At 70.4% G+C, this 57,671-nt stretch carries 50 protein-coding genes (2 of these 50 running past the window's edge); 35 read left to right on the top strand and 15 right to left on the bottom strand.

The annotated features are described in order from the left end of the window. The 15 genes from murD to ACFWQG_RS12245 form a co-directional block, all read left to right on the top strand. On the top strand, positions 1–1,031 hold the 3' portion of the coding sequence (murD, locus tag ACFWQG_RS12315; RefSeq protein ID WP_378507894.1) for a UDP-N-acetylmuramoyl-L-alanine--D-glutamate ligase. 421 nt of this gene lie to the left of the window's left edge; 1,031 of the gene's 1,452 nt are visible here — the last part of the coding sequence; the start codon falls outside the window, past its left edge; the stop codon is at positions 1,029–1,031. Beyond that, positions 1,018–2,688: a putative lipid II flippase FtsW gene (ftsW, locus tag ACFWQG_RS12310; protein ID WP_378507893.1), complete on the top strand. Its 1,671-nt coding sequence runs from the start codon at positions 1,018–1,020 to the stop codon at positions 2,686–2,688. Before murD ends, ftsW begins: the two co-directional genes overlap by 14 nt. A gap of 2 nt (positions 2,689–2,690) precedes the next feature. Beyond that, on the top strand, positions 2,691–3,845 hold the full coding sequence (murG, locus tag ACFWQG_RS12305) for an undecaprenyldiphospho-muramoylpentapeptide beta-N-acetylglucosaminyltransferase (protein WP_378507960.1): 1,155 nt from the start codon (positions 2,691–2,693) through the stop codon (positions 3,843–3,845). A 50-nt stretch (positions 3,846–3,895) separates the two neighbouring features. Then, positions 3,896–5,338, top strand: coding sequence for a UDP-N-acetylmuramate--L-alanine ligase (gene murC, locus ACFWQG_RS12300; protein WP_378507959.1), 1,443 nt, complete (start codon positions 3,896–3,898; stop codon positions 5,336–5,338). Next, positions 5,335–6,117 (top strand): cell division protein FtsQ/DivIB, encoded by a 783-nt coding sequence (locus ACFWQG_RS12295; protein ID WP_378507892.1) that lies wholly within the window; start codon positions 5,335–5,337, stop codon positions 6,115–6,117. Before murC ends, ACFWQG_RS12295 begins: the two co-directional genes overlap by 4 nt. Positions 6,118–6,376: 259 nt before the next feature. Further along, a complete protein-coding gene (gene ftsZ / locus ACFWQG_RS12290; RefSeq protein ID WP_378507891.1) occupies positions 6,377–7,609 on the top strand; it encodes a cell division protein FtsZ in 1,233 nt (410 codons plus the stop codon). Beyond that, a complete protein-coding gene (gene pgeF / locus ACFWQG_RS12285; protein ID WP_378507890.1) occupies positions 7,606–8,349 on the top strand; it encodes a peptidoglycan editing factor PgeF in 744 nt (247 codons plus the stop codon). Before ftsZ ends, pgeF begins: the two co-directional genes overlap by 4 nt. After that, positions 8,342–9,082, top strand: coding sequence for a YggS family pyridoxal phosphate-dependent enzyme (locus ACFWQG_RS12280; RefSeq protein WP_378507889.1), 741 nt, complete (start codon positions 8,342–8,344; stop codon positions 9,080–9,082). Before pgeF ends, ACFWQG_RS12280 begins: the two co-directional genes overlap by 8 nt. Before the next feature lie 50 nt (positions 9,083–9,132). Next, positions 9,133–9,747: a cell division protein SepF gene (locus ACFWQG_RS12275; RefSeq protein ID WP_378507888.1), complete on the top strand. Its 615-nt coding sequence runs from the start codon at positions 9,133–9,135 to the stop codon at positions 9,745–9,747. A gap of 135 nt (positions 9,748–9,882) precedes the next feature. Continuing rightward, positions 9,883–10,170, top strand: a complete 288-nt coding sequence (locus tag ACFWQG_RS12270; RefSeq protein WP_378507887.1) for a YggT family protein — start codon at positions 9,883–9,885, stop codon at positions 10,168–10,170. 146 nt (positions 10,171–10,316) lie between these two features. Then, a complete protein-coding gene (locus tag ACFWQG_RS12265) occupies positions 10,317–11,153 on the top strand; it encodes a DivIVA domain-containing protein (RefSeq protein ID WP_378507886.1) in 837 nt (278 codons plus the stop codon). A 51-nt stretch (positions 11,154–11,204) separates the two neighbouring features. After that, positions 11,205–11,441 (top strand): hypothetical protein, encoded by a 237-nt coding sequence (locus ACFWQG_RS12260; protein WP_378507885.1) that lies wholly within the window; start codon positions 11,205–11,207, stop codon positions 11,439–11,441. Positions 11,442–11,617: 176 nt separating this feature from the next. Further along, positions 11,618–14,914 (top strand): isoleucine--tRNA ligase, encoded by a 3,297-nt coding sequence (ileS, locus tag ACFWQG_RS12255; protein ID WP_378507884.1) that lies wholly within the window; start codon positions 11,618–11,620, stop codon positions 14,912–14,914. Position 14,915: 1 nt separating this feature from the next. Continuing rightward, positions 14,916–16,268: a DNA polymerase IV gene (locus tag ACFWQG_RS12250; RefSeq protein WP_378507883.1), complete on the top strand. Its 1,353-nt coding sequence runs from the start codon at positions 14,916–14,918 to the stop codon at positions 16,266–16,268. A gap of 134 nt (positions 16,269–16,402) precedes the next feature. Next, positions 16,403–16,900: a hypothetical protein gene (locus ACFWQG_RS12245; protein WP_378507882.1), complete on the top strand. Its 498-nt coding sequence runs from the start codon at positions 16,403–16,405 to the stop codon at positions 16,898–16,900. Between the two features lie 106 nt (positions 16,901–17,006). Here ACFWQG_RS12245 and ACFWQG_RS12240 read toward each other — a convergent pair whose 3' ends face one another. Both ACFWQG_RS12240 and ACFWQG_RS12235 read right to left on the bottom strand, forming a co-directional pair. Beyond that, on the bottom strand, positions 17,007–17,729 hold the full coding sequence (locus ACFWQG_RS12240; RefSeq protein WP_378507958.1) for a sensor domain-containing protein: 723 nt from the start codon (positions 17,727–17,729) through the stop codon (positions 17,007–17,009). Between the two features lie 8 nt (positions 17,730–17,737). Continuing rightward, a complete protein-coding gene (locus tag ACFWQG_RS12235; RefSeq protein WP_378507881.1) occupies positions 17,738–18,661 on the bottom strand; it encodes a hypothetical protein in 924 nt (307 codons plus the stop codon). A gap of 172 nt (positions 18,662–18,833) precedes the next feature. Here ACFWQG_RS12235 and lspA point away from each other — a divergent pair, with 172 nt between their 5' ends. The 4 genes from lspA to dnaE all read left to right on the top strand — a co-directional run bounded on the left by lspA (position 18,834) and on the right by dnaE (position 24,663). Further along, complete coding sequence (gene lspA / locus ACFWQG_RS12230) at positions 18,834–19,397, top strand: signal peptidase II (RefSeq protein ID WP_378507957.1); 564 nt, start codon at positions 18,834–18,836, stop codon at positions 19,395–19,397. Next, complete coding sequence (locus tag ACFWQG_RS12225; protein WP_378507880.1) at positions 19,397–20,323, top strand: RluA family pseudouridine synthase; 927 nt, start codon at positions 19,397–19,399, stop codon at positions 20,321–20,323. Before lspA ends, ACFWQG_RS12225 begins: the two co-directional genes overlap by 1 nt. Further along, entirely contained in the window at positions 20,316–20,972 is a 657-nt protein-coding gene (locus ACFWQG_RS12220) for a hypothetical protein (RefSeq protein WP_378507879.1), read from the top strand. Before ACFWQG_RS12225 ends, ACFWQG_RS12220 begins: the two co-directional genes overlap by 8 nt. Positions 20,973–21,117: 145 nt before the next feature. After that, positions 21,118–24,663 (top strand): DNA polymerase III subunit alpha, encoded by a 3,546-nt coding sequence (gene dnaE, locus ACFWQG_RS12215; protein WP_378507878.1) that lies wholly within the window; start codon positions 21,118–21,120, stop codon positions 24,661–24,663. Positions 24,664–24,672: 9 nt separating this feature from the next. Here dnaE and ACFWQG_RS12210 read toward each other — a convergent pair whose 3' ends face one another. The 3 genes from ACFWQG_RS12210 to ACFWQG_RS12200 all read right to left on the bottom strand — a co-directional run bounded on the left by ACFWQG_RS12210 (position 24,673) and on the right by ACFWQG_RS12200 (position 25,984). Further along, a complete protein-coding gene (locus ACFWQG_RS12210; protein WP_378507877.1) occupies positions 24,673–25,209 on the bottom strand; it encodes a hypothetical protein in 537 nt (178 codons plus the stop codon). Between the two features lie 93 nt (positions 25,210–25,302). Next, positions 25,303–25,671 (bottom strand): CD225/dispanin family protein, encoded by a 369-nt coding sequence (locus tag ACFWQG_RS12205; protein ID WP_378507876.1) that lies wholly within the window; start codon positions 25,669–25,671, stop codon positions 25,303–25,305. Positions 25,672–25,756: 85 nt separating this feature from the next. Continuing rightward, a complete protein-coding gene (locus tag ACFWQG_RS12200; RefSeq protein WP_378507875.1) occupies positions 25,757–25,984 on the bottom strand; it encodes a hypothetical protein in 228 nt (75 codons plus the stop codon). Between the two features lie 109 nt (positions 25,985–26,093). Here ACFWQG_RS12200 and ACFWQG_RS12195 point away from each other — a divergent pair, with 109 nt between their 5' ends. From ACFWQG_RS12195 to ACFWQG_RS12180, 4 genes are read left to right on the top strand one after another with little or no spacing between them, the layout of a single operon-like run. Next, positions 26,094–26,528 carry a nitroreductase family deazaflavin-dependent oxidoreductase gene (locus tag ACFWQG_RS12195; RefSeq protein WP_378507874.1) on the top strand — a complete coding sequence of 145 codons (435 nt, stop codon included), beginning with the start codon at positions 26,094–26,096 and terminating at the stop codon, positions 26,526–26,528. 43 nt (positions 26,529–26,571) lie between these two features. Continuing rightward, positions 26,572–28,338, top strand: coding sequence for a pyruvate dehydrogenase (locus ACFWQG_RS12190; protein WP_378507873.1), 1,767 nt, complete (start codon positions 26,572–26,574; stop codon positions 28,336–28,338). Positions 28,339–28,387: 49 nt separating this feature from the next. Then, complete coding sequence (ilvA, locus tag ACFWQG_RS12185) at positions 28,388–29,728, top strand: threonine ammonia-lyase IlvA (protein WP_378507872.1); 1,341 nt, start codon at positions 28,388–28,390, stop codon at positions 29,726–29,728. A 51-nt stretch (positions 29,729–29,779) separates the two neighbouring features. Then, complete coding sequence (locus ACFWQG_RS12180) at positions 29,780–31,237, top strand: NAD-dependent succinate-semialdehyde dehydrogenase (protein ID WP_378507871.1); 1,458 nt, start codon at positions 29,780–29,782, stop codon at positions 31,235–31,237. Between the two features lie 42 nt (positions 31,238–31,279). On the opposite strand, the gene ACFWQG_RS12175 is transcribed toward ACFWQG_RS12180, so the two are convergent. Both ACFWQG_RS12175 and treZ read right to left on the bottom strand, forming a co-directional pair. After that, the gene (locus tag ACFWQG_RS12175) at positions 31,280–32,386 is read right to left on the bottom strand and encodes a hypothetical protein (protein WP_378507870.1); all 1,107 of its coding nucleotides are present in this window, start codon (positions 32,384–32,386) and stop codon (positions 31,280–31,282) included. A gap of 154 nt (positions 32,387–32,540) precedes the next feature. Beyond that, positions 32,541–34,283 (bottom strand): malto-oligosyltrehalose trehalohydrolase, encoded by a 1,743-nt coding sequence (gene treZ / locus ACFWQG_RS12170; protein WP_378507869.1) that lies wholly within the window; start codon positions 34,281–34,283, stop codon positions 32,541–32,543. Positions 34,284–34,552: 269 nt separating this feature from the next. Between treZ and ACFWQG_RS12165 the strand changes: the two genes are divergently transcribed. Both ACFWQG_RS12165 and ACFWQG_RS12160 read left to right on the top strand, forming a co-directional pair. Then, the gene (locus tag ACFWQG_RS12165; RefSeq protein WP_378507868.1) at positions 34,553–34,924 is read left to right on the top strand and encodes a hypothetical protein; all 372 of its coding nucleotides are present in this window, start codon (positions 34,553–34,555) and stop codon (positions 34,922–34,924) included. Between the two features lie 81 nt (positions 34,925–35,005). After that, positions 35,006–35,419, top strand: a complete 414-nt coding sequence (locus ACFWQG_RS12160) for a hypothetical protein (RefSeq protein WP_378507867.1) — start codon at positions 35,006–35,008, stop codon at positions 35,417–35,419. A gap of 31 nt (positions 35,420–35,450) precedes the next feature. Here the strand turns inward: ACFWQG_RS12160 and ACFWQG_RS12155 are convergent, their stop codons facing one another. The 4 genes from ACFWQG_RS12155 to ACFWQG_RS12140 form a co-directional block, all read right to left on the bottom strand. After that, the gene (locus ACFWQG_RS12155; RefSeq protein ID WP_378507956.1) at positions 35,451–36,260 is read right to left on the bottom strand and encodes a mycofactocin-coupled SDR family oxidoreductase; all 810 of its coding nucleotides are present in this window, start codon (positions 36,258–36,260) and stop codon (positions 35,451–35,453) included. A gap of 107 nt (positions 36,261–36,367) precedes the next feature. After that, positions 36,368–38,725 (bottom strand): malto-oligosyltrehalose synthase, encoded by a 2,358-nt coding sequence (gene treY, locus ACFWQG_RS12150; protein WP_378507866.1) that lies wholly within the window; start codon positions 38,723–38,725, stop codon positions 36,368–36,370. Between the two features lies 1 nt (position 38,726). Next, positions 38,727–40,841 carry a glycogen debranching protein GlgX gene (glgX, locus tag ACFWQG_RS12145; protein WP_378507865.1) on the bottom strand — a complete coding sequence of 705 codons (2,115 nt, stop codon included), beginning with the start codon at positions 40,839–40,841 and terminating at the stop codon, positions 38,727–38,729. 46 nt (positions 40,842–40,887) lie between these two features. Next, positions 40,888–42,939, bottom strand: coding sequence for an acyltransferase family protein (locus ACFWQG_RS12140; RefSeq protein ID WP_378507864.1), 2,052 nt, complete (start codon positions 42,937–42,939; stop codon positions 40,888–40,890). 133 nt (positions 42,940–43,072) lie between these two features. On the opposite strand from ACFWQG_RS12140, the gene ACFWQG_RS12135 reads away from it, so the two are divergent. The 4 genes from ACFWQG_RS12135 to ACFWQG_RS12120 are packed head-to-tail and all read left to right on the top strand — an operon-like array spanning position 43,073 to position 47,629. Further along, the gene (locus ACFWQG_RS12135) at positions 43,073–44,389 is read left to right on the top strand and encodes an adenosylmethionine--8-amino-7-oxononanoate transaminase (protein WP_378507863.1); all 1,317 of its coding nucleotides are present in this window, start codon (positions 43,073–43,075) and stop codon (positions 44,387–44,389) included. A gap of 54 nt (positions 44,390–44,443) precedes the next feature. Then, positions 44,444–45,601, top strand: a complete 1,158-nt coding sequence (locus ACFWQG_RS12130) for an 8-amino-7-oxononanoate synthase (RefSeq protein ID WP_378507862.1) — start codon at positions 44,444–44,446, stop codon at positions 45,599–45,601. Beyond that, the gene (gene bioD / locus ACFWQG_RS12125; protein WP_378507861.1) at positions 45,598–46,347 is read left to right on the top strand and encodes a dethiobiotin synthase; all 750 of its coding nucleotides are present in this window, start codon (positions 45,598–45,600) and stop codon (positions 46,345–46,347) included. Before ACFWQG_RS12130 ends, bioD begins: the two co-directional genes overlap by 4 nt. Positions 46,348–46,390: 43 nt before the next feature. Next, positions 46,391–47,629 carry an integrase core domain-containing protein gene (locus tag ACFWQG_RS12120; protein WP_378507955.1) on the top strand — a complete coding sequence of 413 codons (1,239 nt, stop codon included), beginning with the start codon at positions 46,391–46,393 and terminating at the stop codon, positions 47,627–47,629. Here the strand turns inward: ACFWQG_RS12120 and ACFWQG_RS12115 are convergent. Next, positions 47,580–49,445, bottom strand: a complete 1,866-nt coding sequence (locus ACFWQG_RS12115) for a DUF222 domain-containing protein (RefSeq protein WP_378507860.1) — start codon at positions 49,443–49,445, stop codon at positions 47,580–47,582. The genes ACFWQG_RS12120 and ACFWQG_RS12115 overlap by 50 nt on opposite strands. A 313-nt stretch (positions 49,446–49,758) precedes the next feature. Then, a complete protein-coding gene (locus ACFWQG_RS12110) occupies positions 49,759–50,346 on the bottom strand; it encodes a TetR/AcrR family transcriptional regulator (RefSeq protein WP_378507859.1) in 588 nt (195 codons plus the stop codon). 31 nt (positions 50,347–50,377) lie between these two features. On the opposite strand from ACFWQG_RS12110, the gene ACFWQG_RS12105 reads away from it, so the two are divergent. The 6 genes from ACFWQG_RS12105 to ACFWQG_RS12080 all read left to right on the top strand — a co-directional run bounded on the left by ACFWQG_RS12105 (position 50,378) and on the right by ACFWQG_RS12080 (position 56,370). Then, positions 50,378–51,640 (top strand): KasA/KasB family beta-ketoacyl-ACP synthase, encoded by a 1,263-nt coding sequence (locus ACFWQG_RS12105; RefSeq protein ID WP_378507858.1) that lies wholly within the window; start codon positions 50,378–50,380, stop codon positions 51,638–51,640. A 129-nt stretch (positions 51,641–51,769) separates the two neighbouring features. Next, positions 51,770–52,054: a hypothetical protein gene (locus ACFWQG_RS12100; RefSeq protein ID WP_378507857.1), complete on the top strand. Its 285-nt coding sequence runs from the start codon at positions 51,770–51,772 to the stop codon at positions 52,052–52,054. Beyond that, on the top strand, positions 52,051–52,869 hold the full coding sequence (locus ACFWQG_RS12095) for a hypothetical protein (RefSeq protein ID WP_378507856.1): 819 nt from the start codon (positions 52,051–52,053) through the stop codon (positions 52,867–52,869). Before ACFWQG_RS12100 ends, ACFWQG_RS12095 begins: the two co-directional genes overlap by 4 nt. Before the next feature lie 36 nt (positions 52,870–52,905). Then, positions 52,906–54,879 (top strand): fumarate reductase/succinate dehydrogenase flavoprotein subunit, encoded by a 1,974-nt coding sequence (locus ACFWQG_RS12090; RefSeq protein WP_378507855.1) that lies wholly within the window; start codon positions 52,906–52,908, stop codon positions 54,877–54,879. Continuing rightward, positions 54,876–55,637 carry a succinate dehydrogenase/fumarate reductase iron-sulfur subunit gene (locus ACFWQG_RS12085; protein ID WP_378507854.1) on the top strand — a complete coding sequence of 254 codons (762 nt, stop codon included), beginning with the start codon at positions 54,876–54,878 and terminating at the stop codon, positions 55,635–55,637. Before ACFWQG_RS12090 ends, ACFWQG_RS12085 begins: the two co-directional genes overlap by 4 nt. 1 nt (position 55,638) lies before the next feature. Next, complete coding sequence (locus ACFWQG_RS12080) at positions 55,639–56,370, top strand: MBL fold metallo-hydrolase (RefSeq protein WP_378507853.1); 732 nt, start codon at positions 55,639–55,641, stop codon at positions 56,368–56,370. Positions 56,371–56,373: 3 nt separating this feature from the next. On the opposite strand, the gene ACFWQG_RS12075 is transcribed toward ACFWQG_RS12080, so the two are convergent. Both ACFWQG_RS12075 and ACFWQG_RS12070 read right to left on the bottom strand, forming a co-directional pair. Next, complete coding sequence (locus ACFWQG_RS12075) at positions 56,374–56,865, bottom strand: pyridoxamine 5'-phosphate oxidase family protein (protein WP_378507852.1); 492 nt, start codon at positions 56,863–56,865, stop codon at positions 56,374–56,376. Further along, positions 56,862–57,671 carry the 3' portion of a lipase family protein gene (locus ACFWQG_RS12070; protein WP_378507954.1) on the bottom strand. It continues 312 nt past the right edge of the window, so 810 of the gene's 1,122 nt are visible here — the last part of the coding sequence; the start codon falls outside the window, past its right edge; it ends in the stop codon at positions 56,862–56,864. The genes ACFWQG_RS12075 and ACFWQG_RS12070 overlap by 4 nt, the downstream gene beginning before the upstream one ends.

The following is a 57,671-nucleotide window of genomic DNA, read 5'->3' as shown; positions in this document are numbered from 1 at the left end:
CGGGCATCGCGGCCGTCGCCTGCGGCAACATCGGGCTGCCCGTCACCGACGCGCTGCGCGCGCGGCCGCGGCACGACGCGCTGGCGGTGGAACTGTCGAGTTTCCAGCTGTTCTGGGCGCCGTCCGTGCACCCCGCCGCAGGCGCCGTCCTCAACATCGCCGAGGACCACCTCGACTGGCACGGGGGGATGCGGGGCTACATCGACGCGAAGGCGCAGGCCCTGACCGGTGACGTCGCGGTCGTCGGACTCGACGATCCGGTCGCGGCGTCCCTGGCCGGGGGAGCCCCGGCCGCCCGCACCGTCGGGTTCCGGCTCGGCGTCCCCGGACCCGACGAGCTCGGCGTCGACGGCGGCCGCCTCGTTGACCGCGCGTTCGGGTCCGGCGAGTTCCTCGCCGACATCGACGACGTCACCCCGCCCGGCCCGGCCGGGCTGATGGACGCGCTCGCCGCGGCGGCGCTGGCCCGGTCGATCGGCGTCGAGGCCGCCGCGGTCCGGGACGGGCTGCGCTCGTACCAGGTGGGGCCGCACCGCGCCGCGCGGGTCGCGGACGTTGACGGCGTCACCTACATCGACGACTCGAAGGCCACCAACCCGCACGCCGCCCGGACCTCGCTGCTCGCGCATCCGCGGGTGGTGTGGATCGCGGGCGGGCTGCTCAAGGGTGCCCGCGTCGACGACCTGGTCGCCGAGGTCGCGGATCGACTGGTCGCCGCGGTCCTGTTCGGCCGTGATGCCGGCGATATCGCGGACGCACTCGCCCGACACGCGCCGCAGGTCCCCATCCGGCGGATCGAACCGGGGCACGATGAACGGGTGAGTGCCACCGACACGCCCGATGCGGTGATGGCCCGCGCGGTCCGGGTCGCCGCCGATGCGGCGACGCCCGGTGACACGGTGCTGCTCGCGCCCGCCGCGGCATCGCTGGACATGTTCACCGACTACGGGCACCGCGGCCGGAGCTTCGCTGCGGCGGTGCGGTCGCTCGGCGACGCCCCGGACGGCACCCGGGACCATGTCGACGGCTGAGAGCGCCCGCCCCGCGCGCGGCGGCCGCCGCGCCCCCGACCGGGCACAGTCCGACCGTGCGCGTCCCGACCGGCAACGTTCCGACGGGCACCGTTCCGACCGGCCCCGGACCGCGATGGAGCGGTCGGCGCAGTCGGTGACGGCGGTCCGTGCCCGGTTCGGGGCCTGGCTGTCCCGGCCGCTCGCGTCGTTCCACCTGGTCGTCACGATCGCGACCCTGCTCACCGTCCTCGGCCTGGTGATGGTGCTGTCCGCGTCGAGCGTCGAGGCGTACGCCGACACCGGATCCGCGTACAGCATGTTCACCACCCAGCTGATTTTCGCGCTGCTCGGCGCGCTGCTGTTCTATGTCGCGCTGCGGATTCCGGTGCACCTGTTGCGGGCGCTCGCGCTGCCCGGTTTCGTGGTGTCGCTGGTGATGCTGTTCCTGGTCCTCATCCCGGGCATTGGCACGTTGTCGGGTGGTGCCCGCCGCTGGTTCACGCTGGGGACGTTGTCGTTCCAGCCGTCCGAGCTGGCGAAGGTCGCGCTGGTGATCTGGGGCGCGCACGTGCTGGCCACCCGCCGGCCCGGTGCCCCGGTGAAGGAACTGCTGATCCCGCTGGTGCCGGGTGCGCTGCTGGCGTCGCTGCTGGTGATCCTGCAGCCGAACTACTCGACGACGGTCACGTTCGTGATCGTGGTCGGCGCCCTGCTGTGGTTCGCGGGCCTGCCGCTCAAGCTGTTCGCCGGGGTGGTGTTCGGAGTCGGCGTCGGCGCGGTGATCCTGGCATTCTCCGCCGACTATCGCGCCGCCCGCATCTTCGGCTTCCTCAACCCCGGCGACGACCCGCAGGGCGCCAACTATCAGAGCAGGCAGGCGAAGTTCTCCCTCGCCGACGGCGGACTATTCGGCCGCGGACTCGGCCAGTCCCGCGCCAAGTGGAACTACCTGCCGAACGCGCACAACGACTTCATCTTCGCGATCATCGGCGAGGAACTCGGATTCATCGGGTGCGCCGCGGTGATCGGGCTGTTCGCCCTGTTCGTGTACACCGGGCTGCGGATCGCGATGCGGTCGGTCGACCCGTTCCTGCGGCTGCTCACCGCGGCCGCGACGACGTGGATCCTGGCGCAGGCGATGATCAACATCGGCTACGTGATCGGCCTGCTGCCGGTCACCGGCCAGCAGCTTCCGCTGGTGTCGGCGGGCGGCACCTCGACGGCGATCACGCTGCTGATGTTCGGCATCGTCGCGAACGCGGCCCGACACGAGCCGGAGGCGGTGGCGGCCCTGCACGCAGGCAACGACGGCCGGTTCGGCAGGCTGCTGCGGCTGCCGAAGCCGGAGCAGTATTCGCCGGGGAAGGTGGCGGCAGCGCAGCGCGCCGCCGCCGAGAAGGCGGACCGGAAGCGGGCCGCGCAGCGGGAGGCGCAGCGCCGCGCCGCGCAGCAGCGGGAACGGCGCCGTCACGAGGACCAGCGCCGGCGGGACGACCAGCGCCGCCGGGACCAGCAGCGCGGCGGGGAGCCGCAGGCAGGCCGGGGCATGCGGGGACCGGGCCAGGACCCGCGGCGTCGGCAGGCACTAGCATCGGACCCGCGGCGGGACCGGTCCTCCGGGCGCCGCGACGACCGTCATGACCGTGGCTTTGGTGAACGAGGATTTCGTAGGTGAGTGTGAGCGGTAGATCGTCCGGCCTGTCCGTCGTCGTCGCGGGGGGTGGCACCGCCGGGCACATCGAGCCCGCCCTCGCGGTCGCCGACGCGCTGCGCCGACTCGACCCAACGGTGACGGTCACCGCACTCGGCACCGAACGCGGCCTCGAGACCACCCTGGTCCCGGACCGCGGATATCCCCTCGAACTGATCCCGCCGGTGCCGCTGCCGCGCAAGCCCACGATGGACCTGCTGCGGCTGCCCGGCCGGGTCCGGGCCTCCGTCCGCCGCACCCGCGAGGTGCTCGACGCCGTGAACGCGGACGTGATCGTCGGCTTCGGCGGCTACGTCGCGCTGCCCGCCTACCTGGCCGCGGGCAGAGGGTTTGCGCGGCCCCGCCGCGGTGGACTCACCCGCAGGCGCCGCGCCATCCCGGTCGTCGTGCACGAGGCCAACGCCAGCGCGGGCATCGCCAACAAGATCGGTGCCCGGGTCGCGGCCCGGGTCCTCGCCGCCGTGCCGGACAGCGGGATCGGCCGCGACGCGCAGGTCGTCGGCATCCCGGTCCGCTCCTCGATCACCGGCCTCGACCGGGCCGGGCTGCGGGCGCAGGCCCGCGCCCACTTCGGGTTGCCCGCCGACGGGCCCGTCCTGCTCGTGACCGGCGGATCGCAGGGTGCGCGTTCGCTCAACGACGCGGTGTCCGGGGCCGCCGAGGCGCTCGCCGCGGCGGGCATCTCGGTGCTGCATGCGCACGGACCGAAGAACACCCTCGACGTCGCGCAGCACAACCCGGCCGCCCCGTACGTCGCGGTGCCCTACCTGACGCGGATGGACCTCGCGCTCGCCGCCGCCGACGCGACCGTGTGCCGCTCCGGCGCGATGACCGTCGCCGAGATCTCCGCGGTGGGACTGCCCGCGGTGTACGTGCCGCTGCCGCACGGCAACGGGGAACAGGAACTCAACGCGCGGCCGGTTGTCGCGGCGGGCGGCGGGCTGCTGGTCGCCGACGCCGACCTGACCCCCGCGTTCGTCGCCGACACGGTCGTGCCGTTGCTGCGCGACCGGGACCGGCTCGCCGCTATGGGGGCGGCGGCCGCCGGTGCCGGGCACCGCGACGCCGCGGACACGGTCGCACGGGTGGTTCTCGACGTCGCGAAGGGTGGTCAGCGGTGAACGCGAACGGTGGATCGGTGGCTCTGCCCCCGCATCTCGAGCGGGTGCACATGGTCGGGATCGGCGGCGCGGGCATGTCCGGCATTGCCCGAATCCTGCTGGCCCGCGGCGGTCAGGTGTCCGGGTCGGACGCCAAGGAGAGCCGGACGGTGCTTGCGCTGCGGGCCCGCGGGGCGGAGGTGCGGATCGGGCACGACGCCAGCGCCCTCGACCTGCTGCCCGGCGGCCCGACCGTCGTGGTCTCCACCCATGCCGCGATCCCGAAGGACAACCCGGAACTGGTCGCCGCCGCGGAACGGGACATCCCGGTGATCATGCGGCCCGAGGTGCTGGCGTCGCTGATGGCGGACCACCGGACCCTGCTGGTCGCCGGGACCCACGGCAAGACGTCGACGACGTCGATGCTCGTCGTCGCCCTCCAGCACTGCGGTGCCGACCCGTCGTTCGCGGTGGGCGGCGAACTGAACGAGGCGGGCACCAATGCGCACCACGGCTCCGGGGACGTGTTCGTCGCGGAGGCCGACGAGAGCGACGGGTCGCTGCTGCAGTACGACCCCAACGTGGTGATCGTGACCAACGTGGAGGCCGATCACCTCGACTTCTTCGGCACCGCCGAGGCGTACGTCCAGGTGTTCGACGACTTCGCGGACCGGATCCTGCCGGGCGGCGTGCTGGTGGCGTGCCTGGACGATCCCGGGTCCGCGGCACTCGCCGAGCGGGTCGCCGCACGCGGCCTGCCGATCCGGGTCGTCGGATACGGCGCTGATGACCCGGCGGGCACGGTCCCGGTCGATGCGCGGCTGCTGACCTGGGAGCCGCGGGACGTCGGCGGCGTCGCCCGGATCCAGCTGTCCGGGGAATCGGCGCCGCGGGAACTGCGGCTGTCCGTTCCGGGGCGGCACATGGCGTTGAACGCGCTCGGCGCGCTGCTCGCGGCGAGGGAGGCGGGGGCCGACGTCGACGAGATCGTCGAGGGCATCGGCGGCTTCGGCGGCGTGCACCGGCGTTTCCAGTACACCGGCCGGGAGAACGGTGTCCGGGTGTTCGACGACTACGCGCATCACCCGACCGAGGTACGGGCGGTGCTCGGCGCGGCCCGCGAACTGGTGCGCGGGTCGGGTGGCCGGGTCCACGTCGTGTTCCAGCCGCACCTGTACTCGCGGACCGCGGCGTTCGCGACGGAGTTCGGCGAGGCCCTCGACCTCGCCGACGAGGTGGTCGTGCTCGACGTGTACGGGGCGCGGGAGAAGCCGCTGCCCGGGGTCAGCGGCGCGCTGGTCGCGCAGGCGGTGACCCGGCCGGTGCACTACCAGCCGGACCTGTCGATGGCGCCGCGGCAGGTCGCCTCCCTCGCGCGCAGCGGCGACGTGATCATCACGATGGGTGCCGGTGACGTGACGATGCTGGGCAAGGAGATCCTCGGCGCCCTCGCCGCGGCACCCGGCTCCCGGATGCGGCCGGACGCGGCGGGACGGTCCGGGGACCGGGCATGACCCCCCGTCGGGGGTCGGGCCGGGCCACGGCGGCTGCCGGGGCCCGCGGGCCGGTGCGGGGCCGCACCGGTGCCCGGCCGACCCGGGTGACGTCCGGATCGGGGAAGGCAGCGGCGCGGCGCAACCGGAAGCCGCTCTACCTCACCGCGGCCGCGGTCGTCGTGCTGATCGCGCTCGGGCTGGTGCTGTGGCTGACCCCGCTGCTGTCCGCCCGCACGATCGCCGTCGTCGGGAATGCCGGGGTGCCGACCGAGGAGGTGCTTGCTGCGCTGTCGATACCGTCGGGACAGCCGCTGCTTCGGGTCGACACCGGCGCCGCGGCGCAGCGGGTTGCGGCGATCGCGAAGGTCGATCACGTCCGGGTGGAGCGGGAGTACCCGTCGACGATCCGGGTCACCGTGACCGAGCGGCAGCCGGCGGTCTTCTACGACACGCCCGAGGGGACGCATCTGATGGACGCGTCCGGGGTGGCGTACGCGATCGAGCCGGCACCGTCAGGCCTGCCGCGGCTCGCGGTGGATCGGCCGGGCCGAGACGATCCGGCGACGCGGGACGCGTTGACGGCGCTGAGTTCGCTGCCCCCGCAGCTGCGGCCGCAGGTGACGGAGGTGTCGGCGGGGTCGCTGTCGGACATTCACCTCACCCTCGCGGACGGCAGGCAGCTGCTGTGGGGGAGCGCGGACCATTCGGACCGGAAGGCGGCGATTGTCGTGCCGCTGCTCGGCCAGCCCGGTCAGGTGTACGACGTGTCCAGCCCCGACCTGCCGACGATCCGGTGAGGCGAGCCCGCGCCGGATCACCCGACAAATCGGCGTGTCGACCGGCGCGCCTGCTGGCCGAGCACCGTGGCCGGCCGTAGCGTTTCGCCTCAGTCATCCACTTGACATAACCATAACTCTATGGTTGAGGTTTAGGGTTTCCCGGGGTCTCGGATGCATATGAGATCCGGGAACACCAGTAACCTCAGCGCCACAAGTAACGTCAGCATCGCCAGCAACACCTTCAGCGCGAACACACATACACGGAAGGCGAGAGCCCATGACGCCCCCGCACAACTACCTCGCCGTTATCAAGGTCGTCGGCATCGGCGGCGGCGGTGTGAATGCGGTCAACCGCATGATCGAGCAGGGACTCAAGGGAGTCGAGTTCATCGCGGTCAACACCGACGCCCAGGCCCTGCTGATGTCCGACGCCGACGTCAAGCTCGACGTCGGACGCGAACTGACCCGCGGTCTCGGCGCGGGCGCGGACCCGGAGGTCGGCCGCAAGGCCGCCGAGGACCACAAGGACGAGATCGAGGAGGTCCTCAAGGGGGCCGACATGGTGTTCGTCACCGCCGGTGAGGGCGGCGGCACCGGCACCGGCGGAGCCCCCGTCGTCGCCTCGATCGCCCGCAAGCTCGGCGCCCTGACCGTCGGCGTCGTCACCCGGCCGTTCTCGTTCGAGGGCAAGCGCCGCGGCAGCCAGGCCGACAACGGGATCCAGGCGTTGCGCGAGTCCTGCGACACCCTGATCGTCATCCCCAACGACCGGCTGTTGCAGCTCGGCGACGCCGCGGTGTCGCTGATGGACGCTTTCCGCTCCGCCGACGAGGTGCTCCTCAACGGCGTTCAGGGCATCACCGACCTGATCACCACCCCCGGCCTGATCAACGTCGACTTCGCCGACGTCAAGGGCGTCATGTCCGGCGCGGGCAGCGCGCTGATGGGCATCGGCTCCGCCCGCGGCGACGGCCGTGCGATCCAGGCCGCGGAGACCGCGATCAACTCGCCGCTGCTCGAGGCGTCGATGGAGGGTGCCCGCGGCGTGCTGCTGTCGATCGCGGGCGGCTCGGATCTCGGCCTGTTCGAGATCAACGAGGCGGCCTCGCTGGTCCAGGAGGCCGCGCACATCGACGCGAACATCATCTTCGGCACCGTCATCGACGATTCACTCGGCGACGAGGTCCGGGTCACGGTCATCGCGGCGGGCTTCGACGGAGGTGCCCCGGTGCGCCGTCCCGACGCGCCGCCGCAGCAGGCGCAGCAGCCCGCGGGGCGCGGCACCATCGGCGTCGCCAGGGCTGGCGAGATCGGCCGGTCCCCGGCGGCGGCCGAGGAGCCCGCGCAGCCGGCGCAGGCACCCCAGCACAGTGCGGAGGTGCGGGAGCCGCGGCGCGAACCGGCGACCGGTGCACTGCCGCCGATCCCGGTCGGCGCCACCGCCCGCGCGGTCCCGGTGGACGAGGACGGCGACGACGACGTCGACGTGCCCGACTTCATGCGCCGGTGACGGCCGCACCCGTGACGTCCTCGGTTCGGGTCCGCCGCGTCGTCACCTCGCGGACCGGCGGGGTGTCGGCGGCGCCGTACGACTCGTTCAACCTCGGCGACCACGTCGGGGACGATCCCGCTGCCGTCGACGCCAATCGGCGTCGGCTGGCCGCCGGGATCGGGCTGCCGTACGAGCGGCTGGTCTGGATGGAGCAGATCCACAGCCGGAACGTCGCCGTCGTGTCCGGACCGGTCGATGCGCCGGTCGAGGCGACCGACGCGCTGGTCACCACCGAACGCAACCTGGCGCTGGTGGTCCTCACCGCCGACTGTGTGCCGTTGCTGCTGTCCGACGACGAGGCGGGCGTGATCGCGGCGGTGCACGCGGGCCGGGTGGGTGCCCGGATCGGGATCGTGCCCCGGGTGCTCGACGAGATGGTCGCCAACGGCGCCGAACTGTCCCGGATCGGGGCGTTCTTCGGGCCGTCCGCGAGCGGACGCCAGTACGAGGTGCCCGCCGCGATGCGGGCCGATGTGGAGGCGCACCTTCCCGGCAGCGCAACCACCACCGACCGCGGCACCCCCGGCCTGGACCTGCGGGCCGGGCTGCGCAGGCAGCTGCTCGAGGCCGGGGTCGGCGGCGTCGCGGAGGACCCGCGCTGCACCATCGAGGACCGGACGCTGTTCAGCTACCGCCGCTCCGGGGTGACCGGGCGGATCGGCGGCGTGATCTGGATGGAGTCGATCGACGGTGGGTGACGGTCACCCGGCCCCGCCGGGCCGCGGCGATGCCATCGCGGCCGCCCTGACCTCCGTGCGGGACCGCCTCACCCGGGCCGCGCTCGCCGCGGGCCGGGCCCCGGATGCGGTGCAGTTGCTGCCGGTCACCAAATTTTTCCCCGCGTCGGACGCCCGGATCCTGTACGACCTCGGCTGCCGCGAATTCGGGGAGTCCCGGGAACAGGAGGCCACCGCGAAGGTGGCCGACCTGGCCGACCTCACCGATGCCCGATGGCACATGATCGGCAGCGTGCAGCGGAACAAGGCGCGGGCCGTCGCCCGCTGGGCGCACGCGGTGCACTCCGTGGACAGCCCCCGGCTGGTGGACGCGCTCGCCGCGGCGTCGACCGCGGCGCTGGAGGCGGGGGACCGGTCGGCGCCGCTGCTGGTGCTGCTGCAGGTGAGCATCGACGGCGACATCCACCGCGGCGGCGTTCCGCTGGAGGAGCTGCCCGCGCTGGCCGAACGGGCCGCAGCCGCACCGGGTCTCGTGTTGGCCGGATTGATGGCGGTCCCGCCGCTGGGCGCCGACCCGGACCGGTCTTTCGCTACACTCGCGGCCGCCCACCACGACGTGTTGCGTGACCATCCGGACGCGCGCATGTTGTCGGCCGGGATGACCGCAGACCTCGAGAGTGCGGTCCGACACGGATCGACGTGCGTGCGTGTCGGAACCGCCCTGTTGGGTTCGAGGCCGATAGCCTCGAAATGAACTGATCGGCGTCCCGACCGATTATCCGCCGCGCCAAGGAAGGTCGATCGATGAGCACTCTGCACAAGTTCAAGGCTTACTTCGGCATGGTTCCGCTCGAGGACTACGAGGACGACTACCTCGACGAGCCCCGTCGAGCCCCGCGAAGCCGCTACGAGGACGGCGTCGACGGCGGGTACGACGATGCGGGCTACGGCGGACGGGACGACCTCGACGACCGGCAGCCCGCTCCCCGTCGGATGGAGCCGCTGCCGCCGCGCACGTCGCGGCCCGCCCCCTCCCAGGGCGTCGGAACCCGGCCCGCGGCGACCCACGGTTCGCTCGCGGTCAACACCCAGCCGCGGATCGAGAGCAGGCGCGCCCCGATGTTCGACGAGGGCGGTCCGCTGTCGAAGATCACCACGCTGCGCCCACGGGACTACGGCGAGGCCCGCATCATCGGGGAACGGTTCCGTGACGGCACGCCGGTGATCATGGACCTGGTCGAGATGAGCAACGCCGACGCCAAGCGGCTCGTCGACTTCGCCGCCGGCCTCGCGTTCGCGCTGCGCGGCTCGTTCGACAAGGTGGCAACGAAGGTGTTCCTGCTCTCACCGGCGGACATCGACGTGTCCGCGGAGGAACGTCGCCGGATCGCCGAGAACGGTTTCTACAATCAGAAATAGCCAGGTGCCGCCGGGTCCCGGCGGCGCGAGGACCACGGGTGCGACCGGTGTTCACCGGTCGCACCCGGTTGTCGGTGGCCCGGCCGCGAGTGGCCCGATTGTGACCGGGCCCGGCACGTCAGGCAGAGTGGTGGAGTGCCCTTGTTCGCGGTGATCTACTTCGTGCTGTTCGTGTTCTGGCTGCTTCTCATCGGCCGAATCATCGTCGAGTTCATCCGAACGTTCGCGCGGGACTGGCGGCCGACAGGCTTTGTCGTCGTCGTTCTCGAGGCGATTTTCACGGTCACGGATCCGCCGATCAAGTTGCTCCGGCGACTCATCCCGTCGATTTCGCTCGGCGGGATTCGGTTGGACCTGTCAATCATGGTCTTGCTGTTCATCGTGTTCATCCTGATGCAAGTCACTCAGGGACTTGCCGCATGACGTGCACGAATCGGGGACTGGCGCTGACCGCGGGTCGGGTGTGAAACAATGACCCGCAGTTACAACGTGAATACGTGGTCCTGCAGTGGATGCGCCATAACTGAATGCTTGCTTGACCGCCAACAGATGCGCGAAGGGATCCTTCCATGCCGCTGACACCAGCTGATGTTCACAACGTCGCGTTCAGCAAGCCTCCAATCGGGAAGCGTGGCTACAACGAGGACGAGGTCGATGCCTTCCTCGACCTGGTCGAGCAGGAGCTCGCCCGCCTGATCGAGGAGAACGCGGACCTCCGCCAGCGTGTCGGTGAACTCGATCAGGAGCTCGCGGATGCCAAGAAGGCGCCGCGCCCCGTTGCCGCGGCCGCGCCCGCGCCGACCCCTCCGCCTGCCCCCGCCCCGGCACCCGCGCCGGTCGTCGAGCCGCCGAAGCCGGTGGCACCGGCCCCCGCGCCGGCTCCGGCCCGGGCCGGAGCCGCCGAGGAGGCCAACCTCCAGGCCGCGAAGATCCTCGGCCTCGCCCAGGAGATGGCGGACCGCCTCACCGGCGACGCCAAGAACGAATCCGAGCAGCTCGTGTCAAGCGCCCGCTCGAACTCCGAGCAGCTCGTCAGCGACGCCCGCAGCCGGTCGGAGACGATGGTCGCCGAGGCCAAGCAGAAGTCCGAGGCGCTGCTGTCCGACGCGCAGACCCGCTCGGAGACGCAGCTGCGTCAGGCCAAGGAGAAGGCCGACGCCCTGCAGGCGGACGCCGAGAAGAAGCACACCGAGATCATGGCGACCATCAACCAGCAGCGCAGCGTGCTGGAGGAGCGGATCGAGCGCCTCAAGACGTTCGAGCGCGAGTACCGGGTGCGGCTGAAGTCGTACCTGGAGTCGCAGCTCGAGGAGCTCGAGCAGCGCGGGTCCGCGGTCCCGGTCGACGGCGGCCAGGATGCCTTCGGGTCCGAGGGCTCGAAGTCGTTCGCCAAAGGGAACAGCTGACCCGGCGCCGAGAGGGCCGTGGTCGTGACGGCTCGTGGCAGGGGGCTCTAGATGCTGGTGCTGACCCTGGCGATGGCCGCGGTGGGGTTCGCCCTACTGGTCATCGCGCTGATGACCGGTTCGGTGGTCTGGGCCTGGGGCTGCATCGTGGTCTGCGTCGTCGGTGCGGTGTTGCTGCTCGTGAGTTCGCTCCGGGGCAACACCGCACCGGGCGGTGCGCCCGGCGGCCGCGACCGGGGCGCCGGGACGGACGGCGCAACGAGGAACGAATTTGACGGGTCCGACTAGAATCGGCCCATGACATCCGCCCGGACCTCATCGGGCGGTGGCAGACGGCGTTGATCCGGCCATCACCGGGGAGTCTTCGGAAGAACGGCGCAGCGCCACCCCGAACCGGGTGGCGCGGGTGCCAAGTAGAACCGAACGGGTTCGGCCCGTCACAGCCGAGCTTATGAGTGGTCCGGATGTGGCGGCAGGTCGCCCGTCCGGGCAAGCGGGGTGGTACCGCGGCCACGGCGCACCGGCGCCCGAGTCGTCCCCGTGCCAGAGTGACAGGCACAGGGAGCACCACAGTGAGCGAGACCTATCCACGCGTCGACCTGACCGCAGGGACGGCCGGTGCCGGCGTGAACTTCCCGGAACTCGAGCAGCGGGTCCTCGCCGCGTGGGACGCCGACGACACCTTCCGGGCCTCGATCGAGAACCGGGACGGCGCCGACGAATTCGTGTTCTACGACGGCCCGCCGTTCGCCAACGGTTTGCCGCACTACGGGCACCTGCTCACCGGGTACGTCAAGGACCTGATCCCGCGCTACCAGACGATGCGCGGCAGGAAGGTCGAACGCCGCTTCGGCTGGGACTGCCACGGCCTGCCCGCCGAGCTGGAGGCCGAGAAGCAGCTCGGCATCAAGGACAAGTCGCAGATCGACGCGATGGGCCTCGCCGAGTTCAACGCGTACTGCAAGCAGTCCGTGCTCCGGTACACCGACGAGTGGCGCGACTACGTGACCCGGCAGGCGCGCTGGGTCGACTTCGACAACGACTACAAGACCCTTGACCTCGACTTCATGGAGTCGGTCATGTGGGCGTTCAAGGAGCTGTACGACAAGGGCCTGATCTACCAGGGCTTCCGGGTGCTGCCGTACAGCTGGTACGAGCAGACGCCGCTGTCGAACCAGGAGACCCGGCTCGACGACGCATACAAGATGCGTCAGGATCCGGCCGTCACGGTCGACATGGTGATCAACGCCGAAGGGTCCCCGCTGGACGGCGCCAACGCGCTGATCTGGACCACCACGCCCTGGACGCTGCCGTCCAACCTGGCGATCGCGGTGCACCCGGACGTCGACTACGTGCATGTCAGGGCGAGCGCAGCGACGGGGGATGTGCTGGCGGGCCAGGACGACCCCACCTACCTGCTCGCGGCGGCCCGCGTCGGTCACTACGCCCGCGAGCTCGGCGAGTCCCCCGAGGTGCTCGGCGAGTACACGGGCGCCGACCTGGTCGGCCTGACCTACACGCCGCCGTTCGACTTCTTCCACGGCCCCGGCAAGGGGCACGAGAACGCGCACCGGGTGCTGTCCGCCGACTACGTCACCACCGACTCCGGCACCGGAATCGTCCACCTCGCACCGGCGTTCGGTGAGGAGGACATGGACGTCGCGACCGCGAACGGCATCGAGATCGTGCAGCCGCTCGATGCGGGCGGCAAGTTCACCGCGATGGTGCCGCCGTACCAGGGCCTGCAGGTGTTCGACGCGAACCCGGTCATCATCAAGGACCTCAAGGCGGCCGGAAAGCTGTTGCGGCACGAGACGATCGAGCACTCGTACCCGCATTCCTGGCGGTCCGGTCAGCCGCTGATCTACATGGCAGTGCCGTCGTGGTTCGTCGCGGTCACCACGTTCCGGGACCGGATGGTCGAGCTGAACCAGGACATCACCTGGGTGCCCGAGCACATCAAGGACGGGCAGTTCGGCAAGTGGCTCGAAGGGGCCCGGGACTGGAACATCAGCCGGAACCGCTACTGGGGCAGCCCGATCCCGGTGTGGATCTCCGACGACCCGGCCTATCCGCGGGTCGACGTGTACGGTTCACTCGACCAGCTTGAGGCCGATTTCGGGGTGCGCCCGACCGACCTGCACCGGCCGATGATCGACGAGCTGACCCGCCCGAACCCGGACGACCCGACCGGGAAGTCCACGATGCGCCGGGTTCCCGAGGTGCTGGACTGCTGGTTCGAGTCCGGGTCGATGCCGTACGCGCAGGTGCACTTCCCGTTCGAGAACCAGGACTGGTTCCAGTCGCACAATCCGGGCGATTTCATCGTCGAGTACAACGGTCAGACCCGCGGCTGGTTCTACACCCTGCACGTGCTCTCGACCGCGCTGTTCGATCGGCCCGCCTTCAAAACCGTTGCCGCGCACGGCATCGTGCTCGGCGACGACGGCCTCAAGATGAGCAAGTCGAAGGGCAACTACCCGGACGTGAAGGAGGTGTTCGACCGGGACGGCTCCGACGCGATGCGCTGGTTCCTGATGTCGTCGCCGATCCTGCGCGGCGGCAACCTGGTCGTCACCGAGCAGGGCATCCGCGAGGGTGTCCGGCAGGCGCTGCTGCCGCTGTGGAACTCGTGGAGCTTCCTGCAGCTGTACGCCTCGAAGCCCGGCACCTGGCGGACCGATTCGACGAACGTGCTCGACCGCTACATCCTCGCGAAGCTTGCCGCGACGCGGACCGCGATGACCGAGGCCCTCGAGGTCAACGACATCGCCGGTGCATGCGACGAGCTGCGGCTGTTCTGCGACGCCCTGACCAACTGGTACGTGCGACGCTCACGCAACCGGTTCTGGGACGAGGACCGGGACGCGATCGACACCCTGCACACGGTGCTGGAGGTGACCTGCCGGCTGGCGGCACCGCTGCTGCCGCTGGCCACCGAGGTGATCTGGCGGGGCCTGACCGGCGGCCGCTCGGTACACCTGACCGACTGGCCTGCCGCGACGGAACTGGTGCCGGACGTCGAGCTGGTGGAGTCGATGGACGAGGTGCGCAACGTCTGCTCGACCGTCCTCGGCCTGCGCAAGGCGCAGAACCTGCGGGTGCGGCTGCCGCTGCCGGAGGTCACCGTCGCCGCCGCGGACGCCGAGCGGCTGCGGCCCTACCTCGGCATCATCGCCGACGAGGTCAACGTCAAGAACGTCGACCTGACCGGCGACGTCGACGCGCACGGACGGTTCGAGCTCGTCGTCAACGCGCGGGCCGCCGGGCCGCGGCTCGGCAAGGACGTGCAGACCGTCATCAAGGCGGTCAAGGCGGGCGACTGGACCGAGGTCGACGGGGTGGTCACGGTGTGGCCGGGTCGCTCCGCGGGCTCCGCTGCGGACGACTCCGGCATCGCGCTGCTGCCGTCCGAGTACACCCAGCGTCTGGTCGCCGCCGAACCGGAGTCGACGGCGGCGCTGCCCGCCAACGCCGGTCTGGTGGTGCTGAACTCGGCAGTCACCGAGGAGTTGGAGGCCGAGGGCTGGGCGAAGGACCGGATCCGGGAACTGCAGGACGCGCGCCGCGCCGCTGGCCTCGAGGTGTCGGACCGGATCGTCGTGACCCTGCAGGTCCCGGCCGAGCGGGCGGCGTGGGCGCAGCGGCACCGCGACCTGATCGCCGGCGAGATCCTGGCCACGACACTGGAGCTGGGCACCGTCGGCGCCGGTGCCGTCGACCTCGGTGAGGGTGTCCGGGCGGTCATCGCGAAGGCCTGAGATGAGCCGGCCGCTCACGCAGTGTCGCTGGGTGCTGCACCTGGACATGGACGCGTTCTTCGCGTCCGTGGAGCAGCTGACCCGCCCAACGCTGCGTGGGCGGCCGGTCCTCGTCGGCGGCCTCGGCGGCCGCGGCGTCGTCGCGGGCGCCAGCTACGAGGCCCGCGCGTACGGCGCCCGGTCGGCGATGCCGATGCATCAGGCGCGACGCCTCGTCGGGGTCGGTGCGGTGGTGCTGCCCCCGCGTGGGGCGCTGTACTCGGCGGTCAGCGCGACCGTGTTCGATACCCTCCGCACCCGGATGCCGGTCCTGGAGATGCTGTCGCTGGACGAGGCGTTCGGTGAGCCACCGGAACTGGTCGGGGCCGATCCGCGCGAGGTGCTGGAGTTTGCGGAGGGGTTGCGGGCGCTGATTCGGGAGAGCACCGGGCTGGTCGCATCGATCGGCGCCGGGTCGGGCAAGCAGATCGCGAAGATCGCGTCCGGCCTCGCGAAACCGGACGGGGTGCGGGTGGTGACGGCCGACGAGCAGCCGGACCTGTTCGAGGCGCTGCCGGTGCGTCGGCTGTGGGGGATCGGGCCGGTCGCGGAGGCGAAGCTGCGCAGGCTCGGCATCGAGACCATCGGCCAGTTCGCCGCGACCAGCGCCACTGAGGTCGTGACCCTGCTCGGCGCGACGGTCGGCCCGAGCCTGCACCGCCTCGCCCGCGGCATCGACGACCGTCCGGTCACCGAGCGGGCCGACGCGAAGCAGATCAGCGCCGAAACCACGTTCGCCGCCGACCTGGTCACCCTCGACCAGGTGCGGGCCGCGGTGGAGCGGACCGGCGGGCACGCCCACACGCGGCTGCTGCGGGACGGTCGCGCCGCGCGGACGGTGGTGCTCAAGCTGCGGAAGGCGGACATGACGATCGTGACGCGGTCGGCGACGCTGCCGTATGCGACGACCGATCGGCAGACGCTGATCGCGGCCGCGCACCGGCAGCTGATCGACCCCCGCGAGCTCGGCGCCATCCGACTGGTCGGGGTCTCGCTCGGCGGGCTGACGGCGTCCGCGCAGGGCTCCCTGTTCCCCGACCTTGATCACGGGGACACGATCGGCGCGGATGTGAATCCGGACACAGTGGAAATTCCCGACCCGGCGCGGAGCAGCCCGGCTGGGCCCGGGTCGCGGTGGCGTCCCGGGCAGGACGTGCGGCACGACGTGCACGGTCACGGCTGGGTGCAGGGGTGCGGGCACGGCGTGGTGACGGTGCGGTTCGAGACCCGGTCGACGGGCCCCGGACCGGCGCGCACCTTCGCGGACGACGACGGGCAGCTCGGCAACGCCGACCCCGCGGACAGCCTTCGTTAAGGAACCCCTTATTTTTTCCGTGTTGACTAAGGTGACACGTGCTCGCGCGACGGGGTCGGCAACGACGGCCGTCCGGCGCGCGCCGGGACGCACACACGACGCAAGTTCCAACAACGACGTAAGGACATGCATTGATGCTCCGTAAGACTCTCGTGGCCGGTGTCGCGGTCGCGGCCGCCCTCACGCTCGGCGCCTGCAGCTCCGACGGTGGCGACGACACGGCCGCCGCCACCACCACCAAGACCACCTCCGCTGTCGCCGAGCCGACCGGCATCGACAGCCCGCCCGCGCCGACCGCCGCCGAGCTGAACGCGATGCTGGCCAAGGGCCTCGACCCGGCGACCCCGGTCGAGGAGAAGGTCACCCTGGTTCAGGACGGTCAGGCCGATCCCGGCCTGTTCGATCAGGTCGCCGCCGCCGCGAAGCAGAACAACGCCACCGTCACCGTCGTCGACCCGATCCTCGACAACGGCGACGGCACCCTGACCGCCACCGTGAACCTCGACATCGGCGGCCAGGTCAACCCCGGCACCGCCACCTTCGTCGTCGAGAACGGCAAGTGGGTGCTGTCGAAGGAGTACGCCTGCAACATGATCAAGCTGGCGAACCTGACCTCCCCGGCCTGCGTCTAGAAGCGCGAAGCGCACGAACGGCCGGCACCCCGGAACGACGGGGTGCCGGCCGTTCGTGCGCTCCGCGCCCGTGCGCGATTTTCACCCCGATGGGGGTGCGCATCACTCACGGTTGCGGGGTGCGGAGCCTTTCGACGGCCGTGCGTGCGAGGTCCGTCAGCACGGACGGCTCGATCGGCTGTTGTCCGGTCGCGGTGACCTGCACGAGGGTGCCTCCGACGACCGCGAGGACGGTGTCGGAGATCATCGTGAACCCGTCGCTGCTGGTCTCCAAGCGCACCGCGACGGACGCGTCCCCGACGGTCGGCTGGTCGAGACCGCCGAGCCGGTACTGCACGGCGACCCCGTCGGCGTCGGTGCCCGCATACTCGGCGCAGGCGGCGAACGTGGCCTGAACGGTGCCGAAGGCCTGCGCGGCCCCGGTACCGGAATAGCTGGCCGCGTCGGTGTCCACGCTGGTGAAGGCGGGGCCCGCGAACCTGGCCGCCGCGTGGGCGGCCGCGCCGGGCACCTGATCAGCGATCGGGGCGAGCACCGCCGCGCACTCCCGCGGGTCCGTCGAGGACCGGTCCGGCTGCGGATCCTCCGATGCGGGTGGCAGACCGAGATCGGTGACGGGGTCGGGCAGCGCCGCGAACCCGGCGGGCAGGTCCGCGACCGTCAGCAGTGCGGCCGGCAACCGGGCCGGGTCCAGGGTCGGCGCGTCCGCGGGTGCGGCGGGCGCCGCGACGGTCGTCACCGCGGGCAGGGCCGCATCCCGGTCATCGCCACCGCAGCCGGTGAGCACCGCAGCCGACCCGATCAGGGCGGCGACCGCGCCGGCGGGCATCCGCCGGGTCACGGCCGCGACCACCGGACGCTGTTGGTGGTGGCCTGCCGCAGCCGGGTGGTGCTGTTCGGGTCCGTGTACGTCTGCTCGCCGCTGAGGGTCACCGACCCGTCCACCGGGAGCGGGGCGGCGAGATCGATCACCAGGGTTCCGGTGCCCGCCATCGTGAAGGTGTCGATGCTGAGGGTGCCGGTGTCGCCGGGCAGATCCCAGACCGGGGACTCCGGCGTCTGGGTGACGGAGAGGTCCACGGTGAGACGGTCGCCGTCGCGGGCTCGCAGCGTCGCGGTGGTGACCTGGTTCAGGACCATCCCGCTCATCACCTGCTGTCGCATCGTCCACACCGCGCCGACCCCGATCTCGGCGTCCGGGAAGGTCACCCCGCGGTACACGGCCTGATAGAACGCCTGCTCGATCGCCGACCGCGCGATGTCGCGGGAGTCGGCGTCCGGGGTGATCCGCAGCGCGGTGACGGCACCGGACGGCTGAACGGTCAGACCCGCTTCGGAGCCGGCGGATGACGCCAGCGCGTCCTGCAGCACGACGTCCGGCGAGCTCAGCTCGCCGAGCGTGAGGTCGACGGTGAGCGCCGGATCGGCCGGACCGGTGACCACCGCGGTCAGCGGCATCGTCACCGCCGGGGTGGACAGGTCCTGCTGCGGCTGGTCGGCGATCTGCTGATAGATGTCGGAACGGGTCGTCATCACCGCCCGCTGCTCGGCGCCCGGCGCCGGGCGGAGCTGGACCCGCTGCCGGGGTTCCGCGCCCGCGTCGACGACCGCGGTGCTGATCGCGGAGATCGGGACGGTGGTCTCCTTCGTGGTGACGGTCGCCGCGGGTGCGGCCCCGTCGTTGCTGCTGCAGGCGGCGGCGACGGCGACCGCGGCGAGGGCCGCGGTGACCCGCCCGGCCCGATTCGAGAACTCTGACACCCGTCCAGGTTAGCCACGCGCCGGCGGTACGAGCCCGCAGCGGACGGTGCCTGCAGGCCCCGGCCGTGCGGTGAGGGATGATGGCGGGGTGAGTGAAGCGGAGAAAGGGGTGAACCCCACACCCGACGGCGCGGCGGTCTCGGACCGGGACGCGTCGGGTCATCCATTGCGGATGCGTCTGTTGATCGTCATCGCGGCCGTCGTCCTTGCCATGGACCTCGCGACCAAGATCGCCGCCGTGCACTTCATCGAACCGGGCAATCCGATTCGGATCATCGGCGACGTGGTCACCCTGAAACTGATCCGCAACCCGGGCGCGGCGTTCTCGATGGCGACCGGCATGACGTGGCTGCTGACCCTGGTCGCGGTCGCCGTCGTGATCGGCGTGATCAAGATCGGGCGCACCCTGCGGTCACCGTGGTGGGCGCTCGGTCTCGGCCTCGTCCTCGGCGGCGCGCTGGGCAACCTGATCGACCGGTTGTTCCGGTCGCCGGGCCCGCTGCAGGGGCACGTCGTCGATTTCGTGTCCGTCGGCTGGTGGCCGGTGTTCAACGTCGCCGACTCGGGGGTGGTGTGCGGGGCGATCCTGCTGGTGCTGCTGACCCTGTTCGGGATCAACCCGGACGGCACCCGCGGTGACGGCGCCACCGACACCGACCCCGCCACCGACCCCGCCACCGACACCGACCCCGCCACCGACACGACGGTGGACCGGCCCAGCGAGAAGGAGTCCTGATGCGCGAGACGCGGTCGATGCCCGTGCCGGACGGACTGGAGGGGATGCGGGTGGACGCGGGTCTGGCGCGACTGCTCGGCCTGTCCCGGACCACGGTGGCGACACTGACCGACGAGGGGTCGGTCCTGATCGATGGGAGCGCGGCGGGCAAGTCGGATCGGCTGCCGTCCGGTGCCTGGCTGGAGGTGATGCTGCCGGAGCCGGAGCGTCCGCTGACGGTGGAGGCGCAGCCGGTCGAGGGGATGGACATCCTGTACGCCGACGACGACGTCGTCGCCGTCGACAAGCCGGTCGGGGTCGCCGCGCACGCCAGCGTCGGCTGGACCGGCCCGACCGTCGTCGGTGGCCTGGCCGCCGCCGGATTCCGCATCTCGACGTCCGGCGCGCACGAGCGGCAGGGCATCGTCCACCGGCTCGACGTCGGCACCTCCGGCGTGATGGTCGTCGCGACGAGCGAGCGCGCGTACACCGTGCTCAAGCGGGCATTCAAGCAGCGCACCATCGACAAGCGCTACCACGCGCTGGTGCAGGGGCACCCGGATCCGTCCAGCGGCACCATCGACGCACCGATCGGCAGGCATCGGGGCAGCGACTGGCGGTTCGCGGTCACCGCCGACGGCAAGCCGTCGATCACCCACTACGACACGGTCGAGGCGTTCCAGGCGGCGAGCCTGCTCGACATCCACCTGGAGACCGGTCGCACCCACCAGATCCGGGTGCATTTCTCGGCGCTGCGGCACCCGTGCTGCGGCGACCTCACCTACGGCGCCGACCCGCGGCTGGCGGAGCGGCTTGGGCTGGAGCGGCAGTGGCTGCACGCCAGGTCGCTCGGGTTCGCGCACCCGGCGGACGGCCGGTGGGTGGAGATCACCAGCGACTATCCGAAGGACCTGCAGCACGCACTGGACGTCCTGCGGAGTGCCTGATCGGATCGGCGCCGCGATCACCGCGGTGTGCGCGGCGGGCCTCGCCGCGACGGTCGTTGCGCTCGGGGTGGCGAATCCGCCGACCCCGCGGACCGTCGGGACCGACGTTCTCGGCCCCGACCCCGGCGAGCAGGTCGCCGGCTACCTGACGCGGGCCGCGGACTCCGTCGCCGCGGCTGGACCCGACGTCCGCTGGGCGCTGGTCTCGTTCGACACCGAGGTCACCGCGAGCGGGGCGCAGGCGCTGCTCGGGGACGTCGGCGCATCCCAACTGTGGTTTCGGGTGCCGATCGACCGGGTGCAGACGCCGATCGTCGCGGTGGGGGTTGCCGGGGCGGCGTCCGTCGCCCGTGCCCCCGGGTACGCGGCCGCGCGGGTGGCGGGTGCGGCGTCGACCGACGACCGGGCCGGCCGGATCGCCGCGGTGTCGGCGTCCCGGTTGGCCGGGGACTGCGCGTGCGTGGTCGCCGCGACGGTCCGGGCGCCGCAGGACGATCTCTTGGCGCTCGCCGCGGGCGAGGGCGTCTGGGCGGTGGAGGCGCTGCCCGCGGACGCCGTGTTCGGGCGGTTCGCGGTCCGCCCGCTGCTCCCCGGGCAGTCCGGGACGGTGGCGCCCGGCCCCGACGACGGCGCGGTGCCCGAGCGGTGACCAGGGCGGGCGGCCCGCCGAGCGCCAGCTGAATGGGGGTTCATGCGTCATTCGTCGGCGCCGGGTGACACATGAACCCCCATTCAACGCGGTGCCGGGCCGCGCGGCGGGCGGACCCGTCGGACCGACCCCCTACACTCGGTGCGTGGCTGACTCCTTCGTCCATCTTCACAATCACACCGAGTACTCGATGCTCGACGGCGCGGCGAAGGTCGGACCGCTGTTCAAGGAGGCCGAGCGGCTCGGGATGACGGCGGTCGGGATGACCGACCACGGCAACATGTACGGCGCAAGCGAGTTCTACAACGTCGCGAAGAAGCAGGGCATCAAGCCGATCATCGGCATCGAGGCGTACATCGCTCCGGAGTCCCGGTTCAACACCAAGCGCGTCAAGTGGGGCGATCCCAGCCAGAAGTCCGACGACGTGTCCGGCTCCGGCGCCTACACCCACATGACGATGGTCGCGGAGAACGCGACCGGTCTGCGGAACCTGTTCAAGCTGTCCTCGCGGGCCTCGATCGAGGGGCAGCTCGGCAAGTGGGCCCGGATGGACGAGGAGATCATCGCCGAGCACCACGAGGGGATCATCGCGACCACCGGCTGCCCGTCGGGGGAGATCCAGACCCGGCTGCGCCTCGGCCACGACCGGGAGGCCCTCGAGGCGGCCGCGAAGTGGCAGGAGATCTGGGGGAAGGACAACTTCTTCCTCGAGCTGATGGACCACGGCCTGTCCATCGAACGCCGGGTCCGGGAGGGTCTACTCGACATCGGCAAGCAGCTCGGGATCCCGCCGCTGGCGACCAACGACTGCCATTACGTCACCAAGGACGCCGCCGAGAACCACGAGGCGTTGCTGTGCATCCAGACCGGCAAGACGCTCTCGGACCCGACCCGGTTCAAGTTCGACGGCGACGGCTACTACCTCAAGTCCGCGGCGGAGATGCGGGCCATCTGGGACGACGAGGTGCCCGGCGCCTGCGACAGCAGCCTGCTGATCGCCGAGCGGGTGCAGTCCTACGACGACGTGTGGACGCACCGGGACCGGATGCCGATCTTCCCGGTTCCCGAGGGGCACACCCAGCAGTCGTTCCTGCACCACGAGGTGATGCGCGGGCTGCGTGAGCATCGGTTCCCGAACGGCCCGGTCCCGGACGAGTACGTCACCCGCGCCGAGTACGAGATCAGCGTGATCAACGAGATGGGTTTCCCCGCCTACTTCCTGGTGGTCGGCGACCTGATCAACCATGCCAAGGACGTCGGCATCCGGGTCGGCCCGGGCCGCGGCTCGGCCGCCGGGTCGCTGGTCGCGTACGCGATGGGCATCACCAACATCGACCCGATCCCGCACGGCCTGCTGTTCGAGCGGTTCCTGAACCCCGAGCGCGTCTCGATGCCCGATATCGACATCGACTTCGACGATCGCCGCCGCGGCGAGATGGTCCGCTACGCAACCGACAAGTGGGGCAGCGACAAGGTCGCGCAGGTCATCACGTTCGGCACCATCAAGACGAAGGCCGCGATCAAGGACTCGGCGCGGGTGCAGTTCGGGCAGCCCGGCTTCGCGATCGCCGACCAGATCACCAAGGCGCTGCCGCCGCCGATCATGGCGAAGGACATCTCGGTCTCGGGGATCACCGACCCGGAGCACGAGCGGTACAAGGAGGCCGTCGAGGTCCGGGCGCTGATCGAGTCCAACCCGGACGTCGCGAAGATCTACCAGACCGCGAAGGGTCTCGAGGGGCTGATCCGCAACGCGGGCGTGCACGCGTGCGCGGTGATCATGTCCTGTGAGCCGCTCACGGACGCGATCCCGGTGTGGAAGCGGGCGCAGGACGGCGCGATCATCACCGGCTGGGACTACCCGTCGTGCGAGGCCATCGGCCTGCTGAAGATGGACTTCCTCGGCCTGCGGAACCTGACGGTCCTCGGTGACGCGATCGAGAACCTGAAGGCGAACCGCGGCATCGACATCGACCTGGACGCGCTGCCGCTCGACGACCCGGCCACCTACGAGCTGCTCGCGCGCGGCGACACCCTCGGGGTGTTCCAGCTCGACGGCACCGCGATGCGCAGCCTGCTCAAGCTGATGAAGCCGACCGGCTTCGAGGACATCGTCGCCGTGCTCGCGCTGTACCGGCCGGGGCCGATGGGCGTGAACGCGCACACCGACTACGCGAAACGCAAGAACGGCCTGCAGGAGGTCAAGCCGATCCACCCGGAGCTCGAGGAGCCGCTGCGGGAGATCCTCAAGGAGACCTTCGGCCTGATCGTGTACCAGGAGCAGATCATGCAGATCGCGCAGAAGGTGGCCGGGTACTCACTCGGCCAGGCCGACCTGCTGCGCCGCGCGATGGGCAAGAAGAAGAAGGAGATCCTCGACGAGGCGTACGGCGGCTTCCAGCAGGGCATGCTCGACAACGGCTTCACCCAGCCCGCGATCACCGCGCTGTGGGACACCGTCCTGCCGTTCGCCGGCTACGCATTCAACAAGTCGCACGCCGCCGGGTACGGCCTCGTCTCGTTCTGGACCGCGTACTTCAAGGCCAACTACCCGGCCGAGTACATGGCCGCGCTGCTCACCTCCGTCGGCGACGACAAGGACAAGTCGGCGATCTACCTGGCGGACTGCCGCGCGATGGGCATCACGGTGCTGCCGCCGGACGTCAACGAATCGGTGGTGAACTTCGCGTCGGTCGGCGAGGACATCCGGTTCGGGATGGGCGCGGTCCGCAACGTCGGCGCCAACGTGGTGGAGTCGATCATCTCGGCCCGCACCGAGAAGGGAAAGTACACCGACTTCTCCGACTACCTGAACAAGATCGACGCGCAGGCGTGCAGCAAGAAGGTCACCGAGTCGCTGGTCAAGGCGGGCGCGTTCGATTCCCTCGACCATCCGCGCAAGGGCCTGTTCCTGGTGCACACCGACGCGATCGACGCGGTGATGGGCACCAAGAAGGCGGAGGCGGTCGGCCAGTTCGACCTGTTCGGCGGTGCCGACGCGGACGAGTCGATCGCGTCGGTGTTCAACGTGAAGGTGCCCGACGAGGAGTGGGACACCAAGCACAAGCTGGCCCTCGAGCGGGAGATGCTGGGCCTGTACGTGTCCGGGCATCCGCTCGACGGGGTCGAGCACGTGATCGCCGCGCAGACCGACACCCCGATCGCCGCGATCCTCGAGGGACAGGCAGGCGACGGCGCGCAGGTCACCGTCGGCGGCATCCTCGCGTCGGTGACCCGTCGGATCAACAAGAACGGATTGACCTGGGCGGCAACCGAACTCGAGGGTGTCGGCGGTGCATCGGTGGAGGTGATCTTCTTCCCGCAGGCCTACTCGGTGTACGGGATGGACATCGCCGAGGACTCGGTGGTGCTGGTCAAGGGCCGCGTCAACGTTCGCGACGAGCGGGTATCGATCATCGCGAACGACCTTGCCGTTCCGGATCTCTCGGCGATCGGGGTCGCGAAGCCGCTCGCGGTGAGCCTGCCGACCCGGCTGTGCACCCCGGACAAGGTGGGGGCGCTCAAGCAGGTGCTCACCCGGCACCCCGGCACCTCCGACGTGCACCTGCGGTTGGTCAGCGGAACGCAGATCACGATGCTCAAGCTCGACGACAGCCTGCGGGTCGAACCGTCCTCGGCGTTGATGGGTGACCTGAAGGCGCTGCTCGGCCCGAGTTGCCTGAGCAGCTGAGCCGGACCGTCAGGGCACGACGAGGCCGCCGAACCCGCGGCTGACCAGGATCTGGTATCCGCCTGCCGGCGGCTGCGCGCCGACATCCGCGGTGGCGACCACGGCGCCGCTGCCGGTGACCGCCGTCGCCGGGGCGTAGCGGCAGCGGTCGGCCAGCGGCACGGGTCGGCGGTAGTCGGGCGGCACCACGTGCAGCACGGTGCTGCCCGCCGCGCCGGTCGTCAGGTTCCGCCAGTTCACGGACACATCGAGGCAGCCGAGCGTTCCGGTCCACCACCGGGTCGGGGGCGTCGTCGCGAAGGTCACGGTGCCCGGTGCGGTCGGGGTGGCCGTCGGGGTCACGGTCGTCAACGGCGGCACCGAATAGCAGGGGAAGATGTTGCTCAGGCATCCGGAGAGGTACCCGACCGGCGTCGGGAACACGGTGGTGACCGGCGGTGGCGGCGGACCCGCTGCCGCGGCGGCCACCGGGCCGAGCGGGAGGGCGAGTGCGGTTGCGGACACCGCGGCCCGTCCGAGTGAGCGGCCGATCGATGCACGGCGCATGGCCTGACCTCCGGTGATGGCGCGGCCCCGACCCTGCCGATGTCTCACGCTACTCGCGCGATGCCGATCGCGCGGGGCTCGCGCCCGCCGGGGTCAGCGCATCCGCGGGTGATCCCAGTACATGCCGCCGCCGTCGGAGATCACCACGGCAGCGACGATCACGTACACGATCACGAACAGCAGCAGCAGTCCGCCGAACAGCCACAACGAGATCTGGCCGAGCCTGCGGGCCCGCTCGGACGCATCCTGCGCCGCCTTCGGATCCCCGCTCGCCCACCGCGGGTACACCTCGGCGGCGTGCGTGAACGCGGAGAAGGCCAGCGGCCAGAAGAACACCAACGCCGTGACCGCCCACCCCACGTTGCTCGGGGGTCGCGGCGGGTAGGCGGCAGCGCCGGGTGCGGTGGGCGGTGGTTCGGGTGACGACGGTGCGGTGCCGGGTGAATCGGTCGGAGTGGTCATGACGACTCCCGTCGATGGGGGACACCCACCACGGTACGACCGGAATCGGTCGGGTGGGGTGGCCCACCGGACGATCCGCGGGCGGTCAGCCCCCGACGGTGGCCCAGTGCCGTCGCCGCGCCCACCACACGACGACGGTGGCGCCGGCGGCGACGAGGACCGCGGGTTGCAGCGCCTGCACGACGATGAGGACGGTGAGGAAGACCAGGACGCCGACCACCAGGGCCTCAAGCTTGTACAGCGGCCATGCGGTACCGGCGATGTCGAGCGTGTCGCCGGGGTGCGACAGGCGAGTGTGGTCGACGGTGGTCATGGGTTCAGGCTACCGGCGTCGAAGAGTTCGGTCCACCCAACAATTGTCTTGGCGCCGGTGACCTTCCTCTCGTGCTGCGGCCGCAGCGGCGTCGGTGTTCACTGGTGCCATGCCACTGACCGGAGAGTACGAACCCAGCCCCAGCAAGTGGGCCGCGGACCAGGCGGACCTGTACGAGAGCTCGGGCGGAACAAAGGGCACCACCATGAACGGCATGTCGGTGGTGCTGCTCACCACCCGCGGCGCCCGGACCGGGAAGCTGCGCAAGACACCGCTGATGCGCGTGGAACACGGCGGCGAGTACGCGATCGTCGCCTCGCTCGGCGGTGCCCCGAAGAACCCGGTCTGGTACCACAACGTCGTCGCGGACCCGCACGTCGAGCTGCAGGACGGCCCGGTCAAACGGGACATGACCGCCCGCGAGGTCACCGGCGACGAGAAGCAGGTGTGGTGGGACCGGGCGGTCGCGGCGTTCCCGGACTACGCCGACTACCAGCGGAAGACCGATCGGCAGATCCCGGTGTTCGTCCTCACCGCGCAGTAGCGGGCCCGGCATCGTCCGACCCGACCCAGCATCGGAGGTCGTCATGGCGTCAGGAACCGTCGCCGACCAGCTCGTCGCCCAACTGGTCGACGCGGGTGTGCGCCGCATCTACGGCATCGTCGGCGACAGCCTGAACCCGATCGTCGATGCCGTCCGCCGCACCGGAGGGGCTGCGGCGGGCGGCATCGACTGGATCCACGTCCGGCACGAGGAGGCGGCGGCGTTCGCGGCGTCCGCGGACGCGCAGGTGACGGGGGAGCTCGCGGTGTGCGCGGGCTCCTGCGGGCCGGGCAACCTGCACCTGATCAACGGTCTTTACGACGCGAACCGGTCCGGTGCGCCGGTCCTCGCGATCGCCTCGCACATCCCGAGCACCCAGATCGGCACCGGCTACTTCCAGGAGACCCACCCGGACCGGCTGTTCGTCGAGTGTTCGGTGTACGCCGAACTCGTCAGCTCCCCGGCGCAGGCGCCGCGGGTGGTGCACACCGCGATGCGGCACGCGCTCGCCGGGCCGGGTGTCGCGGTGATCACGCTGCCCGGCGATGTCGCGGACCGGCCCGCCGAGGGAACGCCCCCCACGCTGGTTCGGACCCGGCCGCCCGCGCTGGTCCCGGATGCCGGGGACGTCGCCGCCCTCGCCGACGCGATCAACGCCGCGCAGCGGGTGGCGATCTTCGCCGGGGCCGGGGTGCGCGACGCCCGCGACGAGGTCCTCGCGCTCGCCGAGCGGATCGGTGCGCCGATCGGGCACACCCTGCGCGGCAAGGAGTGGATCCAGTACGACAACCCGTTCGACGTCGGGATGACCGGGCTGCTCGGCTACGGCGCGGCGCACGACGGCATGCACGACGCCGACCTGCTGCTGCTGATCGGCACCGACTTCCCGTACGACCAGTTCCTGCCCGACGACGTTCGCACCGCTCAGATCGACAGTGACGCGGCGAAACTCGGGCGCCGCACCGGTCTGGACATCGCGGTGCACGGCGACACGGCCAGCACGCTGCGTGCGGTGGCGCCGCTGATCGAGCGCGCACCGGACCGCGCGTTCCTCGATGCGCAGCTGACGCGGCACCGCACGCTGATGGACCGGGTGGTCGGCGCCTACACCGGGGACGTGAGGCAGCGCAGGCCGATTCACCCCGAGTACGCGGCGGCCCTGCTCGACGACCTCGCCGCGCCGGACGCGGTGATCACCGCGGACACCGGCATGTGCAACGTGTGGACCGCCCGCTACCTGAACCCGAACGGGCAGCGGCGGTTCCTGTCGTCGGCGCTGCACGGGTCGATGGCGAACGCGCTGCCGCACGCGCTCGGCGCCCAGGTGGCCTGCCCGGGGCGGCAGGTGATCTCGGTGTCCGGCGACGGTGGGTTGTCGATGCTGTTGGGGGAGTTGATCACCGTTGCGGCGACCCGTCTCCCGGTCAAGGTGGTGGTGTTCGACAACTCGACGCTCGGCATGGTGAAGCTGGAGATGCTCGTCGACGGACTGCCGGACTTCGGTGTCGACGTGCCCGGTGTCGACTACGCGGCGGTCGCGTCGGCGCTCGGGTTGTTCGCGCGCCGGGTCGAGGATCCCGCGGACGTCGAGGCCGGACTGCGGGCCGTGCTCGACCACGACGGCCCCGCCCTGCTCGACATCGTCACCGACCCGATGGCGCTGTCGCTGCCGCCGTCGATCAGCGCCGGTCAGGTGCGGGGTTTCGCGCTGGCGATGTCGAAGATGGTGATGAACGGCGGCGTCGGCGAGGCCGTGAAGATGGCGAAGTCGAATCTGCGCAACATTCCCCGGCCGTCGCAGTTCGGGTAGGGCGCGGCCCGGGTGACCCGGACGGCCCGTGAGGTGGCAACATGGACGGGTGTCGAACACCCGGGAATGTGCTGATGTGAAGGCCGCGCTGCTCGACGCGCGCGAGATCGATGCCGCCGCGACGCGAATTTCCGGAGTCGTCGAGGCGACCCCGCTGCAGTTCTGCCCCCGACTGTCCGCCGACACCGGCGCGCGGGTGTACCTCAAGCGGGAGGACCTTCAGGTGGTCCGCTCGTTCAAGATCCGCGGTGCCTACAACTTGATCGTGCAGCTCAGCGACGAGGAACGGGCCGCGGGCGTGGTGTGCGCGAGCGCGGGCAACCACGCGCAGGGTGTGGCGTTCGCGTGCCGCAGCATGGGCATCCGGGGCCGGATCTACGTCCCGTCGAACACGCCGCGGCAGAAGCGGGACCGGATCCTCGCGCACGGCGCCGGGTTCGTGGAACTGATCGCGACCGGCGAAACCTACGACGCGGCGGCGGAGGCGGCCGCGGACGACGCGCGCCGCACCGGGGCGACGATGGTCCCGCCGTTCGACGATCCGCGGACCGCGGCAGGTCAGGGCACGATCGCCGCGGAGATCCTGGACCAGCTTGGCGAGGAGCCGGGCACCGTGATCGTGCCGGTCGGCGGCGGCGGCCTGATCGCGGGCATCGCGACGTACCTGCACGAGCGGTCGCCCGCGACCGCGATCGTCGGGGTCGAGCCGAGCGGCGCCGCGTCGATGACCGCGGCGCTGGTCGCAGGCGCGCCGGTGACGCTGCCGGAGATCGACCCGTTCGTGGACGGGACCGCGGTCCGCCGGATCGGTGACCTGCCGTATGCGGTGCTGTCCGGGCTCGGGGTCGAGGTGGTCTCGCACAGTTCGCTGCCGCTGGTCACGCGCACCGCAGCGGGAGCGGGCAACGTCACGATGACGCACGCCGACGAGGGCGCGGTGTGCACGGCGCTGCTCGGGCTCTACCAGAACGAGGGGGTCATCGCGGAGCCGTCGGGTGCGCTGTCGGTGGCCGCGCTCGCGGACCTGCGCGTCGAGCCCGGCTCGACGGTGGTGTGCCTGATCTCGGGCGGCAACAACGACGTGTCCCGCTACGGGGAGATCCTCGAACGGTCCCTCGTCCACCTCGGCCTCAAGCACTACTTTCTGGTCAACTTCCCGCAGGAGCCGGGCGCGCTGCGACGGTTCCTCGGGGAGGTCCTCGGGCCGGAGGACGACATCACCCTGTTCGAGTACGTCAAGCGCAACAACCGGGAGACCGGGACCGCGCTGGTCGGCATCGAACTCGGGTCCGCCGACGGGATCAACGGCCTGCTCGAGCGGATGGCGGCCTCGCCGATGAAGGTCGAGCAGCTCGAACCGGGCTCGCCCGCCTACCGCTACCTGATCTGATCGGCGGTCGCGCGGCGAGCGGCCGCACCCCCGCCGTGACAGGGTGATCCCATGAGCCAATTCGACGAACTCCTCGCCGCCGTTCCCACGGGACTGTGGATCGACGGCTCGCCGGTGGCCGCGGTGCGGGGCGACACGTTCGCGGTACACGACCCGGCGACGGGGACGGTCCTCACCGAGGTCGCCGACGCGACGGCCGAGGACGCGCTGCGTGCCCTCGACACCGCCAGCCGTGCGCAGCGTGAGTGGGCCGCGACCGCCCCCCGGGAGCGCGCCGAGATCCTCCGCGCCGCATGGCAACTCGTCACCGACCGGGCCGAGGACTTCGCCCTGCTGATGACCCTCGAAATGGGCAAGACGCTGGCCGAGAGTCGCGGCGAGGTTGCCTACGGGGCGGAATTCCTGCGCTGGTTCAGTGAGGAGGCGCCGCGGATCCAGGGCCGCTACACCACCGCGCCGTCCGGCAACGGCCGGATCCTGGTGACCAAGGCGCCGGTCGGGCCGTGCCTGGCGATCACGCCGTGGAACTTCCCGCTGGCGATGGGCACCCGCAAGATCGGTCCCGCGCTCGCGGCCGGCTGCACGATGCTCGTCAAGCCGGCCTCGGAAACCCCGCTGACGATGCTGCTGCTGGCCCGGGTGTTCGCCGACGCCGGGCTGCCCGCCGGTGTGCTGTCGGTGCTGCCGACCTCCGACGCCGCCGCGGTCAGCGGTCCGCTGCTAGCGGATCCGCGGCTGCGGAAGGTGACGTTCACCGGCTCGACGGGGGTCGGGAAGACGCTGCTCGAGCAGTCCGCCGGGCAGGTGCTGCGGACGTCGATGGAGCTCGGCGGCAACGCGCCGTTCGTGGTGTTCGACGACGCGGACGTCGACGCCGCCGTCGAGGGGGCGATGGCCGCGAAGATGCGCAACGGCGGCGAGGCGTGCACGGCAGCGAACCGGCTGATCGTCGCCAACGCGGTGCGGGAGGAGTTCACCGCGAAGCTCACTGACCGGATCGCGGCGTTGACCGTCGGGCCGGGTTACCGGGACGGCAGCGACATCGGCCCGCTGATCAACGAGAAGCAGCGCACCAGCGTCACCGACCTGGTCGACGACGCGGTCGCGGCGGGCGCCCGGATCCGGACGGGCGGCGGACCGGTGGACGGGCCAGGCTGGTTCTACCGTCCGACCGTCCTCGACAACGTGCCCGCCGACGCCCGGATCGTGGCCGAGGAGATCTTCGGGCCGGTGGCGGCGATCACCGGGTTCGACACCGAGGACGAGGCCGTCGCTGCGGCGAACGGCACCGAGTTCGGGTTGGCCGCCTACATTTACACGCGGTCGCTGGACCGCTCCCTGCGGGTCGCGGACGCCCTCGAGGCGGGCATGGTCGGCGTCAACCGGGGTGTGATCTCCGACCCGGCAGCCCCGTTCGGCGGCGTCAAGCAGTCCGGGCTCGGCAGCGAGGGCGGCACCGAGGGGATCGAGGAGTATCTCGAGACGAAATACGTTGCGCTGGAACTCTGATGAGTCGGGGTGTGGACGAGGCGCCGTCCACACCCCGTGGTGTCAGTTGTTGATCGGGGTGAAGCCGCTGCCGGCGACGCCGCGCGGATTGAGATCATCCAGGATGTTCTTGGCCGAGGTGTTGACCCACGGCGGGATATCGGGTGTGGTCGCCGTGACGATGCCGACCCACTTGCCGGTGCCCTTCAGTACCACCGGGCCACCGGAGTCACCGTTATTGAAGCCAGCCGCAGCGCGGATCATGCCGTTGCTGACGAAGGTGATGACGCCGCTGGAGGGGGTTGTGATAACCGTTGGAACGGTCATGAGGTCGGGGTCTCGATCGGTTCTGGCTCCGTACAGCTCGACATGGTTGAACAGGATTCCGGGCAGTGCCGGTGCGCCGCTCGCGTTGGTGTAAATGGAATTCACCTTGAGGGGTGTGCCGCCGCCTGCGGTGCTCGCGACCGGTTTACCAGCCTTGTCCAGCACCTGGCTCGAGAGCTGCACGTCGGGCGCGAACTCGATCACCATGTAGTCGGTTCGGCTGGTGGGGTCGGTCTGGTACGGGTTGTCGGCGCATGCTTCGTTGTCGCCGCCGGTTTCACCGCTCTCGCAGGTGTCGGCGTCGACCCAGCGGATCCATCCGATCGGGTCGGGCGCTGGCGTGCCTGGGTGCTGCTGAGTCCACTTCGACGCGTTCTTGTCGTAGACGGGGTACTTGGAAAGGTTCGTATCGGACACCTCCACGCCGCGCGTCGGACCGGGGTGCAGCGGCGCGCCCCATTCCTTCGACCACGACGATTGGGTGCAGTGCCCGGCGGTGATCCCCACCTTGCGGCCAGCGGCATCGGTGCCGACGGGACCCAGGGTGCAGGACTTCGCCGCGGTGAACTTACCCGCGTCTCGCGCCGTCTCAAGGAAGTCCGTTCTGGCCTGTCCGCTGAGCTCATCGGGAACCGGGGTGAAATTGGTCCAGTCGCCGGTGAAGTCGAGGTACATCCCCGGGTACGCGGTCGGGACATCGCCGGGCTCGTATGCGTTCCAGTTGTTTCCGTCGAGTGCGTCGATGATCAGTGCGTTGGCGGATGTCGCCGTCGCAGTGGTTAATCCCGCGGTGAGGGCCAGCGTGGCAAGTGTTCCGGCGAACAGCCGGGTCGTGCGCGTCATGCGTTGTCCTGTCTGTGTACGGGCTGTGCGCGCGTGAGCGTACTGACAGGTCTGGTCTGTCGGAGGAGATCGTGAAAATGCATGCGCAGCAGGTCTTTTGATGATCATCGATTCCGCAGGGGGTGGGCGTTCGCTTGGCTCGTGCGGTTGTTCTTCAGTCCGCGGTGTCCAGCACCACGAACGAGTGGCCGGGTAGGACCGTCGCCGCGCCGGTCGGGTCCTGGGTCGGCGGGTCCCACCACAGCACCGGGGTGCCGCCGACGGGGACGGTCACCGGCTCGCTCCCGAGATTGCATGCCAGTTGGATCGTGTTGCGGTGCAGCACAATCCACTGTGCGTCCTCGTCGTAGTCCACCGCGACCCGGTCGAGCCACGGGTCGGTCAGGTCGGAGCGGTCGGCGCGCAGCGCGAGCAGGTCGCGGTAGCTGCGCAGCAGCCGGTCGTGTGGCGCCGCGTCGGGTTCGGTCCAGTCCAGTTTCGACCGATCGAAGGTGCGCGGGTCCTGCGGGTCCGGGATGTCGGTCGCGGGCCATCCGTGCGCCGCGAACTCCGCGACCCGCCCCGCCGCGGTCGCCGCCGCGAGGCCCGGCTCCGGGTGCGAGGTGAAGTACCGGAACGGCGTGCTCGCGCCCCACTCCTCGCCCATGAACAGCATCGGGGTGAACGGCGAGCACAGGACCAGCGCCGCCTTGATCGCGAGCTGGCCGAAGGTCAGGTAGGCGCCGGGTCGGTCGCCGGTCGCCCGGTTCCCCACCTGGTCGTGGGTGCAGGTGTAGGCGAGCAGGGCGCTGGCCGGGGTGCGTCGGATGTCGAGCGGCCGTCCGTGGGTGCGGCCGCGGAAGGTCGAGTAGGTGCCCGCGTGGAAGTAGCCCTGCCGCAGCGTGGTCGCCAGGCACTGGAGGGAACCGAAGTCGCCGTAGTAGCCCTGGCGTTCACCGGAGACGGCGGCGTGGATGGCGTGGTGGACGTCGTCGTTCCAGTGGGCGTGCAGACCGTGCCCGCCCGCCGCCCGCGGGGTGATCAGGGTGGGGTCGTTGCGATCGGACTCGGCGATCAGGGTGAGCGGGCGGCCCAGGTGAGTGGACAGGGACTCGGTTTCGACGGCGAGCTGTTCGAGGAGATGGGTTGCGGTGCGGTCGACGAGGGCGTGCACCGCGTCCAGCCGCAGGCCGTCGATGTGGAAGTCCCGCATCCAGCGCAGCGCGTTGTCGATGACGAACCGGCGGACCGGACCGGAGTCGGGGCCGTCGAGGTTGACGGCCGCGCCCCACGCGGTGTCGCCCGTGGTGAGATACGGACCGAACCGGTCCAGGTGGTTCCCGGACGGGCCGAGGTGATTGTGGACGACGTCGAGGAGCACGCCGAGACCGTGCCGGTGGCAGGCGTCGACGAACCGCTGCAGCCCGTCGGGCCCGCCGTACTGCTCGTGGACCGCGTACCAGAGCACCCCGTCGTATCCCCAATTGTGGGTGCCGTTGAACGCGTTGACGGGCATCAGTTCGACGAAGCCGACCCCGAGACGGACGAGGTGGTCGAGGTGTTCGGTGGCGCTGTCGAACGTCCCCTCCGGGGTGAACGTGCCGATGTGCAGTTCGTAGACGACGCTGCCCGCGAGTTGGCGTCCGGTCCAGGCGGTATCGGTCCAGCGCGCCGGGTCGACGGAGTGCAGCATCGACGGGGCGTGGACACCGTCCGGCTGGCGGGGCGAGCGTGGGTCGGGGAGCACGGTGGGATCCTCGTCGAGGACGAAGCCGTATCTGCCGTCCGGCGCGGCAGGGACGGTGGTGTGCCACCGGTCGCCCGCGCCGCGGATCATCTCGTGGAGTTCCCCGTCGAGGTGGAGGCGGACGCGGTGCGGACGAGGGGCCCAGACGTCGAAGCGGCGTGCGCTGCTCATGCGACCAGGATGCCGGAATCGGGTGCCGTGGGGGAGCCGGGCCGTTTTGGTCAACTGTTCAATTGGTTGGATGTCCAGTTTATCCTTGAGTGGGTTAATGATTGGCTAACGTTGAGATCTTGTGACGACTTCACGACGGTTTCGGTGTAGGTTCCAATTTGAGATTGATTGCACATCGACGAGTGCTCTTCAGACGGTTTGGGTCACCGTTCGGTCAAGTTGATGTGACGCTCAATTACGGTTCAGCTAACCGGGGAGGGTTGTCGAACGTGGCATATGTAAGTGCGTGGGGCCGCGACGGTGTGGACACCGCGTCGGGTGGGTCCTGGCGTGGTCGGGACGTGGCGGCGGCATGTGGGATTCCGGGTTGCGGGCGGCCGGTCGCGGCCGCGGGCGATGCGTGCGCGCACTGCCGGGTCGCGTATGCGACCACCCTGACCTTCGGGGAGCGGAGGCCGATGCGGGCGTGCTGCTGGGTGTGCGGCGGGCACGCGGTCGACGCCGAAACGCCCTGCTTGGACTGTGCGCCGATTGTCGGGGCCCGAGCCGCCGCGACCGGGTATGCCGTCGGGGCTGCCCCTGACGTCGTCGGGGCGGCCGCGGTCGGCGGCGCCGAGCAGCGGCTCGCCTCCGTTCGATAACGCGGCCGCTCGATAGCGCAACCCGGGCTGTCAGGTTAGTCTTGACGTAGCAGTCAAACCAACCTTGACAGGAGACCCGTTGTGGACAGCCTGATCGAACGCGCGCTCGCCGCCGACATCGCCGGCAGTGTGGACGCGGTGACCGCCGCTGGGCTGGCGGAGGTGGGCAGGCAGGCCGACGTGATCGTCGGCGCAGGACCGCTGCCCGGAACTCCGGAGTGGGTGGCGGAGGAGGGGACCGAGATCCCGGCCACCCGGCAGCTCGCCTGGCAGTTGACCTCGGTGCGGCTGCAACTCGCGGCGGGCATCGACTGCTCCGACACGATCGTCGTGCTCCGCGCGGGCGGGGTGACCTGGTCGCTGATCGCAAGGGCGGCGGGCATCACCCGGCAGGCCGCGCACGAACGATGGGGCGGGCGGGTGCGCGAAGTCCTCGACCGCTACGGCGACGGCATGCCCGACAGCGTCGCCGACGACGAACCGCCGACCGGATAGGTCCGGCCGGCGGTTCGGGTGGAGCGGGGGATCAGCGCGCGGCGTTACCCAGATCGATCGGCATGTTGATGCCGGTGATGTGGTGTGCCTCGTCGGAGGACAGGAACGCGACGACGTTCGCGACATCCTCGGGTTCGCTGAAGCCGTAGGGCAGTGTCGCCATGAACGTCGGGGCGAGGGTGTCGGCGAAGCGCTCCATGAGCGGCAGCGCATCGGTCATCACCATGCCGGTGTTGACGCCGTACGGGTGCACGCTGTTGACGCGGATCTTGTGCATGCCGAGCTCGTTCGCCATGGTGCGGGTCAGCCCGGCGACGCCGGCCTTGCTCGCCACGTAGTGGCCGAAGAACGAGGCGCCGGTCAGCGCGGACACCGAGCTGGTGATGACGATCGAGCCGCCCTCGCCCTGCTCGATCAGCTTCGGGATCGCCGCCTTGCAGGTGAAGAACACGCCGGTCAGGTTGACGTCGATGGTCTCCTGCCACTGTTCCGGGGTGATCTCCCAGGACAGTGCCGCCGAGCAGATGCCCGCGTTCGCGACGACGTAGTCGAGGCGGCCGAACATCTCGAGGCCCGCGTCGAGGGCGGCGGTGACGGCGGCGAAGTCGCGGACGTCGGCCTTGGTGGCGACGATCTTGCCGCCCTGTTCCTCGACCAGGCGCACGGTTTCGGCGAGGTCCTCCTCGGTGGCGCCCGCGTAGGCGGTCGAGTCGAACTTCACGCACGCGTCGAGCGCGATGACGTTCGCGCCCTCGGACGCGAACTTCACGGCCTCGGCCCTGCCCTGCCCGCGGGCCGCGCCCGTGATGAATGCGACCTTGCCTTCGAAGCGATTGCCCATGTGCTTGACGTCCTCCAGGTACCGAAGATGAGTTGTGCTTCGCATCACGGTAGATGCTGAAACGGCACGGCGTGCCACTTTGTCTCGTTCAGTGGCATGTCGGCAGGTCAGCTCAGGGTGAGCAGCGCGACCGGGCGCCGGGCGAACAGGGTGGCGAGGTCGACGCGGCCGCGGTACACGGTTCCCGTCAATCGATCGGTCCACCTCCCCGGCGGCAGCAGCACGCTGGTGTCCGCCCATCCCTGCCCGAACAGCGACACCGACAGCCGGACCGCCAGCGCGATCACCTCCTCGCCGCGGCGGAACCCGACCAGGTGCCGCGCCGACGGACCGTCCGCGACCACCGGCGTGTAGCTGCCGCCGACGAAGCACCCCGGTCGTTCCCGGCGCAGTCGCAGCGACTCCCGCACCACCAGCAGCTTGGCCGACTCGTCGACCGCGGTGCCGGGGTCGAGGCGGGCGAGCAGGCGCCGCCGCACCTCGAACCCGACCGGACGCCGGTTGTCGGGGTCGACGAGCGAGTCCTCCCACAGTTCGGTGCCCTGGTAGACGTCAGGAATGCCGGGCCCGGTGAGCTGCAACAACTTCTGGCCGACGGAGTTCATCCTGCCGTGCACGGTGAGGCGACGGACCAGCGCCGACATCGACCGCGCCGCGGGCCCCCGCAGCACGGCGTCGATCCAGTCGCGCACCCGCGCCTCGTACGCCTCGTCGACGGACACCCAGTCGGTGTGGACGGCGGCCTCGCGGACCGCCTTCGTCGCGTACTCGTGCAGACGCCGTCGCAGCGCCGATGTTGGTTCGCCGTCCGCGGGCCACACCCCGAACATCGTCTGCCACAACAACAGTCCGGTCGTCGGGTCCGGGCTCGGCGTCGAGTGTTCCCAGTCATCGACCGACCGGGCCCACAGCTCCGCGACCTGGGACAGCACCGAGATCCGGGCGCGGACGTCCTCGCCGCGCTTGGTGTCGTGGGTGGAGAGGGTCGTCATCGCCGCGGGCCACAGCCGAGCCCGCTCGGCCTGCTGCTGGTGGAACTGCGGCACCGGGATCGCGAACCGGCCCGGATCGCCCCCGACCTCCTGCAGGGAGATCAGCCGCGCGGTCCGGTAGAACAGCCGATCCTCGACCGCCTTCGCTGCCGCCGCGCCGCACAGCTGCTGAAGGCGGGTCGCGGCCTCACCGCCCGCCGCGGCGGCCCCGGCGAGCGCGGCAATGCTGGCGGCGAGATCCGGTCGGGCCGCGGCGGTCTCGCCGATGGCGGTCGTGAGCACCCCCGCCGTGGTGGCGTAGTCGGTGCGGTAGACCGGGATCCGGGCCACCGTCTCGATCAGGGCGTCCGTCTCGATCAGGGCATCGGCCAGCGGCGCGGTGCCGCCCCGGATCCCGCAGTCGCGGCGGATCGCCTCGACGAGTCGATCGACCTCCGGTTTCAGCCCGCCCCACAGGACTTCGCGCTTTGCCACGACGGTCGCGTCCGCGAGAGCGGCGGCATCGCCCCGATTCCCGGTCCGGTTGAGGTGCAGCCGGGTCAGCGGCGCTTCCCCCGCCGGATCGACGAACACCCCGCCGAACTCGGCGAGGGCGTCGTATCCGGTGGTCCCGTCGATCGGGAGGGACGGGTCGAGTCGCTCACCCGCGCCGAGGACCTTCTCGATCACCAGCCATCGACGCGGACCAAGAATCGACCGCAGCCTGGTGAGGTAGCCCGCCGGGTCGGCGAGACCGTCCGGGTGGTCGACGCGGACGCCGTCGACAAGGTCCTCCGCGAACCAGGTCGCGGGCTCCCGGTGGGTTGCCTCGAAGACCACCGGATCCTCCTGCCGTAGCGCGGCAAGCGAGTCGACGGTGAAGAACCGCCGGTACCCGATCCGAGCGCTGCGCCACGGCACCAGCTCATATGCCTGACGGTCGTGCACCCGCGCGGCGTCGTCGCCAGCACCGGCCGTGCCCGGCGCGACCGGGAACCGGTGGTCGTGGTACACCAGTTCCGGGCCCGCGCCGGGGCAGTGCGTGCCCGAGTCCGGGAGGTCGAGCCGCAGCGCGTCCGCATCGTCGCCGAGGATCGGGATCTCGAAACGTCCCCGGCTCCAGTCGATGTCGAAGTGGTCGGCGTGCGGCGAGTCGCGACCGCGGCGCAGCACGTCCCACCACCACCGATTCTGCTCGGGCGCCGCGACCCCGACATGATTCGGGACCAGGTCGACGACCACCCCCATCCCGCGGGCGCGCAGGTCGGCGACGAGTGCCTCGAGTGCGGGACGGCCACCCAGCGCCGCAGCCACCCGGGTCGGATCCGTGACGTCGTACCCGTGGGTCGACCCGTCGACGGCCGTCGCCACCGGGGACAGGTACACGTGCGAGACGCCGAGATCCTGCAGGTACTCGGCCAGTTCACGGACAAGCCGCAGGTCCAACAGGTCCGGCCGCAGCTGCAGTCGGTAGGTGGAGGTGACCGCCTGCACGTCAGGCCGCCCGGCGCAGGACCGCCAGCGCCCGCGCGCCCACCTGCACCGATCCGCCTCCGCGGACCGTCTCGTCGGAGCGGCCGGTCGGGGTGGTCGTGTCCAGGACGACGTCCCAGCGGTCGCCGTCGACGGTGCGGTCGCCCGCGGAGGGCACGGCGAACTCGATCCCCTGGTCGTGCGCGTTGAAGCACAGCAGGAACGAGTCGTCGGTCACCGGTTCGCCGCGGTGATCCGGTTCGCGGATCGCGTCACCGCCGAGGTAGGCGGACAGCGACCGGCCGAACCCGCTGTCCCAATCCTGTTCGGTCATCTCGACTCCGGTCGGGGTGAGCCACACGATGTCGCGGTCGGCGCCGCCAGCGGGACGGCCCTCGAAGAACCGGCGCCTGCGGAACACCGGGTGCGCGGCCCGGAGCGCGATGACGGTGCGGGTGAACTCCAGCAGATCCGAATTCGATTCCGCCAGAGACCAGTCCATCCATGTCAGCGGCGAGTCCTGGCAGTACGCGTTGTTGTTGCCGCGTTGGCTGCGGCCGAACTCGTCGCCGTGCGCCAGCATCGGCGTGCCCTGGCTCAGGAACAGGGTCGCGAGCAGGTTGCGACGCTGCCTCGCGCGCAGCGCGAGGATCTCCGCGTCGTCCGTCGCGCCCTCCACCCCACAGTTCCAGGAACGATTGTGGCTCTCCCCGTCACGATTGTCCTCACCGTTGGCGAGGTTGTGTTTGTCGTTGTAGGACACCAGGTCCGCGAGGGTGAACCCGTCGTGCGCGGTGACGAAGTTGATGCTCGCCCCCGGCCGTCTGCCGGTCGCCTCGTACAGGTCCGACGACCCGGTGAGGCGGGAGGCGAACTCGCCCAACGTCGACGGGACACCCCGCCAATAGTCGCGGACCGTGTCCCGGTACTTGCCGTTCCACTCGGTCCACAGCCCGGGGAAGTTCCCGACCTGGTAGCCGCCCTCGCCGACATCCCACGGTTCCGCGATCAGCTTCACCTGGCTGACGATCGGATCCTGCTGCACCAGGTCGAAGAACGCGGACAGCCGGTCCACGTCGTGCAGTTCCCTGGCCAGCGTCGAGGCGAGGTCGAAGCGGAACCCGTCGACGTGCATCTCGGTGACCCAGTACCGCAACGAGTCCATGATCAGCTGCAGCGTGTGCGGGTGCCGGGCATTCAGGCTGTTGCCGGTGCCGGTGTAGTCCAGGTACCGGGACCGATCGCCGTCGACGAGCCGGTAGTAGGCGGCGTTGTCGATGCCCCGGAAGTTCAGCGTCGGGCCGTGCTCGTTGCCCTCCGCGGTGTGGTTGTAGACGACGTCGAGGATCACCTCGATGCCCGCCGCGTGGAACGCGCGCACCATCGCCTTGAACTCGGCGACCGCACCGGACGCCTTCGCCGCCGACGAATACTCCACGTGCGGGGCGAAGAACCCGACGGTGTTGTACCCCCAATAGTTGCGCAAACCCCGATCGAGCAGAACCTGATCGTGCAGGAACTGATGCACCGGCATCAGCTCGATCGCCGTCACCCCCAGCCCGGTGAGATGGTCGACGACCACCGGGTGCGCGAGACCGGCGTACGTCCCCCGCAGCTCCGCGGGCACTCCCGGATGCGTCGCGGTCATGCCCTTGACGTGCGCCTCGTAGATCACCGTCTCGTGGTACGGCCGTCGCGGCGACCGGTCGGACCGCCAATCGAAGTACGGGTTGATCACCACCGTGGTCGCCGCGGGACCCGCGGTGTCCGGGGAGGCGAGGTGAGCGGCGTCGAGGCGAGCGCCGTCGAATGCCTTGCCGTAGGGATCGAGCAGCAGAATGCTCGGGTCGCACCGGTGCCCGGACGCCGGGTCGGACGGTCCGTACACCCGAATGCCGTATCGCTGCCCGGGAACGACGCCGGGCAGGTACGCGTGCCAGACGTGGCCGTCGACCTCGGTCAGGGCGATCCGCTCCTCGACACCGTCCCGGTCGATCAGGCACAACTCGACCGACTCGGCAACCTCGGAGAACAGCGAGAAGTTGGTGCCTGCGCCGTCATAGGTCGCGCCGAGCGGGTAGGCGCTCCCCGGCCACGCCCGGACCCGCGTCGGGGCGGGCGGATCGCTGCGCTCCATGCTCGCACACCCTAGCCTCGATGCGACATCCGGTCGCACCGGGCAGTCACCACCAGCCGCTGGCCCGGCCCAACTGTCGGTCGAGTTCGGGGGCGAGGGTGCGCGCGTAGGCGGTGGTCAGATGGTTGCTGTCCCGGTACACCAGAATGTTGCCCTCCACCACCCGGCAGCGGTCGGTCCGGCACACCCAGTCCGACAGGTCGAGGGTGTGCGCGAGCGGCAGGTCCGCGGTCGCGGCCAGCGACGGGTCGACCTCGGAAAACACCCGGGCGCGGTCGATTCCGCAGCTCACGCTGGTGCCACCCGCCGCGAGACAGTCCGCCGCCCGATAGTTCACCGAGTTCTCGGACAGCCACGGGGTGTCCCGGATCAGGGCCATCGGGATGCCGAGCTCGGAGAGCCGCGTCCACAGTCGGACGTACCCGTCGGGGGTGTGCTCACCCGGCTCGTAGGCGGGCAGCGGGCGGGTGGCGGTGCTGAACACCAGGTCCGGCGGCGCGGCGGCCAGCGCGTCGACGACGCCCTCCGACCAGGCCTCGCACTCCTCGGGCTCGGCGCCTGGCGCGGCGAGCATCACCGGGCAGCCCACCTTCATGTAGGTCTCCAGCCGCAGCCCGCGATCGCGGGCAATGATCTCGAGCGCGGGGAACCAGTGTTCGGAATGGGAGCCGCCGATCACGGCGATGGTGCGGGTGGCGGCGGGGTTGCCGTACACGCAGTGCACCGCCTCCAGCTCGCCGCCGCCCGGCAGACAGCCGTCCGCGGTGGTGACCGGCAGATCCAGGTGCGCGACGTACCGGGACGGCTGCTCCACGCGGGGCGGGGCCTCGACCCCGCCGATGATCGCGGCCGCACCCGGATAGCGGTCCGCGTCGAGCGCGGCGATCCTGTGCAGCTGGTCCGACTCCGACGCGACGATGCCGATCCAGGTGGTCGTCGTGGCCACCACCGCGAGCCCGAGCAGGCTCACGCCGCCGACGAGCGCCCGCCGCCGCAGCGACGGCGCGCCGCGGCGGATCGGCTCCTCGACCAGCCGGGTGGTGAGTTCCGCGAGGACCAGCGAGATCCCGATGACGAGCAGGCCGCCGCGCAGGCCGATGGTCGGGCGGTCCATGGCGATCAGCGTGAAGATCAGCACCGGCCAGTGCCACAGATACAGCGAGTACGCGATGTCACCGAGCCGCTGCAGCGGCGGCGACGCCAGCAGCCGCGCGGCGGGGGTGTCGAGGGTCGCGGCGCCAGCGACGATGACCGCGATCGTTGCGCCGACCGGCACCAGCGCCCACGGTCCTGGGAAGTCGTTGCGGCCGTCGAGCACCATCCCGGTCGCGACGATCGCCGCAACGCCCGCGACCCCGAGCAGCGCCCGGATCACCCGCGGCACCCGCAGGTACGGCGCGATGCAGGCGAGCAGTCCGCCCGCGAGCAGCTCCCACAACCGGGCCCCGGTGTCGTAGTACATCCACGTCTGCGGCCGCTCGCCGAAGGTGGCGTAGGCGAACGAGACCGCGGTCGCGACCGCGAGCAGCGCGATGACCGGCCCCCGGACCGCGATCCGGCGCATCCGCAGCAGCCACGCCAGGGTGAACACCACCGCGAGCGCGAGCAGGTAGAACTGGCCCTGCACCGCGATCGACCACAGGTGCTGGAGCGGGCTGACCGACGGATCCGCAGCGAGGTAGTCGCTTGCCGTCTCCGCCAGATGCCAGTTCTCCCAGAACAACAGCGCCGCGCGACCCTGCTCGGCGAGCGCCAGCCAGGCCGTCGGCGCGATCAGCAGGGTGGCGGCGACCGTCGTCGCGGCCAGCACCAGCACCAGCGGCGCCAGCAGCCGGCGGGCGGTGCGCAGCAGGACCGGACGCGGATCCAGCGAACCCGCGGACTCCGCACCGCGCACCAGTGAGCCGATGAAGAAGAACCCGGCGAGGGCGAGGAAGACGTCGACGCCACCGGACACCCGCCCGAACCAGATGTGGAACACCACCACGAGCGCGATCGCTAGGCCCCGCAGGCCGTCCAGGTCGGCGCGATGCGTCGAGCGGGTCGCGGGCGTAGGGAGAGCGGTCGTGGTGACGGGTGTGGTCGTGCGGACGGGCAAAGCTCTCCCTCGGTGCCTGCGGTGTATCGAGTTCGGGTGTGTCGGGCTCGGGTGTCGACCGCAGAGTCTAAGAGAGTGGCCGGGACCCCCACCCCACGCGTCGCGTTGCACGGTCAGGCTAACGTCGCACCGTGTGAGCACCGCGCGCTACTCGCCCGAACGCATCTCGGCCCTCGACGCCGCCCACCTGTGGCATCCGTACGGGGCGTTCCCGGCGAGCACCGACCCGCTCGTGGTGGAGAGCGCGCTCGGCACCCGGCTCCGCCTCGCCGACGGCCGCGAACTCGTTGACGGGATGAGTTCCTGGTGGGCGGCCGTCCACGGCTACCGGCATCCGGTCCTCGACGCCGCCGTCACCGCGCAGCTCGGGCGGATGAGCCACGTGATGTTCGGGGGGCTGACCCACGAACCGGCCGCCCGGCTCGCGGAACTGCTCGTCGCGATCACCCCCGACGGTCTGGACAAGGTGTTCCTCGCCGACTCCGGGTCGGTGTCCGTCGAGGTCGCGATCAAGCTGGCGCTGCAGTATCAGCGGGCCATCGGGCGGCCGCGGCGGCACCGGCTGCTGACCTGGCGCGGCGGCTACCACGGCGACACGTTCGCGCCGATGAGCGTCTGCGATCCCGACGGCGGCATGCATTCGATGTGGACCGACGTGCTGGCCGGGCAGCTGTTTGCGCCGGCCCCGCCGCGCGCCTTCGACGCCGACTATGTCGCCGAGTTTGAGGAGCTGCTGGTGCGGCACGCCGACGAGCTCGCCGCCGTCATCGTCGAGCCGGTCGTGCAGGGTGCGGGCGGCATGCGGTTCCACGATCCGCGCTACCTCGCCGAGCTGCGCCGGATGTGCGACGAGCACGGGCTGCTGCTGATCTTCGATGAGATCGCGACGGGTTTCGGGCGCACCGGCGAACTGTTCGCCGCCGACCATGCGGGCGTCGCACCCGACATCATGTGCGTCGGGAAGGCGCTGACCGGCGGATACCTGACCCTGGCCGCGGTGCTGTGCACGACCGGGATCGCCGAGGCGATCAGCGCGGGGGAGGGCGGCGGGGTGATGCACGGGCCGACGTTCATGGGTAACCCGCTCGCCTGTGCGGTCGCGGTCGCCGCGGTGGAGTTGCTGCTGTCGCGGGACTGGCGGTCCGAGGTCGCGGCGGTGGGTGCGGGGCTCGACGCCGGACTGGCTCCGGCCCGCGATCTGCCCGGGGTCGCCGACGTGCGGACGTTCGGTGCGATCGGCGTGATCGAGATGGTCGAGCCGGTGGATATGCGCACGGCGACCGCCGCCGCCGTCGGCGCCGGGGTGTGGCTGCGCCCGTTCGGGAAGCTGATCTACGCGATGCCGCCGTACGTGTGCACCCCCGACGATGTCGCCGCGATCGCGGGCGGCATGGTCGCGGCGGCGCGGAGTCAGGGGGAGGGAGGGGCGACCGCGTCGTCGCAGTGTTGAGCGGCGACATGCTCACTTGAACACCGTTCAAGTGAGCGCGTATGGTGCGCAGTCGTGGCATTCCATGACGCTCTGAGTTGGTTCGACGACCAGGCAGCCGCCCGGGAAGCGGCAGGCCTGCGACGCGTACTGCGGCCCCGGACCGCTGGGTCGACGCTGGTCGACCTCGCCTCCAACGACTACCTGGGCCTCGCGCGGCACCCCGAGGTGCTCGACGCCGCCCAGGTCGCGCTGCGCCGCTGGGGCGGCGGATCCACCGGCTCCCGGCTCGTCACCGGCACCACCGCCGAACACGAACTGCTTGAACGCGAACTCGCCGAGTTCGTCGATGCCGAGGCCGGGCTCGTCTTCGCCAGCGGATACGCCGCCAACCTCGGCGCCGTCACCGCGCTCGCCGGTCGGGACACGCTGATCGTGTCCGATGCGGGGTGCCACGCCTCCCTCGTCGACGCCTGCCGGCTGTCCCGGTCACGGGTCGTCGTCACCCCGCACGCCGATGTCGATGCGGTCGCGACCGCGCTCGCGACCCGCACCGAACCGCGGGCGCTGGTGCTCACCGACTCGGTCTTCAGCGCCGACGGCGATCTCGCCCCACTGCTGGCGCTGCACCGCGCGTGTCGTGAACACGGCGCGCTGCTGCTGGTGGACGAGGCGCACGGCATCGGGGTCCGCGGTGACGGCGGACGCGGGCTGGTGCACGAGGTGGGTCTCGCGGGGGAACCCGACGTGGTCGTCACGGCGACCCTGTCGAAATCGCTTGCCGCGCAGGGCGGCGTCGTTCTAGGCGACGCGCGGATCCGGGCGCACCTGATCGACACCGCGCGCACGTTCATCTTCGACACCGGCCTCGCCCCCGCCGCGGTCGGCGCGGCCCGCGGGGCGCTGGCGGTGCTGCGGCGTGAACCCGAACGGGCCGCCGCCGTCCTCGGCCGAGCCCGCGACCTCGCGCGGATCACCGGGGTACCGGATCCCGAATCCGCTGTGGTGTCCGTGATTCTCGGTGACCCGCAGGTCGCGTATGACGCCTCCCTCGCGTGCCTGGACCGCGGCCTGCAGGTCGGGTGCTTCCGGCCGCCGTCGGTGCCAGCCGGGACGTCGCGGCTGCGGCTGACGGCGCGCGCGAACCTGACCGACCCCGATCTTGAGGTCATCGGGTCGGTGCTTGTCGAGGTGCTGTCGTCCGCGGGTCGACCGAGCGTGGTGCCCGCATGAGCATCCTGTGCGTCACGGGGACCTCGACCGATGTCGGAAAGACCGTCGCCACCGCAGCACTCGCGGCCTGTGCGCTCGCCGACGGGCTGTCGGTCGCCGTGTGCAAGCCCGCGCAGACCGGGGTCGCCGTCGGTGCGGACGGGGATCTGTCCGAGGTGCAACGGCTGGCGGGTGTGGTCGACGTGGTGGAGTTGGCGCGGTACCCGGAACCGTTGGCGCCGGACACCGCCGCCCGGCGCGCGGGCCTGCCGATGTTGGAGCGCGGGGCGGTGGTCGCGGCGGTCCGTGCCCTGGATGCGGCCCACGACCTGACGATCGTGGAGGGTGCGGGCGGACTCCTGGTCCGCCTCGGTGCGGGCGGATTCACCCTCGCCGACGTCGCCGCCGACCTCGGCGCCCCGCTGCTGCTCGTCGCCGCCGCCGGGCTCGGCACCCTCAATCACAGTGCCCTCACCGTCGCGGCCGCCCGGCAGTCGGGGGTCGGCGTGGCCGGGACGGTGATCGGATCCTGGCCCGCGGAACCCGACCTGGCGATGCGCTGCAACATCGACGACCTTCCTGAGGTGACGGGGGTTCCGGTGGTCGGGAGGATCCCGGAGGGTTCCGGGCGGCTCGACCGTGGGGCGTTCACCGCCGCGGCTCCGGGCTGGCTGGACGGTGTAGCTGCGCTTGTCGGGGCAGCTGCGCTTCGCGGTGCATCGGCGCCGGTCCGGCCGTCGCGGAGTGGGCACAAGCGGCGCGGCTGACCGGCCCGTTGGACCGTGTGCACGCCTTGATATCGGGAGGCCCATGGGAGGCCCATTGTCTGAGTTCAGGACATGCAGGACAGTTGATGTCCCAGGACATCGAGGACACCTGACAGCCCGCTCCCTGCAACAGTCGGGGATGGGCGGAAAAGGGTTTTCAATGAATCCGGACATCGTCGCGGCAGTCGCACAGCACACAGGCGGGACACGAGTGAACGTGTCCCGCCTGTGCCGCGAGCACGGCATCTCCCGCAACACCTTCTACACGCTCGTCAACCGATTCCGAGACGAGGGAGCTGGCGCCTTCACCACCCGCTCGACTCGACCCCACACAAGCCCGACCACCACAGCGGCACACGTGTGCGAGGCGATCGTGCGGGCCCGCAAGGAACTCGACGACGAAGGGCTCGACAACGGTCCGATCTCCATCGTCTGGCGCCACGAGGACGAGGGCCTCGAACCGGTACCGTCACGGTCCACGGTGTACCGGGTGCTCACCGACCGAGGCCTCATCGTCCCGCAGCCCCGCAAGCGGCCCCGCACCCGCCGCAGGTTCGAGTTCGCCGAACCGAACGGTTGCTGGCAGATCGACGGACTCGAGCACTACCTCGCCGACGGCAGCAAGGTGTGCATCCTGCAGGTTCTCGACGACCACTCGCGCCTGGACGTATGCTCCTACGCCGCCCGCGCCGAAACCTCCGCCGACGCCTGGGCGGCGCTCGAGCGCGCCATGGACGGGCACGGTATCCCCGCCAACCTGCTCTCCGACAACGGTCTGGCGTTCTCCGGCAAACACCGCGGGTCGATGGCGGAGATCGAACGCAACCTCGCAGCCCTCGGCACGTCCGTCGCCCACCCGCAGACCTGTGGGAAGAACGAACGCGCGCATCGGACGTTGCGCAAGTGGCTGTCCAAGCAACCACCCGCGGCGACACTGGCCCAGTTGCAGGTCCAACTCGACCACTACCGGGAGGTCTACAACAACCGACGTCACCAAGGCATCGGCGGCATGACCCCGAAAAAGCGTTGGGAGGCCACACCTCCCGCGCATCCGGTCCATCGGAAGGGTGCTCGGTCGGGCTGTGTCGAACGTTCCGTGTCGGGTACCGGAGTGGTTCAGTTCGATGGGCTGGTGATCGTCATCGGTCGCCGGTACAAGAACACCACCGCTGCCGTCTACTGGCAGGGCGATCGTGTCACCGTCATGATCGGCGACACGATCGCCCGCTCTCTTACACTCGACAGGACCACCAGGTATCAGAAACTGTCCTCGAAGTCCTGAGACAGATCTGTCCTGGATGTCCTGAGACATGACAATATCGGGAGGCCCATCCTCGACAGCACTGTCCGATCCTGCTCCGTCCGTCGAGGCGACGGTGGCCGCCACCGCGGCGGCGATCGTCGGTTGGGTCGGTGGGGTTCTGTGCGACGGATACTTCGTGTTCTCGCAACTCTCGCGGTGAGGCCCGCCGGTTCCACCCGAGGGTGTGCCGTGCGGACTCGGCAGCGACGGGGCGCACGTACCCCGACCGGCCCGGTCCGCGACCCCTGGTGGGGTCGTGGTCCGGGCCGGATCTGTTCGGTTGCTGGAGGACTCGCTTCACCCGACGTGGATGAGCTGTCTTCGGTTGTGGGCTGGGACGGGTTGTCGATCGGGGTCGACCCATCGCGGGGGAGTGAACCTGGGGGTGCCCCCTGCACGAAGTGCTTGGGGGAGGGTGACCGTCGGCGCCGATCCGGACCTGCCAGTCGCCCTTGTGGATGAATCGGTGGTGGAATCGGCAGAGCAGCACCAGATTTGACAGTTTCGTCGGCCCGCCGTTCGACCAGTGGTGGATATGGTGACCGTCGGTCCACGCGGCGGGTCGGCCGCAGCCCGGAAAGGCGCATCCGCAGTCTCGGGCGTCGAGGGCGCGCCGGATGCGGCGGGGGATGACGCGGGTGGTGGTCCCGACGTCGAGGGGCTTGCCGTTGGCGTCCATCGAGATGGCGGTGACGGTGGCGTCGCACGAGATCATGACGGCGGTGCTGATGCCGATCGGTCCCAGCCACGGCATCCATGACGGCCCGCGGCGGATGTAGGAGCGGGCGCGATGATCGTCGGCGGGTTCGGTACTGCCGCACCCCGAGTCGTGCGCGTCGTCTGGGGTCCGCGAGTCGTCGGATCGGGGACCCACGCGCTCGTGACCCGAGCCCCGGTTCCTGTTTCCGTTGGCGTTGCCGGTCGCGCGGGCAGCGGCAGTGGCAGTGGCAAGGTCGTTCACGCCGACGAAGATCGTCATGTGCGGCTTCTCGCCGCCTTCGCCGGGAGCCTGACCGGAATCGAGGAAGTGGCGGACGATGTCGGAGAGGGCGTCGGCGCGGCGCTGGGGTGCGCTGCGCGGGTCCTCGGGTTGGTCGCCGTGGGTGTTGTTGCGTCCGGGCCGCGGTGCGGAGAGCGCGGACAGGGCGCTCAGCAGCTGCTCGCCGGTGACCTTGTCGAAGTGGCCCTTGACGCGGACCCGCCCGCCTGCGGTCGGTGACGCGAAGAACTCATTGAGCTGCTCGTTCTCGTCATCAGGGGGTGGGCCGTCGTGATCGCGTTCGAGCATGGACTTCAGGGCGGCGACCCGGTTCGCGGTGTCGGCGGAGTGCTCCTGTTCGGCGCTGGCGACGAGGTAGTCGGTGCACTGCTGTGTGCATTCGGCCACCGGGTCGATGTACTCGCCGTTTGAGTGGTCGGGGTCGATGCCGGCGAGCAGGTCGGGGATGGCGTCGAGAAGATTGGTGATTGCCCGGACCTGATCGGCGTCGACCGAGCCCGAGGTGAAGGCGTCGGCGACCTCGGGACGGTTGTGCAGGCTCTGTCCGGCGGCGACTATCCGCTTGGCCTGCCCGGGGGTGAGCTTGCAGGATTCGGACAACCAGGCCTGGGTTGACGATGCCCCGAGGGTGGTGGGGATCGAGCGTTCGTGAATCTCGTGGACGAGGCGGACGCGGAGGGCATCGAGCAGGCGCAGGTGATGCGACAGTTCCGGGACTAATGCCAGCAGAGTCTGCTCGTCGAGGCGCCACGGCTCCACCCGGGTGGGTGTCGTGAGCATCTCGTCGAGTTCCATGTCCCAACTCTACTCGCACAGCCGTTCGATCGCAAGGTTGTTCGACATGTTTTCTATTGCTGCGCAACAATATTCGGAATAGGAACGCGGCGCTAGCCGTCACTGTCGCCGGGCAGGGTGTCCAGTTCTTTGATGAACTGGCGCTGCGCCGGAAACGCGACCTCTGGACTTGGTGCTCGCCGGTCGGATGCTCGACGGAAGAGTGAAGGGGGCTGCTGCGCCTGGTCGTGCGGCAGCCCCGAACCTCGCACAGCCGCATCCCGGGCTGTCGCTCGTCGGTCAGATTTGGTGTCCGGTCTGCATTCGTGCGAGGTCACTGCGTAGGTGCCGCTGCCTCGGCGGTGCGGGTTATCAGGTCGATCAACTGCATGGCAGCGCGATCTGTCCGGTCGATATCGCCAGTGATGAGCCTGTCCTGCAGGATCCCGCGGAGCCCTGCGACCGCAACCGTCGCGTGCGACGCCGCATCCCGCGGGGTGCATCCACACCGCACGATGGCGTCAGTCACGGCTCCGACGAGGCGGTTCATTGCCGAACGGGCGAAGTCCTCATAGAGGCCATGTTGTTGGGGCGCTACACCGATGACCTGCAGGAGTATTCCCGCGCTGATCGAGGACTCGCCCACGGTTGTCGACGTCCAGAGCTCCTCCAGGTGCAGGCGCAGGCTGTCGGGATCGGACACCCACTCCAGGGGTGCGCCGAGGTCGGGATGCTGCGTTGCCAACGCCTGCACCAGCAGTTCTTCCTTGGTGCCGAAGTAGTAGATGAGCATGCGGGAACTGGTTCCCAGTGCGGCCGCCAGCGGGCGTAGCGAGAGGTCGACTAGGCCGTGCTCACTGATGTACCTGACGACGTCGCCGAGCAGGTGGATTCGTTTGTCGTGATCGAGCGGACGCGCCATGCCTTGACTGTAGCGAACGGTACAGGTATTGATGTCGACCATGAATGTAGCGAGTGGTACAGAAACGGGTGGTGGTCGATCGGTCGTCGTGACCGCGATGGCCGCGATGACCTCGCTCGCCGATGATGTGGATTCGACGTGGTCGGCCCTGCTGGAGGGGCGCAGTGGGATCCGGTCACTCGATGCGCCGTTTGTTGCCGATTACGGTCTGCCCGTGGCGATCGGCGGCACGCTGGTCTCCCACCCCTCCGCACAGCTCACCCGCGTCGAACAGCGTCGGTTGTCCTTCGTTGAGCAGTGCGCGTTGACCCTCGCCCGCCGACTGTGGCGTGAGGCGGGGACCCCGAACGTGGACGACGAGCGGCTCGCCGTCGCGATCGGGACCGGACTCGGTGGGGGTGAGGCCTTGATCGGCGCGGTCGATGCGCTGCGGGAGGGCGGGTACCGGAAGGTTCCCCCGATGTCGGTGCCCATGGTCATGCCCAACGGTCCGGCGGCGACCGTCGGGCTGGAGATCGGCGCGAAAGGTGGTGTGTACACGCCAGTCTCGGCGTGCTCGTCCGGATCGGAGGCGGTCGCGCAGGCATGGCGCCTGATTCGGGCCGGTGACGCCGACGTCGTGGTCGCTGGCGGCGTCGAGGGGCAGATTGACGCAGTGTCGATTGCGAGTTTCTCCATGATGCGCGCGATGAGCACCCGCAATCACGAGCCCGAGCGCGCGTCACGGCCATTCGATAGGGACCGCGACGGCTTCGTGTTCGGTGAGGCGGGAGCGCTGTTGCTGCTCGAATCCGAGGAGCATGCCCGTGCCCGCGGCGCCACCATCCACGGTCGGGTGCTCGGCGCGGGGATCACCTCCGACGCGCACCACATCGTCGCCCCCGACCCGCAGGGGGCCGGGATCGCGAGAGCCATGCGCGGCGCATTGGCCACCGCGTCGTTGACGAGTGCTCAGGTCGATCACGTCAACGCCCACGCCACGTCGACGCCGGTCGGCGATGCCGCGGAAGCGGTAGCCATCTCTGCCGTTGCCCCGCACGCGTCCGTCTACGCATCCAAGTCCGCGCTCGGTCACTCGATCGGGGCGGTCGGCGCGCTCGAGGCGATCATCAGCATTCTGACCCTGCGGGACCAGATCGTGCCGCCCACGCTCAACCTCGACAATCTGGACCCCGCAATCGATCTGGACGTGGTGTGCGCATCCCCGCGTCGCCAGACGATCGAGTATGCGGTGAGCAACTCGATCGGATTCGGTGGACACAACGTCGCGCTGGTATTCGGGCGGGTCCAGTGATGGCCCGGTCGGCGTCCGTGTGTGTCTCGCGCGTCGCGCAGGCGCGACGGCGTCCCGACTTTCGTGCCCGCGGGCCCGGCAACTGCCGTACTGTGAGAGCCATCACATCCTCTGTGGTTGGAGGTTCACATGTCCACCAGCGAAGTGATGGAGCTGCACCGCACCATTGGACACCTGCGCCAGTGCGTCGGCTCGTTGCGGAACATGTACGGCGACGCGTCGGTCGTCCGCCGGCTCGCCAACGACGTCGAACGCCTCGGGATCGACGCCGGTGACCTCGACGAGTCGCCGCCGCGACTCGCGCATCCGGTCGGTGCGTCGGAGCGGGTCGCGGTCCCGGAGGGGCCGTACGACCAGGCGCTGTGGCAGGGCGCCGACGACGAGGGCGTCGGCGGCCACCCGCACCAGCGGTGAGTGCACCCGCGCGATCCGCCACCGGTGTCCGATCGCCGACCCGCGCCTCCATCGCGGCACGCACGTTGCGCACGGACCGGTGGTGGCGTCCGCCGCTGCTGACCACACTCGGCCTCGCGGTGTTTGTGGTCTACGCGACCGTCCGGTCCTTCGTGCGCACCGCGTACTGGGTCGACGAGTACCACTACCTGACGCCGTTCTACTCGCCGTGCGTCAGCGCGTCGTGCGTCCCCGGCTCGACCCACTTCGGCGTCTGGGTCGGCGAGCTGCCGATGTGGGTCCCGCTCGCCTTCCTGTCGCTGCCGTTCCTGCTCGGCTTCCGGCTCACCTGCTATTACTACCGCAAGGCCTACTACCGGTCGATCTGGCTCGCGCCCGCGGCCTGCGCGGTCGCCGAACCGCACACCCGGTACACCGGCGAGACCCGGCTGCCGCTGATCCTGCAGAACGCGCACCGCTGGTTCTTCTACGTCGCGCTGGTCGTGTCCGCAATCAACACCTACGATGCGATCCTCGCATTCCACGGTGGCACAGGGGGATTCGGCTTCGGACTCGGCAACGTCATCATCACGGTCAACGTGCTCCTGCTCTGGGGATACACCGCCTCCTGCCACTCCTGCAGGCACGCCGTCGGCGGCAGGCTCAAGCACTTCTCCGCGCATCCGGTCCGCTACCGGCTGTGGACCTGGGTGAGTGCGCTCAACACCCGGCACATGCAGCTCGCGTGGACCACGCTCGGCACGCTGATGCTCACCGACTTCTACATCATGCTCGTCGCCAGCGGAACCATCACCGACCTGCGCTTCGTGAACTGACAGCGGCAGTCAGCCGACCGACCGAGGGGAGTACCGGTGGCCGAGGTGGAGCGGCACGACTACGACCTCGTCGTGATCGGCGCTGGCGGCGCCGGACTGCGCGCGGTGATCGAGGCCCGGCAGCGGGGGCTGCGGGTCGCCGTCGTGTGCAAGTCGCTGTTCGGCAAGGCACACACCGTGATGGCCGAGGGCGGATGCGCGGCCGCGATGGGCAACGCGAACCCGAAGGACTCCTGGCAGGTGCACTTCCAGGACACCATGCGCGGCGGCAAGTTCCTGAACAACTGGCGGATGGCCGAACTGCATGCCCGCGAGGCCCCCGACCGGGTGTGGGAACTCGAAACGTACGGGGCGCTGTTCGATCGCACCCCGGACGGGCGGATCAGTCAACGCAACTTCGGTGGCCACACCTATCCACGTCTCGCGCACGTCGGCGACCGCACCGGGCTGGAACTGATCCGCACCATGCAGCAGAAGATCGTCTCGCTGCAGCAGGAGGACTTCGCCGAGACCGGAGACCACGAGGCCCGGATCAAGGTCTTCGCCGAGTGCACTGTCACCGAGCTCATGCGGGACGGCCATGCCGGTGCGATCGCGGGGGCGTTCGGGTACTGGCGGGAATCGGGCCGGTTCGTGCTGTTCTCCGCACCCGCGGTGGTGCTGGCGACCGGCGGAATCGGCAAGTCCTACAAGGTGACCTCCAACTCGTGGGAGTACACCGGTGACGGGCACGCCCTCGCACTGCGAGCCGGCGCGAAGCTGATCAACATGGAATTCATTCAGTTCCACCCGACCGGGATGGTCTGGCCCCCCAGCGTCAAGGGCATCCTGGTCACCGAGGGCGTGCGCGGCGACGGCGGTGTGCTGAAGAACTCCGACGGTGCCCGGTTCATGTTCGACTACATCCCGCCGGTGTTCAAGGGCCAGTACGCCGAAACCGAGGACGAGGCCGACCGGTGGCTCGTCGACAATGACAGCGCACGGCGCACCCCCGACCTGCTGCCCCGCGACGAGGTGGCCCGCGCCATCAACTCTGAGGTCAAGGGCGGACGCGGCACCGAACACGGCGGGGTCTACCTCGACATCGCGTCCCGGCTGCCCGCCGACGAGATCATGCGACGATTGCCGTCGATGCACCACCAGTTCCTCGAACTCGCCGACGTCGACATCACGAGGGAACAGATGGAGGTGGGGCCAACCTGCCACTACGTGATGGGCGGCATTGAGGTGGACCCGGACACCGGATCATCCTGTGTCCCCGGACTGTTCGCGGCCGGCGAGTGCTCGGGCGGCATGCACGGCTCCAACCGGCTCGGCGGCAACTCGCTCTCCGACCTGCTGGTGTTCGGGCGTCGCGCTGGCCTCGGCGCCGCCACGTACGTCGAATCCCTCACCCGCCGCCCGAATGTCGATCAGCGGGACGTCGACGCGGCGGCCGCGATGGCCCTCGCCCCGTTCGACCCGCCCGCCGACGGCATGCTCGCCGAGAACCCGTACGCCCTGCACCTGGAGCTGCAGCAGGTGATGCACGACCTGGTCGGCATCATCCGCACCGACGGCGAAATCCGGTCCGCCATCGAGAAGCTCGAACAGATCCGCCGCCGCATCGAGTCGGTGACGGTGGAGGGTCATCGCCAGTTCAATCCCGGCTGGCATCTCGCGGTGGACCTGCGGAACATGATCCTGGTCAGCGAGTGCGTCGCGGAGGCGGCGCTGCTGCGCACCGAGAGCAGGGGCGGGCACACCCGCGACGATCACCCCGGCATGGACGCGTCCTGGCGCGGCACCCTGCTGGTGTGCAGCCTCGTCGACGGGCCGGACCCCGGCGGGAGGGTTGTTCCCGGCATCGCCATCACGTCCGAACCGCAGCAGCCGATGCGCCCGGACCTGTTCGCGCTGTTCGACTTCGCTGAGGTGGCCAAGTACTACACAGATGCGGAGCTTGCGGAGCATCCGGGGAGAGCAGACGAGGAACTGGCCGACCATCCAGGGAAGGCGGACGAGACATGAGCTATCGGGCGGCCTTCCGGGTGTGGCGCGGGGACGCGGACGGTGGCGACCTGCGCGACTACACGGTGGAGGCGAACGAGGGCGAGGTGGTGCTCGACATCATCCACCGGCTGCAGGCCACCCAGGCGCCGGACCTGGCGGTTCGCTGGAACTGCAAGGCGGGCAAGTGCGGATCGTGCTCCGCCGAGATCAACGGCAGGCCGCGGCTGATGTGCATGACCCGGATGTCGACCTTCGCGCCCGACGAGGTCGTCACCGTCACCCCGATGCGCGCCTTCCCGGTGATCCGGGACCTGGTGACCGATGTGTCGTTCAACTATGTCAAGGCCCGCGAGATCGAGTCGTTTACGCCGCCACCGGATCTCGCTCCCGGCGAGTACCGGATGGCACAGGCGGACGTGCAGCGGTCGCAGGAGTTCCGCAAGTGCATCGAGTGCTTCCTGTGTCAGAACGTCTGCCACGTCGTGCGCGACCACGAGGAGAACAAGGATGACTACGCGGGTCCGCGGTTCCTGATGCGGATCGCGGAACTGGAGATGCACCCGCTCGACACCGCCGACCGGCGTGACGCCGCGCAGACCGAGCACGGCCTCGGGCTGTGCAACATCACCAAGTGCTGCACCGAGGTGTGCCCCGAGGGCATTCACATCACCGACAACGCGCTGATCCCGATGAAGGAGCGGGTTGCGGACCGCCGCTACGATCCCGTGGTGTGGCTGGGCACCCGGTTGTTCCGGCGTCGCCGCGAAGACCACTGACATGGACACCACGACCACCGAGATTGCCCCGGGCCTCTACCGGTTCTCGACGTACGTCGACGACGCGAATCTGGTGATGAACCAGTATCTCGTCGACGGCGACGAGCCGCTGCTGTTCCATCTTGGCCAGCGCGCCCTGTTCCCGACGGTGTCGGACGCGGTCCGGCGGGTGATTCCACTCGACCGGCTGCGGTGGCTCGCGTTCGGGCACGTCGAGGCCGACGAGTGCGGGTCGGTCAACTCGTGGCTGGCTGCGGCGCCGAACGCCGCGGTGGCGCACGGGGCCCTGTCCTGTTTCGTGCAGGTGGGCGACCTCGTGGACCGGCCGCCGCGGCCGCTGCAGGACGGGGAGGTCCTCGAGGTCGGCGAACGCCGGGTGCGGCATATCGACACCCCGCACGTGCCGCACGGGTGGGACGCCTGCGTGATGTTCGAGGAGTCGACGTCGACGCTGCTGTGCGGTGACCTGTTCACCGCGTTCGGGCGTCCGCCCGCCGTCTCCGACGCCGACATCGTCGGGCCCGCGCTGGCAGGCGAGGCGTTGGGGCGGGCGACGGCGCTGACCCCGGCCCTGGTTCCGACGATCCGGTCGCTCGCCGCCCTGCGACCGGACACGCTCGGGCTGATGCACGGCCCCGCCTTTGTCGGCGACTGCGACGCGGCATTGCAGGAGCTGGCCGCCGGCTACCGCGACCTGGTCACGGCGGAACGGGAGCGGTGGGACGACGGGTGATCGTCACTGCGTGCGCACCACCCGTTCGGGTGCGCCGGGTCGCCAGATGGTGACGTCGAGGTGCCCGTCGAGGTACGCGACCGACGAGGCGCCGGTGACGTCGGCCGCGTAGAACGGCCGGAACTCGGTGCCGCGCAGGTCGAGACCGATCTCCTCGAACACGGCGTCGGCGAACCGCGCCTGCAGTGCCCGGTCCTGGACGTCGTACACGATGCCCCACAGCTTCGCGTCCCCGTCGCCGACCATTGAGTCGACCGTCGCGGTGTGCAGGCAGAACCGGGGATCGCGGTCGAGGTCGAGGAACTTCACGGTGCCGGGCATGCCGACGATCCACAGTGCGTCCTCGAACACCCGCGGCTCGATCGGGCTGATCCGCGGGAATCCGTCCGAGCGCAGCGTCGCCAGCAGGCACAGGTTCCCGGTGGCCGCCATCCGCCTGCTGAACACGGCCGCGATCGACGGCGCGGCCGCGGTGAACTCCGGCCAGGTGGTCACGGTCCGAGCACCGCCCGGACGAAGTCGCTCGCCTCGGCCTCGGAGGCGAGCATCGTCTCGAGGTGTCCCCGCGGGTAGGTCCGGAACGTGAACCGTTGCCCCGCACCGACGAGGTCCGCGACCAGCTTCAGTGTCAGCGGCGCGGGGACGATCGTGTCGAGCAGGCCCTGCCCAAGGAACAGTGGCCGGTCGTAGCCGCGCAGCGGGATCGCGAGCATCTCCCGAAGCGGCCGCAGGATCGGCTCGTCGAGGCCACGGGCGAACAGCGCACCGATCGACGTGTCCCCGAACGCGGCCGCCGCCTCCTCGTAGCAGAGTTGCTCGGCCTGCGCGACGACCCGCCTGCCCCGCTCGCTCAGGTAGGCGTCGACGTCGAGATCCGGGTGGCTCGCCCGCAGGCCCGCGATCACGTAGGCGATGAACACGGTGGTCCCGGTCAGCGGCAGCGGCGGAAACCACGGGCCGCCGAGCGGGGCGAGGTTCTCGATGTTCGACGGCACCCCCAGCGCGACGGTGCCGCGATGGTCGAGTTCCGGCGCGTACGCGGTCGCCAGCGTCGCGGTCACCATCGCCGCCTGCCCACCCTGCGACTGTCCGAGCGTCACCCAGCGATCCGACAGGCTCGGCTCAACGGCCCGCGCGGCCCGGACCATGTCGACGACTGCATGTGCCTCCGATCGCCCGTCCAGGTAGGGGTGTACCCCCTCGGTGCCGAGGCCGACGTAGTCGGTCGCGACGATCGCATACCCCTGCGCGAGCCACCGACCCAGGTACGGGCCGCCGATCTTGCCGGTCACCGTTGGCGC

Origin of the sequence: Rhodococcus sp. NPDC058532, from assembly GCF_042719255.1 — a bacterium.
Classification (GTDB): domain Bacteria; phylum Actinomycetota; class Actinomycetes; order Mycobacteriales; family Mycobacteriaceae; genus Rhodococcus_G.
This window is presented reverse-complemented; position numbering and strand designations above follow the sequence as displayed.

Bases quoted from the DNA above. Each gene is read 5' to 3' on its own strand.
- ftsW (WP_378507893.1), top strand. From the start codon at position 1,018: ATGTCGACGGCTGAGAGCGCCCGCCCCGCGCGCGGCGGCCGCCGCGCC.
- murC (WP_378507959.1), top strand. From the start codon at position 3,896: ATGGTCGGGATCGGCGGCGCGGGCATGTCCGGCATTGCCCGAATCCTG.
- ACFWQG_RS12295 (WP_378507892.1), top strand. From the start codon at position 5,335: ATGACCCCCCGTCGGGGGTCGGGCCGGGCCACGGCGGCTGCCGGGGCC.
- ftsZ (WP_378507891.1), top strand. From the start codon at position 6,377: ATGACGCCCCCGCACAACTACCTCGCCGTTATCAAGGTCGTCGGCATC.
- ACFWQG_RS12275 (WP_378507888.1), top strand. From the start codon at position 9,133: ATGAGCACTCTGCACAAGTTCAAGGCTTACTTCGGCATGGTTCCGCTC.
- ACFWQG_RS12265 (WP_378507886.1), top strand. From the start codon at position 10,317: ATGCCGCTGACACCAGCTGATGTTCACAACGTCGCGTTCAGCAAGCCT.
- ACFWQG_RS12260 (WP_378507885.1), top strand. From the start codon at position 11,205: ATGCTGGTGCTGACCCTGGCGATGGCCGCGGTGGGGTTCGCCCTACTG.
- ileS (WP_378507884.1), top strand. From the start codon at position 11,618: ATGTGGCGGCAGGTCGCCCGTCCGGGCAAGCGGGGTGGTACCGCGGCC.
- ACFWQG_RS12250 (WP_378507883.1), top strand. From the start codon at position 14,916: ATGAGCCGGCCGCTCACGCAGTGTCGCTGGGTGCTGCACCTGGACATG.
- ACFWQG_RS12245 (WP_378507882.1), top strand. From the start codon at position 16,403: ATGCTCCGTAAGACTCTCGTGGCCGGTGTCGCGGTCGCGGCCGCCCTC.
- ACFWQG_RS12240 (WP_378507958.1), bottom strand. From the start codon at position 17,729: ATGCCCGCCGGCGCGGTCGCCGCCCTGATCGGGTCGGCTGCGGTGCTC.
- lspA (WP_378507957.1), top strand. From the start codon at position 18,834: ATGCGTCTGTTGATCGTCATCGCGGCCGTCGTCCTTGCCATGGACCTC.
- ACFWQG_RS12225 (WP_378507880.1), top strand. From the start codon at position 19,397: ATGCGCGAGACGCGGTCGATGCCCGTGCCGGACGGACTGGAGGGGATG.
- ACFWQG_RS12210 (WP_378507877.1), bottom strand. From the start codon at position 25,209: ATGCGCCGTGCATCGATCGGCCGCTCACTCGGACGGGCCGCGGTGTCC.
- ACFWQG_RS12205 (WP_378507876.1), bottom strand. From the start codon at position 25,671: ATGACCACTCCGACCGATTCACCCGGCACCGCACCGTCGTCACCCGAA.
- ACFWQG_RS12200 (WP_378507875.1), bottom strand. From the start codon at position 25,984: ATGACCACCGTCGACCACACTCGCCTGTCGCACCCCGGCGACACGCTC.
- ACFWQG_RS12195 (WP_378507874.1), top strand. From the start codon at position 26,094: ATGCCACTGACCGGAGAGTACGAACCCAGCCCCAGCAAGTGGGCCGCG.
- ACFWQG_RS12190 (WP_378507873.1), top strand. From the start codon at position 26,572: ATGGCGTCAGGAACCGTCGCCGACCAGCTCGTCGCCCAACTGGTCGAC.
- ACFWQG_RS12180 (WP_378507871.1), top strand. From the start codon at position 29,780: ATGAGCCAATTCGACGAACTCCTCGCCGCCGTTCCCACGGGACTGTGG.
- ACFWQG_RS12175 (WP_378507870.1), bottom strand. From the start codon at position 32,386: ATGACGCGCACGACCCGGCTGTTCGCCGGAACACTTGCCACGCTGGCC.
- treZ (WP_378507869.1), bottom strand. From the start codon at position 34,283: ATGAGCAGCGCACGCCGCTTCGACGTCTGGGCCCCTCGTCCGCACCGC.
- ACFWQG_RS12155 (WP_378507956.1), bottom strand. From the start codon at position 36,260: ATGGGCAATCGCTTCGAAGGCAAGGTCGCATTCATCACGGGCGCGGCC.
- glgX (WP_378507865.1), bottom strand. From the start codon at position 40,841: ATGGAGCGCAGCGATCCGCCCGCCCCGACGCGGGTCCGGGCGTGGCCG.
- bioD (WP_378507861.1), top strand. From the start codon at position 45,598: ATGAGCATCCTGTGCGTCACGGGGACCTCGACCGATGTCGGAAAGACC.
- ACFWQG_RS12120 (WP_378507955.1), top strand. From the start codon at position 46,391: ATGGGAGGCCCATTGTCTGAGTTCAGGACATGCAGGACAGTTGATGTC.
- ACFWQG_RS12115 (WP_378507860.1), bottom strand. From the start codon at position 49,445: ATGGAACTCGACGAGATGCTCACGACACCCACCCGGGTGGAGCCGTGG.
- ACFWQG_RS12110 (WP_378507859.1), bottom strand. From the start codon at position 50,346: ATGGCGCGTCCGCTCGATCACGACAAACGAATCCACCTGCTCGGCGAC.
- ACFWQG_RS12105 (WP_378507858.1), top strand. From the start codon at position 50,378: ATGTCGACCATGAATGTAGCGAGTGGTACAGAAACGGGTGGTGGTCGA.
- ACFWQG_RS12100 (WP_378507857.1), top strand. From the start codon at position 51,770: ATGTCCACCAGCGAAGTGATGGAGCTGCACCGCACCATTGGACACCTG.
- ACFWQG_RS12085 (WP_378507854.1), top strand. From the start codon at position 54,876: ATGAGCTATCGGGCGGCCTTCCGGGTGTGGCGCGGGGACGCGGACGGT.
- ACFWQG_RS12080 (WP_378507853.1), top strand. From the start codon at position 55,639: ATGGACACCACGACCACCGAGATTGCCCCGGGCCTCTACCGGTTCTCG.